The organism is Erwinia endophytica, from assembly GCF_009295515.1.
GTDB lineage: Bacteria > Pseudomonadota > Gammaproteobacteria > Enterobacterales > Enterobacteriaceae > Erwinia > Erwinia endophytica.
In genome coordinates this window covers 1-53,585 of sequence record NZ_RQVV01000050.1, presented here as the reverse complement: position 1 = coordinate 53,585, position 53,585 = coordinate 1, and the positions used below count along the sequence as shown (strand labels likewise).

Annotated in this window: 40 protein-coding genes and 6 pseudogenes; 35 read left to right on the top strand and 11 right to left on the bottom strand. The window is 49.7% G+C overall.

What is annotated here, in order from left to right; all coding sequences use genetic code 11:
• Window positions 1-117 precede the first annotated feature (117 nt).
• Both EH228_RS14130 and EH228_RS14125 read left to right on the top strand, forming a co-directional pair.
• On the top strand, window positions 118-357 hold the full coding sequence (locus tag EH228_RS14130) for a hypothetical protein (RefSeq protein WP_193323350.1): 240 nt from the start codon (window positions 118-120) through the stop codon (window positions 355-357).
• 91 nt (window positions 358-448) lie between these two features.
• A pseudogene (locus tag EH228_RS14125) lies at window positions 449-919 on the top strand (IS3 family transposase); the annotation flags it as partial.
• Between the two features lie 87 nt (window positions 920-1,006).
• On the opposite strand, the gene EH228_RS14120 reads toward EH228_RS14125, so the two are convergent.
• Window positions 1,007-2,077, bottom strand: coding sequence for a zinc-dependent alcohol dehydrogenase family protein (locus tag EH228_RS14120; protein ID WP_152322267.1), 1,071 nt, complete (start codon window positions 2,075-2,077; stop codon window positions 1,007-1,009).
• 643 nt (window positions 2,078-2,720) lie between these two features.
• On the opposite strand from EH228_RS14120, the gene glyA reads away from it, so the two are divergent.
• On the top strand, window positions 2,721-3,974 hold the full coding sequence (gene glyA / locus EH228_RS14110) for a serine hydroxymethyltransferase (protein ID WP_152322265.1): 1,254 nt from the start codon (window positions 2,721-2,723) through the stop codon (window positions 3,972-3,974).
• Window positions 3,975-4,009: 35 nt separating this feature from the next.
• Here the strand turns inward: glyA and csiE are convergent, their stop codons facing one another.
• Window positions 4,010-5,278: a stationary phase inducible protein CsiE gene (csiE, locus tag EH228_RS14105; RefSeq protein WP_152322264.1), complete on the bottom strand. Its 1,269-nt coding sequence runs from the start codon at window positions 5,276-5,278 to the stop codon at window positions 4,010-4,012.
• Window positions 5,279-5,471: 193 nt separating this feature from the next.
• Between csiE and EH228_RS14100 the strand changes: the two are divergent.
• A pseudogene (locus EH228_RS14100) lies at window positions 5,472-5,608 on the top strand (DUF1007 family protein); the annotation flags it as partial.
• A 255-nt stretch (window positions 5,609-5,863) separates the two neighbouring features.
• Here EH228_RS14100 and suhB read toward each other — a convergent pair.
• Window positions 5,864-6,667 (bottom strand): inositol-1-monophosphatase, encoded by an 804-nt coding sequence (gene suhB, locus EH228_RS14095; RefSeq protein ID WP_152322263.1) that lies wholly within the window; start codon window positions 6,665-6,667, stop codon window positions 5,864-5,866.
• Window positions 6,668-6,785: 118 nt separating this feature from the next.
• On the opposite strand from suhB, the gene trmJ reads away from it, so the two are divergent.
• The 5 genes from trmJ (at window position 6,786) to sseB (ending at window position 11,945) form a co-directional block, all read left to right on the top strand.
• Complete coding sequence (gene trmJ / locus EH228_RS14090; protein WP_152322262.1) at window positions 6,786-7,514, top strand: tRNA (cytosine(32)/uridine(32)-2'-O)-methyltransferase TrmJ; 729 nt, start codon at window positions 6,786-6,788, stop codon at window positions 7,512-7,514.
• A 167-nt stretch (window positions 7,515-7,681) separates the two neighbouring features.
• On the top strand, window positions 7,682-8,179 hold the full coding sequence (gene iscR, locus EH228_RS14085) for a Fe-S cluster assembly transcriptional regulator IscR (protein ID WP_152322261.1): 498 nt from the start codon (window positions 7,682-7,684) through the stop codon (window positions 8,177-8,179).
• A 112-nt stretch (window positions 8,180-8,291) separates the two neighbouring features.
• Window positions 8,292-9,506, top strand: a complete 1,215-nt coding sequence (locus tag EH228_RS14080; RefSeq protein WP_152322260.1) for an IscS subfamily cysteine desulfurase — start codon at window positions 8,292-8,294, stop codon at window positions 9,504-9,506.
• A 313-nt stretch (window positions 9,507-9,819) separates the two neighbouring features.
• Complete coding sequence (gene pepB, locus EH228_RS14075) at window positions 9,820-11,103, top strand: aminopeptidase PepB (protein ID WP_152322259.1); 1,284 nt, start codon at window positions 9,820-9,822, stop codon at window positions 11,101-11,103.
• Window positions 11,104-11,174: 71 nt separating this feature from the next.
• On the top strand, window positions 11,175-11,945 hold the full coding sequence (gene sseB, locus EH228_RS14070; RefSeq protein ID WP_152322270.1) for an enhanced serine sensitivity protein SseB: 771 nt from the start codon (window positions 11,175-11,177) through the stop codon (window positions 11,943-11,945).
• Between the two features lie 144 nt (window positions 11,946-12,089).
• On the opposite strand, the gene sseA is transcribed toward sseB, so the two are convergent.
• Window positions 12,090-12,941 (bottom strand): 3-mercaptopyruvate sulfurtransferase, encoded by an 852-nt coding sequence (sseA, locus tag EH228_RS14065; protein ID WP_152322258.1) that lies wholly within the window; start codon window positions 12,939-12,941, stop codon window positions 12,090-12,092.
• Window positions 12,942-13,173: 232 nt separating this feature from the next.
• On the opposite strand from sseA, the gene ndk reads away from it, so the two are divergent.
• The 11 genes from ndk (at window position 13,174) to EH228_RS14010 (ending at window position 26,190) form a co-directional block, all read left to right on the top strand.
• Window positions 13,174-13,605 (top strand): nucleoside-diphosphate kinase, encoded by a 432-nt coding sequence (ndk, locus tag EH228_RS14060; RefSeq protein WP_152322257.1) that lies wholly within the window; start codon window positions 13,174-13,176, stop codon window positions 13,603-13,605.
• Between the two features lie 186 nt (window positions 13,606-13,791).
• Window positions 13,792-14,961, top strand: coding sequence for a dual-specificity RNA methyltransferase RlmN (gene rlmN / locus EH228_RS14055; RefSeq protein WP_152322256.1), 1,170 nt, complete (start codon window positions 13,792-13,794; stop codon window positions 14,959-14,961).
• Between the two features lie 80 nt (window positions 14,962-15,041).
• Complete coding sequence (gene pilW, locus EH228_RS14050; protein WP_152322255.1) at window positions 15,042-15,770, top strand: type IV pilus biogenesis/stability protein PilW; 729 nt, start codon at window positions 15,042-15,044, stop codon at window positions 15,768-15,770.
• Window positions 15,760-16,779, top strand: a complete 1,020-nt coding sequence (rodZ, locus tag EH228_RS14045; RefSeq protein WP_152322254.1) for a cytoskeleton protein RodZ — start codon at window positions 15,760-15,762, stop codon at window positions 16,777-16,779. Before pilW ends, rodZ begins: the two co-directional genes overlap by 11 nt.
• A gap of 38 nt (window positions 16,780-16,817) precedes the next feature.
• On the top strand, window positions 16,818-17,939 hold the full coding sequence (gene ispG, locus EH228_RS14040) for a flavodoxin-dependent (E)-4-hydroxy-3-methylbut-2-enyl-diphosphate synthase (protein WP_152322253.1): 1,122 nt from the start codon (window positions 16,818-16,820) through the stop codon (window positions 17,937-17,939).
• Window positions 17,940-18,001: 62 nt separating this feature from the next.
• Window positions 18,002-19,291 carry a histidine--tRNA ligase gene (hisS, locus tag EH228_RS14035; protein ID WP_152322252.1) on the top strand — a complete coding sequence of 430 codons (1,290 nt, stop codon included), beginning with the start codon at window positions 18,002-18,004 and terminating at the stop codon, window positions 19,289-19,291.
• Between the two features lie 13 nt (window positions 19,292-19,304).
• Window positions 19,305-19,925 carry a YfgM family protein gene (locus EH228_RS14030; protein ID WP_152322251.1) on the top strand — a complete coding sequence of 207 codons (621 nt, stop codon included), beginning with the start codon at window positions 19,305-19,307 and terminating at the stop codon, window positions 19,923-19,925.
• Window positions 19,926-19,972: 47 nt separating this feature from the next.
• On the top strand, window positions 19,973-21,154 hold the full coding sequence (gene bamB, locus EH228_RS14025; protein WP_152322250.1) for an outer membrane protein assembly factor BamB: 1,182 nt from the start codon (window positions 19,973-19,975) through the stop codon (window positions 21,152-21,154).
• A 174-nt stretch (window positions 21,155-21,328) separates the two neighbouring features.
• Window positions 21,329-22,819 carry a ribosome biogenesis GTPase Der gene (der, locus tag EH228_RS14020; RefSeq protein ID WP_152322249.1) on the top strand — a complete coding sequence of 497 codons (1,491 nt, stop codon included), beginning with the start codon at window positions 21,329-21,331 and terminating at the stop codon, window positions 22,817-22,819.
• 229 nt (window positions 22,820-23,048) lie between these two features.
• On the top strand, window positions 23,049-23,276 hold the full coding sequence (locus tag EH228_RS14015) for a zinc ribbon domain-containing protein (RefSeq protein ID WP_152322248.1): 228 nt from the start codon (window positions 23,049-23,051) through the stop codon (window positions 23,274-23,276).
• A 481-nt stretch (window positions 23,277-23,757) separates the two neighbouring features.
• Window positions 23,758-26,190 carry a glucose/quinate/shikimate family membrane-bound PQQ-dependent dehydrogenase gene (locus EH228_RS14010; RefSeq protein WP_152322247.1) on the top strand — a complete coding sequence of 811 codons (2,433 nt, stop codon included), beginning with the start codon at window positions 23,758-23,760 and terminating at the stop codon, window positions 26,188-26,190.
• Between the two features lie 94 nt (window positions 26,191-26,284).
• On the opposite strand, the gene xseA is transcribed toward EH228_RS14010, so the two are convergent.
• Window positions 26,285-27,661, bottom strand: coding sequence for an exodeoxyribonuclease VII large subunit (gene xseA, locus EH228_RS14005; RefSeq protein WP_152322246.1), 1,377 nt, complete (start codon window positions 27,659-27,661; stop codon window positions 26,285-26,287).
• A gap of 169 nt (window positions 27,662-27,830) precedes the next feature.
• On the opposite strand from xseA, the gene guaB reads away from it, so the two are divergent.
• The 3 genes from guaB (at window position 27,831) to EH228_RS13990 (ending at window position 32,458) form a co-directional block, all read left to right on the top strand.
• On the top strand, window positions 27,831-29,297 hold the full coding sequence (guaB, locus tag EH228_RS14000; protein WP_152322245.1) for an IMP dehydrogenase: 1,467 nt from the start codon (window positions 27,831-27,833) through the stop codon (window positions 29,295-29,297).
• An 82-nt stretch (window positions 29,298-29,379) separates the two neighbouring features.
• Entirely contained in the window at window positions 29,380-30,960 is a 1,581-nt protein-coding gene (gene guaA / locus EH228_RS13995) for a glutamine-hydrolyzing GMP synthase (RefSeq protein WP_152322244.1), read from the top strand.
• Window positions 30,961-31,267: 307 nt separating this feature from the next.
• On the top strand, window positions 31,268-32,458 hold the full coding sequence (locus EH228_RS13990) for a tyrosine-type recombinase/integrase (protein ID WP_049590375.1): 1,191 nt from the start codon (window positions 31,268-31,270) through the stop codon (window positions 32,456-32,458).
• A 493-nt stretch (window positions 32,459-32,951) separates the two neighbouring features.
• On the opposite strand, the gene EH228_RS13985 is transcribed toward EH228_RS13990, so the two are convergent.
• Window positions 32,952-33,986 carry a transcriptional regulator gene (locus tag EH228_RS13985; protein WP_152322243.1) on the bottom strand — a complete coding sequence of 345 codons (1,035 nt, stop codon included), beginning with the start codon at window positions 33,984-33,986 and terminating at the stop codon, window positions 32,952-32,954.
• 87 nt (window positions 33,987-34,073) lie between these two features.
• On the opposite strand from EH228_RS13985, the gene EH228_RS13980 reads away from it, so the two are divergent.
• The 8 genes from EH228_RS13980 (at window position 34,074) to EH228_RS13945 (ending at window position 43,563) form a co-directional block, all read left to right on the top strand.
• Complete coding sequence (locus tag EH228_RS13980) at window positions 34,074-34,301, top strand: helix-turn-helix transcriptional regulator (protein WP_034497625.1); 228 nt, start codon at window positions 34,074-34,076, stop codon at window positions 34,299-34,301.
• Window positions 34,302-34,313: 12 nt separating this feature from the next.
• Window positions 34,314-35,303: a replication protein RepA gene (locus tag EH228_RS13975; RefSeq protein WP_152322242.1), complete on the top strand. Its 990-nt coding sequence runs from the start codon at window positions 34,314-34,316 to the stop codon at window positions 35,301-35,303.
• A gap of 790 nt (window positions 35,304-36,093) precedes the next feature.
• Window positions 36,094-36,447 carry a conjugal transfer transcriptional regulator TraJ gene (gene traJ, locus EH228_RS13970; RefSeq protein WP_048229217.1) on the top strand — a complete coding sequence of 118 codons (354 nt, stop codon included), beginning with the start codon at window positions 36,094-36,096 and terminating at the stop codon, window positions 36,445-36,447.
• A gap of 81 nt (window positions 36,448-36,528) precedes the next feature.
• Window positions 36,529-37,323 (top strand): P-type conjugative transfer protein TrbJ, encoded by a 795-nt coding sequence (trbJ, locus tag EH228_RS13965; RefSeq protein WP_152322241.1) that lies wholly within the window; start codon window positions 36,529-36,531, stop codon window positions 37,321-37,323.
• 187 nt (window positions 37,324-37,510) lie between these two features.
• Complete coding sequence (gene trbL / locus EH228_RS13960; protein WP_152322240.1) at window positions 37,511-38,902, top strand: P-type conjugative transfer protein TrbL; 1,392 nt, start codon at window positions 37,511-37,513, stop codon at window positions 38,900-38,902.
• Window positions 38,856-39,419: a HigA family addiction module antitoxin gene (locus EH228_RS13955; RefSeq protein ID WP_240116300.1), complete on the top strand. Its 564-nt coding sequence runs from the start codon at window positions 38,856-38,858 to the stop codon at window positions 39,417-39,419. Before trbL ends, EH228_RS13955 begins: the two co-directional genes overlap by 47 nt.
• A gap of 198 nt (window positions 39,420-39,617) precedes the next feature.
• The gene (locus EH228_RS13950; RefSeq protein WP_152322239.1) at window positions 39,618-41,723 is read left to right on the top strand and encodes an ATP-dependent nuclease; all 2,106 of its coding nucleotides are present in this window, start codon (window positions 39,618-39,620) and stop codon (window positions 41,721-41,723) included.
• A gap of 1 nt (window position 41,724) precedes the next feature.
• Window positions 41,725-43,563, top strand: coding sequence for a UvrD-helicase domain-containing protein (locus EH228_RS13945; RefSeq protein WP_071033596.1), 1,839 nt, complete (start codon window positions 41,725-41,727; stop codon window positions 43,561-43,563).
• Window positions 43,564-43,849: 286 nt separating this feature from the next.
• Here EH228_RS13945 and EH228_RS13940 read toward each other — a convergent pair.
• The 4 genes and pseudogenes from EH228_RS13940 to EH228_RS13925 all read right to left on the bottom strand — a co-directional run.
• Window positions 43,850-44,148 (bottom strand): annotated as a pseudogene (locus tag EH228_RS13940) (IS3 family transposase); the annotation flags it as partial.
• A gap of 136 nt (window positions 44,149-44,284) precedes the next feature.
• Window positions 44,285-44,941 (bottom strand): hypothetical protein, encoded by a 657-nt coding sequence (locus EH228_RS13935; RefSeq protein ID WP_152322238.1) that lies wholly within the window; start codon window positions 44,939-44,941, stop codon window positions 44,285-44,287.
• Window positions 44,941-47,199: a M23 family metallopeptidase gene (locus EH228_RS13930; RefSeq protein ID WP_193323349.1), complete on the bottom strand. Its 2,259-nt coding sequence runs from the start codon at window positions 47,197-47,199 to the stop codon at window positions 44,941-44,943. Before EH228_RS13930 ends, EH228_RS13935 begins: the two co-directional genes overlap by 1 nt.
• 98 nt (window positions 47,200-47,297) lie before the next feature.
• Window positions 47,298-47,846, bottom strand: a complete 549-nt coding sequence (locus EH228_RS13925) for a recombinase family protein (protein ID WP_152322237.1) — start codon at window positions 47,844-47,846, stop codon at window positions 47,298-47,300.
• Between the two features lie 163 nt (window positions 47,847-48,009).
• Here EH228_RS13925 and EH228_RS13920 point away from each other — a divergent pair.
• A pseudogene (locus tag EH228_RS13920) lies at window positions 48,010-51,014 on the top strand (Tn3 family transposase).
• Between the two features lie 41 nt (window positions 51,015-51,055).
• Here the strand turns inward: EH228_RS13920 and EH228_RS13915 are convergent.
• Window positions 51,056-51,897: pseudogene (locus EH228_RS13915) on the bottom strand (IS3 family transposase); the annotation flags it as partial.
• A 429-nt stretch (window positions 51,898-52,326) separates the two neighbouring features.
• On the opposite strand from EH228_RS13915, the gene EH228_RS13910 reads away from it, so the two are divergent.
• The 3 genes and pseudogenes from EH228_RS13910 to EH228_RS13900 all read left to right on the top strand — a co-directional run.
• Window positions 52,327-52,626, top strand: coding sequence for a type II toxin-antitoxin system RelB/DinJ family antitoxin (locus EH228_RS13910; RefSeq protein WP_152322236.1), 300 nt, complete (start codon window positions 52,327-52,329; stop codon window positions 52,624-52,626).
• On the top strand, window positions 52,613-52,897 hold the full coding sequence (locus EH228_RS13905; RefSeq protein WP_152322235.1) for a type II toxin-antitoxin system RelE/ParE family toxin: 285 nt from the start codon (window positions 52,613-52,615) through the stop codon (window positions 52,895-52,897). The genes EH228_RS13910 and EH228_RS13905 overlap by 14 nt, the downstream gene beginning before the upstream one ends.
• A gap of 472 nt (window positions 52,898-53,369) precedes the next feature.
• Window positions 53,370-53,531: pseudogene (locus EH228_RS13900) on the top strand (IS1 family transposase); the annotation flags it as partial.
• Between the last annotated feature and the right edge of the window lie 54 nt (window positions 53,532-53,585).

Sequence of the window (53,585 nt, the reverse complement as noted above, 5' to 3'; positions counted from 1 at the left end):
CCTGGCAACAAACACGGGCTAACGAAAGTGAAGCGGTATTAAGCGCAGTTATTTAGTTATGCAGAGAGAAATGGATATAGTAGGGAGGATGATTCTTATGGTGGTAAGTTTACGATAATGATCAACCCGGATTATGCGGTCGTGATTTATGATGGGCTTAACGGCGGCGGCATGGTCTACAAAGCGTTGTCATCCAATGTAGTTCTGGGTTTAACTACAGAACCAGGTAAACACGCTATGGAAACTTGGGTGATACAGGATGATGGAACGGTGTTGATGACCAAAACAACTTCTGGCTTTGGTGGCTTCGATTCAGCTAAGGCTCTGGTAGGTAAGGTGACAGGGCGCTGTAACTAGGCACAAAAAACCCGGCGCGGTGGCCGGGTTAGTTATCTAATCTTCGAAAAGATGATTGTACTCCCCTAAAGCCATGAGCTCAGGATCATAAACCTACATCAGGACTCACGAAGGCTGGCTGTATCTTGCCGTGGTTGTTGATCTGTTCTCACGTAAAATTATCGGCTGGTCAATGCAATCCCGGATGACAAAGGACATTGTCCTGAACGCACTGCTGATGGCTGTATGGCGGCGTAACCCCCAAAAACAGGTGCTGGTTCACTCGGATCAGGGCAGTCAGTACACAAGCCATGAGTGGCAGTCGTTCCTGAAATCACACGGACTGGAGGGCAGCATGAGCCGTCGCGGTAACTGCCACGACAACGCGGTTGCGGAAAGCTTTCTCCAGCGACTGAAACGCGAACGGATAAAGAAAAAGATCTACGGAACGCGGGAAGAAGCCCGCCGCGATGTTTTTGATTACATCGAACTGTTTTATAACTGTAGGCGTCGGCATGGTTCGAGCAATCAGATGCCACCGGCAGAATACGAAAACCAATATTATCAACGGCTCGGAAGTGTCTGGATTATCCGTAGCGATTCAAAACCTCCGGCTTTGCCGGAGGAGACTGACTGTTGTTGCATCGGTACTGATGTGATTGGCGATTCTTTAGAAATCAATAATGACCTTCATGGCGTTTTCATCAGCCGCATGTTTGAAAACATCGTAGGCTTTTTCAATTTCGTTAAAATTGAAATGGTGAGTGGCCAATTTTTCTGTCGGCAGTTTTCCTGAGCAGCATGTTTTCAGGAGCATGCCCGTCGTGTTTCCGTTAACGAGGCCGGTTGTTATGGTGAGGTTTTTTATCCATAGTTTTTCAATCGAGAAGCTGACTGATTTACCATGAACGCCTACGTTGGCTAAGTGGCCACCTTCTTTTACGATGTTTTGACAGATGTTCCATGTGGGTTCTATTCCAACGGCTTCTATGGCACAGTCCACGCCGCGCTGACCCGTTAGTTCCATGACTCTGCGGGTGGCATCTTCTTTCGCTGAGTTAACGGTGTGCGTTGCCCCCATTTCTCTGGCCATAGCCAGGCGATTTTCATCCATGTCGATCATTATTATCTGAGAGGGAGAATAAAGTACTCCGGTAAGTAAACAGCTCATACCTACCGGGCCTGCGCCAACAATGGCGACAGTGTCCCCTGGTTTTATTGCGCCGTTCTGAACGCCAATTTCATGGGCTGTCGGTAATGCATCAGAAAGAAAAACGCCAGCATCTTCTTTAAGTTCATCAGGGAGCAGGTAAAGGGAGTTATCGGCATAAGGGGTGCGTACGAATTCTGCCTGAGTGCCATCTATCATATATCCCATAATCCAGCCACCGTCATTCAGGCAGTGGGCGTAAAGCTGTTTTTGGCAGTTCTCACAAGTCCCGCAGCGGCTTATACAAGAAATGATAACTTTATCACCTTTTTTGAAATTACTTACTGCAGAACCCACTTCTTCTACAATGCCAATTCCCTCATGGCCAAGAATACGTCCATTAAACTCACCGGTTTTACGGCGTGCGGTTTCTTCTATCTCAGGGTTTTTCCCTTTCAGTATCCCTAAATCGGTTCCACAAATAGTGGTTTTTGTCATGCGAATAATGGCATCACTGGGGTGGATTATTTGCGGTTTGGGACGTTCCTCGATACGAACATCATTTTCTCCATAATAAACGACTGCTTTCATTGTATTTTATCCTTCAAGGTTGTTGTATAGCGTTCAGTAACTTCGCACCATGATGCTGTATTTTGCAAGACCAGCGCTGGCGGGATGTCATCCCACGTAAGTGTAGTGCCATTATGCGATGCGATTAAAATTATTGTAACAGGTCAGAGTGTCATCGCTTGTATTTGGAAAGTTACCGTCTTGTATTTCTCCCTTTTTCCGCTTCAGGTTAAATGCCAATGAAGAAAAGGTTTCATTGAGCTCTGGAGGTTGAATGTGGGGTATTTGTCAGCCGGGCTTAATCCTTTTATGAGGCGGTGTCAGTATGTCATTGGGGGGATGTCTGGGAGGATAGGCCCTGGACGTTCAATGGCAGCCCTGTATCAAAACATGAAATATCCAAACCCGCATTTTGTAACAGGGTAATTTTTGCCCCCGAATCTCTGGTATTGTGAAGGATTCGCATTTGGATGATGACGAAATATCGTGAAGCCGGTGCTGGCAAAAAAAGGGAAACAAACCTTGCCAGCACTGAAGCCAATCGTTTGCGTAAAAAGCGCGCTTTCCGGCTACCCCTCGGTAGGCAAAACGGTTTACACTGTTGGCCTTTACCCTCACGGGTTGTTCAATGCCGTATATTAGTTAGCTGAGTCAGGAGAAACGGATGTTAAAGCGTGATATGAATATTGCCGATTATGATGCCGAATTATGGCAGGCAATGGAGCAAGAGAAAGTGCGTCAGGAAGAGCATATTGAACTGATTGCTTCTGAAAATTACACCAGTCCGCGTGTCATGCAGGCACAAGGGTCTCAGCTGACTAACAAATATGCCGAAGGCTATCCAGGCAAGCGCTATTATGGCGGTTGTGAGTATGTGGATATCGTTGAGCAACTGGCCATTGACCGTGCTAAAGCGTTGTTCGGCGCTGATTATGCTAATGTGCAGCCACACTCTGGTTCTCAGGCGAACTTCGCGGTATACACAGCTCTGTTACAACCGGGCGACACTATTTTGGGGATGAACCTGGCACATGGCGGGCACCTGACGCATGGTTCTCCGGTCAATCTGTCCGGTAAGCTGTACAACGTGGTGCCTTACGGCATCGACGAAAGCGGAAAAATCGATTATGACCACCTGGCTGCGCAGGCGCAGAAGCACCAGCCGAAAATGATTATCGGCGGTTTTTCTGCTTACTCCGGTATTTGTGACTGGGCAAAAATGCGTGAAATCGCTGACAGTGTTGGTGCCTATCTGTTTGTCGATATGGCACATGTGGCTGGCCTGGTCGCGGCTGATGTTTACCCAAATCCAGTTCCTCACGCACACATCGTGACCACCACCACCCATAAAACCCTCGCAGGACCGCGTGGTGGTTTGATCCTTGCGAAAGGTGGGGATGAGGAACTGTATAAGAAGTTGAATTCTGCCGTGTTCCCAGGTGGTCAGGGTGGGCCGCTGATGCATGTGATCGCGGGTAAAGCGGTAGCATTAAAAGAAGCAATGGAGCCAGAGTTTAAAGTTTACCAACAGCAGGTGGCTAAAAACGCTAAAGCGATGGTGGACGTGTTCCTTGCGCGTGGCTACAAAGTCGTTTCCGGTGGAACCCATAACCACCTGTTCCTGCTGGACCTGGTTGACAAAAATCTAACCGGTAAAGAAGCCGATGCCGCGCTGGGGCGCGCTAACATCACCGTGAACAAAAATAGCGTGCCGAACGATCCAAAGAGCCCGTTTGTGACTTCTGGTATCCGTATTGGGTCGCCGGCGGTGACGCGTCGTGGCTTTAAGGAAGCAGAAGTACGTGAGCTGGCTGGCTGGATTAGCGATATTCTCGACAATATCAATGATCAAAGCGTCCAGGAACGTGTGAAGGCGCAGGTGTTGAATATTTGTGCCCGCTTCCCGGTCTACGCGTAACCGGCCGACATCGTTCCCCTTTTCTCCGGGGCGGTTCAGGACTCCAACAGCAGGCGGATGCAATGCTGTTGGTGGTCTTGCAGGGGCAATTCGGCGTGGATGAGCGGTGGCGAGTAGAGTGGCAGAGGGGCTGCGTAAGGGGTAATAACCAGCGTAATCCCTTTTGGTGCGCCGTGGCGCTGGTACGCTTCCACATCGAGATATTTGATATTGAGCGGCAGTAATGTCAGTTCTCTCAACTGTTGTTCCACTTTCTGTTCCAGTTGGCTGTCTTTACCCGTCAGCAGTAGTACCTGTTTTTCCTGTAGCGCATTTTCCTGCATCAGCCACGCGCCAAAAATAATTGCTATCAACCCCAGTTCCTCTGGCGAAAACGTCAGGCCATAAAGCTGCTCAACGTTTGTCACGGCGACTTGGGTCGTGCGCAGTAGTCGGGGATAGAGTCGCACAACATCTCCCGTCAGGCAGCTATCAGTGCCAATGCCAAACTGGATACGTTCTAATGCCTGCGCAAGGTGGGTGTAAAGCTGTGAACACAGTCCTTGTTGATCACTGAAGCGCACCGCCGAAAGCTTCTGGAAGTGTTCAATCATCTGTCGGACCGCCTCCAGCAACTGGCGTTCATAGTCGTGGCGGATATGGCTTACGACAGGGAGATGTATTTGACTGAACAGCAGGGAAAATAACCAGATTACACTGGCATCAGGCGCGGACTGGCTGCGTTTTTGCCAGTGATGCACAATTTCTTCTGCCACCTGATACTCAATATGCGCTTTCAACCAGGTCTGCTGGGTTTCACTGAACTCAATATGCTGACGACGGCAAAGCGTATGCTGCATAAAGAGCAGTAAAAATTGTCTGTCGCGGTTGTTGAACTCACGTGAGAGCCTTTGTGCGCAATACTGCACCAGGGCCTGAAGATTGCGTTCATCGTACAGTACCTTTTCTGTCCGCTGCGCTTTCAACTGCTGTTTTACCGCTGTGGCAAAGTGATGATGGATAAAGTCCGGAGTTAGGCGCAGCCCACGACGTAACCAGTGTAGCAGGCACAGTCGCAGATCCAGTTCCGGACCATCGATCCAGTAGTTGCCGTTTGCTTCCTGATGCAGATTAATTCGATGATAGTGTTGGATTTTCTCTGCTACTGCCGCGATATCCTGGCGGGTAATGGATCGATCCACCCCGTTGAGTTGACACAGCGAATCAAGGGTTACACTTGCTCCAGGGAGATACAGTAGCAAAAGCAGGTGACAGTGACGCTGCGAACTGGAGAAGGCGGAGTGGGGAGGTGAGGGTAAACTCATCGTCTGCAATCCCAGTTAAAAGTTATCTCGCTAAGAATAGCGTGGTTACTGTTTACTGCGTTTATGGTGAGCAGATTTATTCACGACTTTTAAGGCAGATCACAGAATATTTGCCCAATAAGCAAAGAGAGAATAAATAATTGTTATGTTATAACAAATTAATCAGGCTGATGGTGGGTATTAGCATGCTGGTATTGGCACCACAAGCCTGGAGCCACCCCACAGCTTTATCGATATGCAGGTGACACCGGTTCATAAAGATAACCAACTGACCGGGTTAAAGATGCATTGGGTGTGATGGATGAAATCACATCAGCTGATTTGCTTTATGTGTGGTTCATAGACATCGGGCATCTGCATGGCGATGGCGCGCATTGTGGCTGTGGTTATCTGCATGTGCCAAACAGTGAAATGCTGGATAATGTGGTTAACAGCAGAACCAAAGCGATGGTGGTGGTGCGTCCCTGTTCCGGCGCCATTATTAGTGCGGGGATTGCATGATTTGCTGTGAAGCATCGATGGGGGAAGTTATTTCGTGCAGACTCTGTTTTATGTTGCGTCTGCACTTTTACAGGAGATGGCGACTTAACGTTTCAGCGCTTCACTCAGCTCGTCACGCATGGTAGCCAGCATGGCTTTCACCACGCGTGGATTACCGGCCACAATGTTACCGGAAGTCATATAGCCGTGTGCGCCGACAAAGTCGGTTACCAGACCGCCAGCTTCACGAACCAGCAGCTCGCCAGCAGCAAAATCCCATGGCTTCAAGCCGATTTCAAAATAACCGTCCACTCTGCCTGCGGCTACGTAGGCCAGATCCAGCGCGGCTGAACCGGTGCGGCGGAAATCGGCGCAATGGGTAAACAGTTTGCCAACAATGTTGATATAAGGGGCTGCATGCTGTTTCAGTTTGAAAGGAAATCCAGTTGCCAGAATGGTGCCGTTCAGATCGCGAGCGGTGCTGCCGCGCAGACGGTAACCGTTCAGTTGAGTACCCTGACCGCGCACGGCGCTGAAGAGCTCATTACGCATGGGATCATAAACCACGGCGACTTCAGTACGGCCTTTAATGCGCACCGCAATAGAAACAGAGAAATGAGGAAAACGTTTGATGAAGTTGGTGGTGCCATCCAGTGGATCGATAACCCATTGCACATCCTGGTCTTCGCCCGCTAATTCACCACTCTCTTCAGTAATAATGGTGTGTTGCGGATAAGATTTGCGGATAACCTCAATAATTTGACGTTCGGCGTCGCGGTCAACATTGGTCACGAAGTCGTTGCTGCCTTTCTGGCTGGCTTCGACAGCGTCCGGGGTTTCGTAGTTTTTGGCAATTAAATTTCCGGCCTTGCGCGCAGCGCGCACGGCGATGTTGAGCATCGGATGCATCGGTTTCTCTCACTGGATGTTAAAGAACGGGAAAGCGGCGCGGATTATAACAGGGCAAACAGAAAATGTCCTGAAAATATGTTAGCATTCGCAGATTATCTCACAGACCTGAATTCCTATGCTGCAAAATATCCGCATCGTGCTGGTGGAAACCTCGCACACCGGCAATATGGGTTCCGTCGCTCGCGCGATGAAAACCATGGGCTTAACTAACCTTTATCTGATTAACCCACTCGTTAAACCTGATTCTCAGGCTATTGCTTTAGCCGCCGGGGCCAGCGATGTGATTGGCAATGCTCACATCGTTGATACCCTGGACGAAGCGTTGGCTGGCTGTAGCCTGGTCGTCGGTACCAGTGCCCGTTCCCGTTCACTGCCGTGGCCGATGTTGGACCCACGTGAATGCGGAATTAAAAGCGTGCAGGAAGGGCGTCAGGCGCCAGTCGCGCTGGTTTTTGGCCGTGAACGCGTTGGCCTGACCAATGAAGAGTTGCAGAAATGTCACTATCATGTCGCTATTGCGGCTAACCCGGAGTACAGCTCGTTAAACCTGGCGATGGCCGTGCAGATCATCACCTATGAAGTGCGCATGGCATTCCTGTATTCACAGGAAGCCACTACGCAGGAGTATGAAGAATCACCTTACCCGCTGGTCGATGATCTTGAACGTTTCTATCAGCACATGGAGCACATGATGATCAAGAGTGGTTTTATCCGCGAAGGTAGCCCGGGTCAGGTGATGAGCAAAATGCGTCGCCTGTATACCCGCGCGCGTCCGGAGCGTGATGAGCTGAATATACTGCGTGGTATGCTCTCTTCGCTGGAAAAACCAAAGGGTGAAAAGTAAGCCATGCGGCTTGCCGTGATCGGGTTATGGTTAGCATCGCGGCCAGGTTAAATAATAGTTGAGTATTTTACCTGGTTAAATAGTTGACCAAATCACTCGGGAATGTCAGACTTGCGACCATCTTTTTGTTAAACCCCAACTATGGGACAATCGAGGTCGTTTACGCTATGAGACTGACATCCAAAGGCCGTTATGCCGTTACCGCTATGCTTGACGTTGCTCTTCACTCTCACGAAGGGCCAGTACCATTAGCTGATATTTCCGAGCGTCAGGGGATCTCCCTGTCTTATCTGGAACAGCTGTTCTCTCGTTTACGCAAAAATGGCCTGGTGGCCAGCGTGCGGGGACCGGGTGGAGGTTACCTGTTGGGGAAAGTGTCGAATGCTATTTCAGTGGGCGCGGTTATCACGGCAGTGGATGAATCGGTTGATGCCACTAAGTGTCTGGGGAAAGAAGGGTGTCAGGGAGGAGAACGCTGCCTGACTCACGTGTTGTGGCGCGACCTGAGCGAGCGCATCAGTGATTTCCTGAATAACATTACGCTGGCTGAGCTGGTCAACAACCAGGAGATCCTGGATGTGGCTGACCGCCAGAATTATACCGAAAAAGTTCGCGTGCCAACTGGCCGTATGCACGAAACCATTAACGTCAATCTGCGTGCCTGATAAAGCACCGGCGAAGCCTGTCGTCCACCACCAGTCACCCTCCGTGGACGGCGGGAACTGACGCCCCAGCCAGAACGCATTGAATGACGTGATGTAACGGAGTTCAATAGCAATGAAATTACCGATTTACTTCGATTATGCCGCAACCACCCCGGTTGATCCCCGCGTAGCTAAAAAAATGATGCAGTTCCTGACCATGGACGGCACGTTTGGCAATCCTGCTTCACGCTCACACCGTTTTGGCTGGCAGGCTGAAGAAGCTGTCGATGTGGCTCGCAATCAGGTGGCAGAGTTGATCGGGGCTGATCCGCGTGAAATTGTTTTTACTTCCGGGGCGACGGAATCCGATAATTTGGCAATCAAAGGCACGGCACATCTCCATCAAGAGAAAGGCCGCCATGTCATTACCAGCCAGACCGAGCATAAAGCGGTGTTGGATAGCTGCGCCCAGTTAGAACGCGAAGGGTTTACGGTGACTTATCTCGCGCCACAAGCTAACGGTTTGCTCGATTTGCAGGAACTGGAATCTGCGATACGTGATGACACCATTATTGTCTCTATCATGCATGTTAATAACGAGACGGGCATTGTGCAGGACATCGCCGCAATCGGTGAATTATGCCGTGCGCGTGAGATTCTTTTTCATGTCGATGCCACGCAAAGCGTTGGGAAACTGCCGCTGGACGTCAGCCAAATCAATGTTGATCTGGTCTCTTTCTCCGCCCATAAAATCTATGGTCCAAAAGGTATCGGCGGTTTGTATGTTCGTCGCAAGCCCCGAACCCGTATTATTGAGGCGCAAATCCACGGTGGCGGTCATGAACGGGGGATGCGTTCTGGCACGCTCCCGGTGCATCAGATTGTTGGTATGGGAGAAGCGTACCGAATTGCGAAAGATGAAATGAGCGCGGAGATGGCTCGTCTGGCAGTGCTGCGTAGTAAACTGTGGCATGGCATCAGTGAACTTGAAGAAGTGATGCTTAATGGCGATTTTGATAACGGTGCGCCCAATATTCTCAACATCAGTTTCGGTTATGTCGATGGCGAAACGCTGATTATGGCGCTGAAAGATTTGGCCCTCTCATCCGGTTCTGCCTGTACCTCTGCCAGTCTTGAACCTTCCTATGTGCTCAGGGCGTTGGGGCTGGCGGACGAACTGGCCCACAGTTCACTGCGTTTTTCTCTTGGCCGTTTTACCACGGAAGACGAAATTGATTATGCTATCTCTCTGGTGAAAAACACCATTGGCCGCCTGCGTGAGCATTCTTCTCAGTGGGCTGATTTTAAAGCCCAAAAAAGCAATCGCGACGTCAGTACGCAATCTTGAATCGCTGAAGCCAAACTCACTGCGCGGTTGTGGCCTTGTGCCATGGATGGTGGTCGGCGCGAGGCCATTCCCCAGCGTTAGCACGATGGCAATAATTCTGTTTTATGATTTCTGTTAGCCTGCATAAGACGATAACGAAGAAAGGCTTAAGGTATATACCCGTCACGTTAAGTTGTAGAGACGTTGCCTGCTTGAGTGCGCCAGAGTAATGCTCGCTGACCGCTTTCCTGCAACTTGAATGATTTAGGGTATAGTGTCCGCGCGTTTTTTTAACGACGGACCATTTGCAAGATCAATTAAGGAGTCATGCGCGATGACCACAACACCAATGAAAATAGCACTGTCAGCAGCAGCAGCGGATCCGCGCTGGGGCGAAAAAGCGATCCTGACCAGTAACGACAATGGCATGACCATTCATTTAACGGGTGGTGATGTGTTGGCCACTATTCAGCGTGCGGCACGTAAAATTGATAGTCAGGGGATCCGCCACGTTAGTCTGAGCGGCGACTGGGATTTGGAGCAGTGCTGGGCGTTCTGGCAAGGTTATCGTGCCCCGAAAGGCGCACGTCAAGTTGACTGGCCAGTACTGAATGACGCTGACCGTGCGGAGTTTGCCCGTCGCCAGAAAATTATTGATTGGGTGCGCGATACTATAAATCTGCCCGCTGAAGATCTCAGCCCCGAGCAATTGACGCAGCGAGCGGTGGATCTGCTAAGTGATGTTGCTGGTGATAAGGTCAGCTACCGTATCACCAAGGGTGAGGATTTGCGGATGCAGGGCTATATGGGCCTGTACACTGTTGGCCGTGGTTCAACGCGTAACCCGGCGCTGTTGGCTCTGGATTACAATCCAACCGGCGATGAAAATGCCGCGGTGTTTGCCTGTCTGGTGGGGAAAGGTATCACCTTTGACACCGGTGGCTACAGTCTGAAACCGAGTGGCTCGATGGATTCGATGAAGTCGGATATGGGCGGGGCAGCGACGTTGACTGGCGCACTGGCGCTGGCTGTCAGCCGTGGATTGCAAAAGCGCGTGAAGCTGTATCTGTGTTGTGCCGACAACATGGTTAGCGGTAATGCATTCCGTTTGGGGGATATCATTCACTACCGTAACGGCAAAAGCGTGGAAGTCATGAACACCGATGCGGAAGGACGATTAGTGCTGGCCGATGGGCTGATTGACGCCAGCGAACAGCATCCGCAGTTGTTGATCGACGCCGCCACGTTGACGGGGGCCGCCAAGATGGCGCTGGGCAATGATTACCACGCCTTGTTCACTTTTGATGACGAGGTAGCGCAGTCGCTGCTCAGCAGTGCTGCGGGCGAAAACGAGCCTTTCTGGCGTTTGCCACTGGCTGAGTTTCATCGTGGTCATCTGCCGTCTAACTTTGCCGATTTGAACAATATCGCCGCGCCTTCACACACCGCGGGGGCCAGTTCCGCCGCTGCATTTTTATCGCATTTTGTGAAAAGTTATCAGCAAGGCTGGTTACATATTGACTGCTCCGCAACGTATCGTAAGGGCGCTGTCGAACAGTGGTCTGCCGGAGCTACCGGGCTTGGCGTACGTACCGTTGCCAATATGTTGTTAAAATAATCTGTGGTTATTTTTTTCCGGCCGTATGCTTTCCCGGCCGGAAGCCAATATTGTCTGACTGGACCCAACCGATGAATGAAAACAACCCGCGTCTTGAAGAAGTGTTAACGCTGGCGGCAACTGAACCGGCGCATTGTCCTGAATTCTTTGCATTGTTGATGGAAGCCAGTGTCCTGGTATTGGGGGAACGTTCAGACGACGGGGATATTACCGCCACGGCCCAGTTGGATTTAAAGCACTGGAAGAAAGAGGATGGTACCTCGGTTATCCCTTTTTTCACTTCGATAAGTGCAATGCAACAGGCGGTAAGAGAGGAACAGGCGTTTTTGGTGATCCCCGTGCGTACGCTGTTTGAAATGACGTTGGGCGAAACACTGTTTCTTAACCCTACATTGCCTGTTGGGAAAGCGTTTTCTCCGCATGAAATTAGCAATCTACTGAGAGAAGGGGGGCTGGCACTTAGTCAGCAGAGCGTACTGGAAGGGGGGACGTCGTTACTGCTTTCTGAAATGGCCGATCCGCCCGTGCAGATGATTGATTCACTGACGCAACTGTTTGCCAAACATAAGCAGGTGCGTCGGGCTTATGTGGCGCAGATTAAAGAATCGGTCGATGAACAACCTAACCTGCTGATTGGTATTGAGGCGGACAGTGACGTTGAGTCCATTATTCATGCCGCAGGTCATGTGGCCACGGATACATTACTGCATGATCAGCCGGTTGATATCTGTCAGGTAGTGGAAAATGAAAACGGTATCAGCCACTTTTTCACCGCGCATATCACCCCATTTTACGAACGTAAATGGGGCAGTTTCCTGCGGGAATTTAAGCAGACTAAATGATGAATGATGCTTTATTGCGCTTATCACGTGGCGGTACTGGTTGCTGTTAACTGTTCTTGAAGCGAATACTTTTTTTGCGACGAACAGTTTGTGAAAGAACCGTCTCACCAGACGTGAAGACGGCTCTTTCCGGTCAGTGTTCGATTACGTCAATTGTGTGGCAATTGGCAGATCATCACGGCTGCCCCATTCGCTCCAGGAACCGTCATACAGTGTGACGTTTTTGGCCCCCAGCGTTGTCAGCGCCAGGACAACCACCGCCGCAGTCACGCCGGATCCACAGCTCGCCACTATCGGTTCAGCTAACTCAACGTCATGATGTTGAAAAATCGCCCGCAGTTCATCAGTCGGTTTTAACTGGCCGTTTTCTACCAGTTCATTCCATGGCACATTCTTGCTGCCAGGAATATGTCCGCGATGCAGACCAGGCCGGGGTTCATCGACTTCGCCCTTAAAACGGTTAGCCGCCCTGGCATCAACGATCTGCGCACCGCCTTCATGACTGATGAGCATGACATCTGTCAGTCGCTTAACAGCTTGTGGGTCAAAACGGGCTTCAAACTCGCTTTCCGGTAACGTGACGGCGCCGTTTTCCAGTGGCTGGCGGGCATCTTCCCATCCCTTCAGACCACCGGCGAGGATTGAAACCTTCGCCACGCCGAACTGGCGCAGCATCCACCAGGCGCGCGGGGCGGAGAACAGATTGCCTTCATCATACACCACCAGGTGCTTATCACCGCAGATCCCCAGCTCGCGCATGGCGACGGCAAAGGACTCAGCGCGGGGCATCATATGAGGATAAGGGCTGCCAGGGTCGGAGAGCGCTTCGATATCAAAGAAAGGCGCGGCAGGTAAGTGTTTTGCCTGATATTCCACCGTAATATTGCGCAATTTTTCCTGACCTGGAGGCAGCATGCGTGCATCAATAACCTGAAGATTCTCATCACGATAATGTTCCGCCAGCCAGTCGACGGTCACGAAGAAAGAGGATGTCATAGTGGCCTCGTTGTGAATGTCATGTTCTGAGTGTCAACTATCCCGGCAGTCATCACAAGATTTTCTGTAAAATAGCGATAAACCGTTATAAATATGTGGAATTACAGCGTGTTTTTTTAATAAATTGTTGAATCTCCGATAGGCAAGTCAGATGATGACCTCTATAATCTGCGCCTTTCCCGGGCCGGGGAGTCATTCGCTGGCTACTTTCGCTATTAAACAGAGGGTCCCTATGACTATTGAACGTACTTTTTCTATCATCAAACCGAATGCGGTGGCGAAGAACGTTATTGGTGCTATTTTTAACCGTTTTGAAAGCGCTGGCTTCAAAATTGTTGGTTGCAAAATGCTACACCTGACCAAAGCGCAGGCCGAAGGTTTCTACGCAGAGCATCAGGGCAAACCGTTCTTCGATGGTCTGGTGGAATTCATGACATCCGGCCCGGTGGTCGTTTCTGTACTGGAAGGTGAAAACGCTGTTCAGCGTCACCGTGACTTGATGGGGGCGACTAACCCGGCAAACGCACTGGCGGGGACGTTGCGCGCTGATTATGCTGATAGCTTCACTGAGAACGCGACTCATGGCTCTGATTCTGCAGAATCAGCAGCGCGTGAAATCGCTTACTTCTTCGGCGAAGGCGAAATTTGTCCGCGTACTCGCTGAGAGCTGAGATTAGTGTTGTACAGTGCGGGGTGAATGTTTACAAATTATTTTGCTGACGAGCTTTAACCTGCCATCCTGTACTTGTACAATAATGCGCCCCTGCTGAGCTTGTTCTCATCAGGGGCGTTTCATTTATATTATTCACCCCCAGTGCCATAACGTGTAATAACGAGGCCAGAGAAAATTATGTCTGAACACATTGTGACCCCGTCGTCCGCATCCCTGGCTATCACCGCGCCAAAAAAAGAAAAAATTAACCTGCTTGATCTGAATCGGCAGCAAATGCGCGAATTTTTCGTCAGTTTGGGTGAAAAACCGTTTCGTGCCGATCAGGTGATGAAGTGGATTTATCACTATTGTTGTGATGATTTCGAGCAGATGACCGATATCAATAAAGCCTTCCGCAGCAAGTTGGCAGCGCTGGCTGAGATCCGGGCGCCAGAAGTGGCGGAAGAACAACGCTCTGCGGATGGCACTATCAAATGGGCTATCACCGTTGGTGACCAGCAGGTCGAGACGGTTTATATCCCAGAAAAAGATCGCGCCACCTTGTGTGTTTCTTCCCAGGTGGGGTGTGCGCTGGAGTGCAAGTTTTGTTCCACCGCCCAGCAGGGATTTAATCGCAATCTGCGCGTTTCGGAAATTATTGGTCAGGTTTGGCGCGCTGCTAAAATTATTGGCGCGTCGAAAGTTACCGGACAGCGCCCAATCACCAATGTGGTGATGATGGGGATGGGGGAGCCGTTGCTCAACCTGAACAATGTGGTACCGGCGATGGAAATCATGCTGGACGACTTCGGTTTTGGCTTGTCAAAACGCCGCGTAACGCTATCTACCTCAGGTGTGGTTCCCGCGCTGGACAAACTGGGCGATATGATTGATGTGGCTCTGGCTATCTCTCTCCATGCCCCGAATGACACAATTCGTGACGAAATTGTTCCTATCAATAAAAAATACAATATCGAGACCTTTTTACAGGCCGTCAGTCGCTACATTACCAAGTCCAATGCCAATCAGGGGCGTGTAACCATTGAATATGTGATGCTGGACCATGTCAATGACAGTACCGATAATGCCCATGAGCTGGCGGCCTTGTTGAAAAATACGCCGTGTAAAATCAATCTTATCCCATGGAACCCCTTCCCGGGGGCGCCGTATGGTCGTAGTTCGAACAGTCGCATCGATCGCTTCTCTAAAGTATTGATGGATTATGGTTTTACTACTATTGTGCGTAAGACCCGGGGAGATGATATTGATGCGGCCTGTGGTCAGCTGGCTGGTGAGGTCATTGACCGCACCAGACGCACGTTGCGTAAAAAGATGGCCGGTGAGCCGATTTCTGTGAAAGCGCTCTGAAACCTGAGTGTTCTGGCCCGTCGCGGCTGTCAGCCCTGATGTGATTGGCGTAGTATGCTGAAATCACGCCAGGGGGCAATATGGGTAAAGGATTACTGATCTGGCTGGTTGTGCTGCTGAGTGCCTGCAGCCAGTCGCCAGAGTACAGCGAACGGGTGCAGACGAGGCTACAGTTAGGACTGGAATATCTCTCCCGCAATGAACTGGCTGCTGCACAGCGCAATCTGATTCAGGCGTTACAACTGGCACCTAAAGATTATCGCTGCCAGTTGGCAATGGCCCGTTACCAGCAGCACGTCGGGGATCGGGATGCGGCACGGCGTTACTACCAGAATGCTCTGCTACTGGCAGGACAAAACCGTGATGTAATCAATAATTACGGTGCGTTTCTCTGTCGTTTAGGGCAGTATAATGCGGCCCAGCAGCAGTTCAGCAAAGCCGCGGAATTATCTGGAAATGATGGCCGGGCGGATGCGTTTGAAAATGCCGGATATTGTTATCTCCTTGCCGGAGAAAAATATAAGGCTGAAGTGGCGCTGATGGTAGCGACGCAGGATTATCCGCAAAAAAGTCTGGCTCTGCTGGCGGAAGCCGAAAGGCGATTTGGAAAGGATGATCGCGATACTTCGCGGTTTTTATTAGATGTTTATCAACGCAACTTTGCTGTCTCGGCAGAAAGTTTGTGGTTAGAGATTCGCTTCGCCGCGCAGGCAAAGCACCCTGAAGGCGTAAAGCAGGCAGGGGAACAGCTGGCGCGAAATTTTCCACAATCGATACAGTACCTGCATTTTTTAGCTAATGAATACTGAAGCCACTCAAGATAACTCAGCAGTAAACTCAACAGGCCAGCGCCTGCGTGGAGCCCGTGAGCAAATGGGCCTGACTCAGCAAAATGTTGCTGAGCGCTTATGCCTGAAACTTTCCACCATTCGTGACATTGAAGAGGACAAGTCGCCGACCGATCTGGCGTCGACCTTTTTACGTGGCTATATCCGCTCTTATGCGCGCCTGGTCCATGTACCGGAAGAAGAACTGCTGCCGATGATGGCGAAACAGGCGCCTGTACGTGCGGCAAAAGTCGAACCGATGCAGAGCTTTTCATTGGGTAAACGCCGTAAAAAGCGCGACGGCTGGTTGATGATTTTTACCTGGCTGGTGCTGTTTGTGGTCGTCGGTCTGACTGGCGCATGGTGGTGGCAGAATCATAAAGCGGCGCAGGACGAGCTGGTGTCGATGGCGGATCAGAACTCGGGAACCAGTGGGGATAACAGTCAATCTATCCCGCTGAATAATAACAGTTCAGATAGCAGTACCACCGACAATACTGCGGCGCAAAACACCCCAGTGCAAACACCACCAGCGCAAAGTGCCCCGTCGGAGTCTGTTCCCCCGTCGGCGGTGGCCCCGACCGCCAGTGCTTCGACCGCGTCACCGGCCTCTGCGGCTCCTTCTGCTTCTGCGGGCGACGCGAACCAACCTGTTGTTGTATCGCCAAGTCAGGCACCGGTTGACAGTATCGCCAACAGACAGATGCCGACCAGTGCAGCTGGTGTTAGTTCTGCGGCTACTGACGCTAACGCGCTGTTGATGAATTTTAGTAACGACTGCTGGCTGGAGGTGACCGATGCCAATGGCAAAAAACTGTTCAGCGGAATGCAGCGTGGTGGTGGTAAACTCAGTCTGGCCGGTACGGCGCCGTATCGCCTGAAAATTGGTGCGCCGGGTGCGGTGCAGATCCAGTATCAGGGTCAGCCAGTCGATCTGAGTCGTTTTATCCGTACCAACCAGGTTGCCCGCCTGACAGTCGGCGCGCAATAACGCATCGTTCTGGTCGCGAGTAATTTCGGAGAAAGAATATGCATAACGAAGCACCCATTATCCGCCGAAAATCGAAGCGCATTTACGTCGGCAAGGTGCCCGTAGGTGACGGTGCGCCGATAGCCGTTCAGTCCATGACTAATACGCGGACTACTGATGTGGCCGCGACAGTTAATCAAATTAAGTCGCTTGAGCGTGTCGGTGTGGACATCGTTCGCGTCTCTGTTCCCACCATGGATGCAGCTGAAGCTTTCCGCCTGATCAAGCAACAGGTGAATGTGCCGCTGGTCGCTGATATTCATTTCGACTACCGTATTGCGCTGAAAGTTGCCGAGTATGGTGTGGATTGCTTGCGCATAAACCCTGGCAATATTGGCAACGAAGAACGTATCCGCCAGGTGGTTGATTGTGCGCGTTACAACAACATTCCTATCCGCATCGGTGTTAACGCTGGCTCTCTGGAAAAAGATCTCCAGGAAAAATACGGTGAACCCACCCCGCAAGCCCTGCTGGAATCCGCCATGCGTCACGTTGATCATCTCGATCGACTTAACTTCGATCAGTTCAAAGTCAGTGTGAAAGCATCCGACGTGTTTCTCGCCGTAGAATCGTACCGTTTGTTAGCCGGGCAGATTGAGCAACCGCTGCATCTGGGGATTACCGAAGCAGGCGGCGCGCGTGCTGGTGCGGTTAAATCCGCTATTGGGTTAGGATTGCTGCTTGCGGAAGGTATTGGCGACACGCTGCGTATTTCGTTGGCGGCAGATCCGGTGGAAGAAGTGAAAGTGGGATTTGATATCCTTAAATCCCTGCGAATTCGCTCACGCGGCATCAATTTTATTGCCTGCCCAACCTGTTCGCGTCAGGAGTTTGATGTGATAGGTACAGTCAACGCGCTGGAGCAGCGTCTGGAGGATATCATCACGCCAATGGATGTTTCCATTATCGGTTGTGTGGTGAATGGACCAGGCGAAGCCCTGGTTTCCACGTTGGGTGTGACGGGCAGCAACAAGAAAAGCGGTTTCTATGAGGACGGCGTGCGTCTGCGCGAGCGTCTGGATAACCATGATATGATTGACCAATTAGAGGCGCGTATTCGGGCCAAAGCGTCGATGATGGATGAATCCCGCCGTATTGATGTTCAGCAAGTTGAAAAATAATTTGCAGCGTGGTGCTGGTTAGATCCGGTCACCAGGCGCAATCGAAATTGTGAGAAAAAGTAGTGGCGAAGAATATCCAGGCTATTCGTGGCATGAACGATTACCTGCCCGAGGAAACCGTAGTATGGCAACGTATTGAACAGATCCTCAAGCAGGTGCTGGCCAGCTATGGCTATAGTGAAATCCGCCTGCCGATTGTAGAGCAGACCCCGTTATTCAAGCGCGCCATTGGTGAAGTGACTGACGTGGTTGAAAAAGAGATGTACACCTTCGACGATCGTAATGGTGAAAGCCTGACGTTGCGCCCGGAAGGAACGGCCGGCTGTGTGCGGGCTGGTATCGAACACGGTCTGCTGTACAATCAGGAACAGCGTCTGTGGTACTCCGGCCCGATGTTCCGTTATGAACGTCCGCAGAAGGGCCGTTACCGACAGTTCCATCAGATAGGAGCAGAAGTGTTTGGTCTGCAAGGGCCGGATATTGATGCGGAACTGATCATGTTGACTGCCCGCTGGTGGAAAGCGCTGGGCATCGCTGAGCATGTCAGCCTGGAGCTTAATTCAATCGGATCACTGGACGCGCGCGCTCACTACCGTGATGCGTTGGTCGCGTTCCTGGAACAGCATCAGGACGTGTTGGATGAAGACTGCAAACGTCGCATGTATACCAATCCTTTGCGTGTGCTGGACAGCAAAAATCCGGACGTACAAAATCTGTTGAATGATGCGCCTCAACTGGCTGATCACCTGGATGAAGAGTCCCGCGAGCATTTTGCGGGTTTGTGTCAACTGCTGGATGAGGCCGGTATTGCTTATACCGTCAACCAGCGTCTGGTACGTGGACTGGATTATTATAACCGCACCGTCTTTGAATGGGTGACCAGCAGTCTCGGTTCTCAGGGGACGGTTTGTGGCGGCGGACGTTATGATGGTCTGGTAGAGCAACTGGGCGGGCGTGCCACGCCAGCGGTTGGTTTCGCCATGGGCATGGAACGTCTGGTTCTGTTGGTACAGGCAGTGAATCCAGAATTTGAACCGACGCGCATTGTCGATGTCTATGTTATCGCTTCCGGACAGGGCGCACAGTCAGCCGCGATACGACTGGCCGAGCAGCTCCGTGATGCAGACCCGTCACTGAAGCTGATGACCAATTTCGGCGGGGGTAATTTTAAGAAGCAATTTGCCCGAGCGGATAAATGGGGCGCTCGCGTCGCGCTGGTATTGGGCGAGACAGAAGTCGCCAACGCCGAAGTGGTCATTAAAGATTTGCGTAACGGCGAACAACAAACGCTGGCACAGCGTGATGCAGCGAGTACGCTGACAGCGTTGTTGAATCAGACCGCCGCTATTTAAGGAGAAAGTTTGCGTGGAAGTTTATAGCAACGAAAACGAACAGGTTGACGCGCTCAAACGTTTCTTTACCCAGAACGGTAAAGCTTTGGTTGTCGGCGTGATTATTGGCGTGGGCGCCTTGGCGGGCTGGCGTTACTGGAGTTCTCATCAGGAAGGCAGCAATCAGCAAGCCTCAAATGCCTATCAGCAGGTTGTCACTGAGTTAGATTCCAGCAAGCCTGAAACGCTGGATACTGCGGCGAAGTTTGCCAGTGACAATCACAATACTTATGGCGCGTTGATTTCTTTGGAACTGGCAAAACGCTATGTGGACGGCAACCAGCTTGATAAAGCAGCGGCTCAATTGCAGAGTGGCTTGAAGGATACCAAAGACGCCAACCTGCAAGCTGTGCTGAATCTGCGTCTGGCGCGTATTCAGTTGCAGCAGAAACAGCCGGACGATGTACTGAAAACCCTCGATGCGATAAAAGGTGACAGTTGGACGGCGATCGTGGCTGATGTGCGTGGTGAAGCGCTGCTCAGCAAAGGCGATACGAAAGGCGCTCGCGATGCCTGGAGTAAAGGCATTAACTCTGACGCATCTCCGGCGTTGAGAGAGATGCTGCAGATGAAAATGAATAATCTCCCGGGTTAAGTCCGCTACGGGTAAAAAATGGCCTCAACAGGCACAAGAGGGATTTCATGGAATTGCGTAAGATACTTCTGCCAGGACTGATTTCAGTCACTTTACTCAGCGGATGTTCATGGTTCAGTGGTGAAGAAGATGTGGTCAAAATGTCGCCGCTGCCAAAAGTTGAAAATCAGTTCACCCCAGAAAAAGTCTGGAGTACCTCGGTAGGCGATGGTGTTGGTGATTACTATTCCAACCTGCATCCGGGCTGGTCAGACAGTACTGTTTATGCGGCCGAACGCTTCGGTGTCGTGAAAGCGCTGAATGCCAGTGATGGCAAGGAGCTGTGGAAAGTCGATCTGTCGGAGAAGACGGGGTTCTTCTCTAAAAATTTGTCGGCATTGCTTTCTGGCGGGGTGACGGTTGATGGCGGCCATGTTTATATCGGCAGCGAACGTGCTCAGGTTTATGCCCTGAACGCCAACAATGGTTCTATTGCCTGGCAGACCCAGGCTGCGGGTGAAGTACTTTCCCGGCCGGTTGTCAGTGACGGTCTGGTGCTGATCCATACCAGCAACGGTATTCTGCAAGGCCTGGATCAAAGCAGTGGTGTCGTGAAGTGGACTGTTAACCTCGACGTGCCTTCGTTGTCTCTGCGTGGCGAATCGGCACCTGCGGTCGCCTACGGTGCGGCAATCGTCGGAGGAGATAGCGGTCGCGTCAGTGCGGTAATGTTAAATCAGGGCCAGATTATCTGGCAGCAGCGCATTTCCCAGCCGACAGGCGCGACGGAGATCGATCGTCTGGCGGATGTCGATACCACGCCAATTGTGTTGAATAACGTGGTCTATGCCCTGGCTTATAACGGAAACCTGGCTGCGATGGATCTGCGTTCTGGCCAGATTATCTGGAAACGTGAAATTGGCTCCGTGCACGATATGGTTATTGACGCCGGGCACATTTACCTGGTCGATCAGGATGACCGCGTAGTGGCGCTCAGCACCGAGGGTGGTGTAACGGTGTGGCGCCAAAGCGAACTGTTGCACCGTAACCTGACTTCACCGGTACTGTATGATGGTTATCTGGTGGTGGGAGATAGCGAAGGGTACTTGCACTGGATCAATACTACCGATGGGCGCTTTGTTGCTCAGCAGAAAGTGGACAGCTCTGGCTTCCAAACTGAACCGAGTGTTGTCGGAGACAAGCTGTTAATCCAGGCGAAGGGGGGTAAAGTCTACGCCTTTACCCGCTAACAGCGATAAATTGGCTATCGTCTGCAACGGCTCCTGATTCGTCAGGGGCCGTTTCGTTTTTCTCGAGGCGTGGTATTCTTTACGCCGTCAGCCTGCCTGGTCGTCAGTTGTTTTTGTCTGTTGCACTGACCAGGATGTATGTCAGGCGCTTAATTTTTGTAATGAGGCTTCAATATGGTACCTGTGGTCGCGCTGGTCGGGCGTCCCAATGTGGGAAAATCCACCCTGTTTAACCGTTTAACGCGCACACGAGATGCGTTGGTGGCGGATTTTCCTGGGCTCACCCGAGATCGTAAATATGGTCGCGCCGAGGTCGAAGGGCGGGAGTTTATCTGTATCGATACCGGGGGTATCGACGGTAATGAAGAGGGCGTGGAGACACGCATGGCTGAGCAGTCGCTGTTAGCTATTGAAGAAGCTGACGTAGTGCTGTTTATGGTTGATGCGCGTGCGGGACTGATGGCGGCCGATCAGGCGATTGCCAAACATTTACGTACCCGTCAGAAACCCACCTTTCTGGTAGCCAACAAAACTGATGGTTTGGATCCAGATTCCGCCATGGCAGACTTTTGGTCGCTGGGACTGGGGGATATCCACCCGATTGCCGCTTCTCACGGACGTGGCGTCACCAGCCTTTTGGAGATGGTGTTGCTGCCGTGGATGGATGAAATCGACCCGCAGCAGGCAGTGAGCGAAGAAGATGAAAACGACGCTTACTGGGCGGCTCTGGCGGCGCAAGAGAGTGGGGCGGAACCGGAAGAAGAAATTGATGATTTTAACCCGCAAGATCTGCCGATCAAGCTGGCTATTGTTGGTCGTCCTAACGTTGGTAAATCTACCCTGACCAACCGTATCCTGGGTGAAGAGCGGGTGGTGGTTTACGATATGCCGGGCACCACGCGCGACAGTATCTACATTCCGATGGAACGTGATGGTCGTGAGTACATCCTTATCGATACTGCCGGGGTACGTAAACGTGGAAAAATCACCGATACCGTTGAAAAGTTTTCGGTTATCAAAACCCTGCAGGCGATTGAAGACGCCAATGTGGTGATGCTGGTTATCGATGCCCGTGAAGGTATCTCTGATCAGGATCTCTCGTTGTTGGGTTTTATCCTCAACAGTGGGCGTTCGCTGGTGATCGTAGTCAACAAGTGGGATGGTCTGTCGCAGGAAGTACGTGATGAGGTGAAAGAAACTCTGGACTTCCGTTTGGGCTTTATTGATTTCGCCCGCGTGCATTTTATCTCCGCTTTGCATGGCAGTGGCGTGGGTAATTTGTTCGAATCCGTGACGGAAGCATATGATTGCTCAACCCGGCGGGTGAACACTTCAATGCTGACGCGCATCATGAATATGGCGGTTGACGATCACCAGCCACCACTGGTGCGCGGACGCCGTGTGAAGTTGAAATATGCGCACGCTGGCGGCTATAACCCTCCGATTGTGGTTATCCATGGCACCCAGGTGAAAGACCTGCCGGATTCCTACAAGCGCTATCTGATGAACTATTTCCGCCGTTCGCTGGATGTGATGGGGACGCCGATCCGGATCCAGTTCAAAGAGGGAGAGAACCCGTTTGCTGGCAAGCGTAATCTGCTGACGCCAAATCAGCAACGTAAGCGTAAACGTTTGATGAGTCATCTGAAGAAAAATAAACGGTGATTCCGCCGGGGGCTCTGGGCCCCTGGTTTTATATGACATTCAGTGGTATTGCCCATATGGCACGTTGCTGGAGTGTTAGTTGCATGAATGTCCCTGGTTCCCTGCTGGAGTAAACGCCAGAAGATTTACTCGCTGTTTGCCGGGACGCATGGGTTAGCGTCCAGTCAGTGCAAACAGCGTTCAAAAGCGTTTTTATCCTGGTGTTTGGGCGATAAAACAGGAGAGTGCCATGAATTTGTCATGCCCGGTTTGTCAACATTCTCTGGATGTGGAAGAAGATCGCTATCGCTGTGCCATTTGCGATCGCTTCTTTGCTATGCAGGCTATTTGTCCTGATTGCCATCAGCCTTTGCAGGTGTTAAAAGCCTGTGGTGCGGTGGATTATTTTTGCGTGAATGGCCATGGACTGATCTCAAAAAAACGTGTGGAATTCTCTCCATTGCTGGAGTCGCTCTGATTGAGATGTTCTGAATGTCTGGTCGCGTTTTTTACTCCCATTATTTACCCGGTAAACGCATGGGATTATAAGTAATAAATCACATTTTAAATCTCCCTTTCTCTCCGTATGGCATTATGTCGCCATCCGCCAGATTCATTGGTGTTTTTTGTCATCCAGTCCGTGGATTCTCTCTCGCCGTAGCGACCAGTAGCTCTCCCTCGCGCTGTTTAAAGCGCTTTTAACAATGTTGTCTGCGATTTGAAATGATTTCAGACGGGTGAAAAATACCCATGAAATAATTACCTTTGAAATTAAGTGGTTTTTAATTATTGAGGAAAGTTTTTTATCGAAGTACAAGAGTTGCGCAAGTATTGCTAAATATGGCAAGAAAAGTAAATTTTGTTGGCTTTATGTTTATTAAGTTATGAACCACATGGTACAATTATGACGTGATTTGAACAATGTCCTAAGTCTCACCTTCTTCAGGAGTATTTTTGCCATGTCTCAAACTAATGCCCGGTCGTCTAAATGGCTGGGCTTGTGGTGTTTTGTGCTGGGCCTGATATTACTGGCAACCGGCCTGTTCTTTGTGATTGGTGGTGGAAAACTGGTTTCACTGGGCGGTAGCCGGTATTTCGTTATTGCCGGTATTTTTACGGTCCTTTCCGCTATTCAATTCTTCCGCCGTAAATCTTCCGCAGTGCTGATTTTTGCTCTGGTGTTTATTGGTTCCGCTATCTGGGCGGTACTGGATGCCGGCATTGATTTTTGGCCGCTGGTTTCTCGCCTGATGACGTTAGCCGGTTTCCTGTTGTTGGCGATGATCACCCTGCCAGCACTGCGTAAGCACGAAGGTAAAACCTCCGCAGCTAAACCGGCTTATGCGATTTCTGCGGTGCTGGTCATTGGTCTGGTGGCGACCTTTATACAGATGTTCCTGCCACATCCGACGGTGGTCAATGGTCAGGAATTGCCTCTGATGCCAGTGGCTAAAGACCAGCAGCAGAAAAACTGGGATAACTACGGCAATACGCCGGAAGGTAGCCGCTTTGTGGCACTGGATCAGATTACCCGTGATAACGTGAAAGATCTGAAAGTGGCCTGGACCTTCCATACTGGCGATACCCCGCTCAGTCCGGATGGTAACGGTGCGGAAGATCAACAAACTCCGTTGCAGGTGGGCAACACAGTGTTTCTGTGTACGCCGCACAACAACGTGATTGCCGTTGCCGCAGACACGGGCAAGCAGATCTGGAGAGCGGATATCAATGCTAAATCCTCGGTCTGGATGCGCTGCCGTGGTCTGGTTTACTTTGATGCGACTAAACCGTTGACTCACCCCGCCGCACCGGATTCAATCCCGCCGGCCCCGGTTAATCTGCCAGAGGGCGCGACCTGTCAGCGCCGTATTCTGATGAATACCATTGATGCGCGTCTGATTGCACTTGATGCGGATAACGGCCATTTCTGTGCTGATTTTGGCGACAACGGTACTGTTAATCTACGGGAAGGAATGGGGGATGCCAAAGACCCAAGCTATGTCCTGACTTCAGCACCTACGCTGGCGGGGACCACTGTTGTGGTGGGAGGACGCGTAGCTGATAACGTCAGCACCGATATGCCTGGTGGTGTCATCCGTGGTTTTGACGTGATTACCGGTAAAATGCGCTGGGCGTTCGATCCGGGCAAAGATGATCCTAATGTGATCCTCGCGCCAGGTGAACACTACACGCGTAGTACGCCTAACTCCTGGGCGCCGATGTCCTATGATCCGAACATGAATGCGGTCTTTATCCCAATGGGGAGCTCGTCTGTTGACCTGTGGGGGGTTAACCGTACTAAGCTGGATCACAAATACGGTGCATCCGTGTTGGCCGTTGATGCCACCACCGGTAAAGAGAAGTGGGTTTTCCAGACCGTACATAACGACCTTTGGGACTTCGACCTGCCGATGCAGCCAAGTTTGATTAACTTCCCGATGAAGGATGGCAGCAGTAAACCGGCGGTAGCGATTGGCACCAAGTCAGGTCAGATCTATGTGTTGGATCGCCTGACTGGCAAGCCGTTGACTAAAGTCATCGAACAACCGGTTCCGCCGGCGAATATCCCGAACGAGCAGTATTCTAACACTCAGCCTCGTTCCGTGGGTATGCCACAGATCGGCAACGAAACGCTGAAAGAATCAGATATGTGGGGGGTTACGCCGTTCGATCAGTTGGTGTGTCGTATCAGCTTTAAGTCGATGCGTTATACCGGTCTGTATACTGCGCCGGGTACTGACAAGTCACTCAGTTACCCTGGCTCTCTGGGCGGGATGAACTGGGGTAGCATGTCTATCGATCCAAACCACAATTATCTTTTCGTCAACGATATGCGTCTGGGCCTGTGGCAGCAGATGGTGCCTGCGGCACCGGCGAAGGATGGTGCGGTTAACAACGGCGGTGAAGCGGTTAACGCCGGTATGGGTGTGGTACCGATGAAAGGTACGCCATATGCAGTGAACAAAAACCGCTTTATGTCGCCACTGGGCATCCCTTGTCAGAAACCGCCGTTCGGTACGTTGTCGGCTATTGACCTGAAGACGCAGAAAATCGTCTGGCAGGTACCTTTGGGCACTGTGCAGGATACCGGGCCGTTTGGTATCAAGATGCATATGCAGATGCCAATTGGCATGCCATCGCTTGGCGGTTCGCTGGCGACTCAGGGAGGACTGGTATTTATCGCGGGAACCCAGGACTATTACCTGCGTGCCTTCGATGCCTCTACCGGTAAAGAAGTGTGGAAAGCCCGTCTGCCAGTCGGTAGTCAGGGGGGACCAATGAGTTATGTTTCACCAAAAAATGGTAAGCAGTACATTCTGATTTCCGCTGGTGGCGCACGTCAGTCTCCGGATCGTGGCGACTACGTTATTGCTTTCTCGCTGGATAAATAAGTCATCAGGAAAAAACGCAGCCCCTTCAGTGATGAAGGGGCTTTTTTTCGTGTCCGTTTTGCCCGCGTTGTCTCGTTCTGGCGGCGCCTGATCCTCAGGCGTCTGATTTCGGTTTGCGTGTTTTTTTGACTGGGGTGATGGTGGTGACTTCACTTTCCACCCAGCCATCATCCAGCCGCGTTTTCAAGGTATCACCAGTATGGAGCTGTCGGGTCTTTTTGATCACCTGACCGTCCGCGGCGGTAGTAACGCTGAAGCCTCGAGCCAGTGTCGCCAGCGGGCTGACGCCTTCAAGCTGAGCCGTCAGGGTGGAAAAACGCTGCTTGTTGCCATTGAGCTGCACCTGTATCGCCTGTCGCAGACGATATTGCCACTGTTGTATTTGCTGCTGGGCGCGATGGATTTTATTTTGCGGTTGAAACGCGTGAAGCCGTTGTCCGGTTCGTTCATATCGTTGGGCCGCCTGATGCAGACGAAACCGTATTGCATCGTCCATACGGCGTTGTAGCTTCATCATCGCGGTCTGCTGACGAGCCAGACGCAGTTGCGGATGCTGTTGCTGCAAACGGTGCTGTAAGAGAGTAAAGGCGCGATTCTTTTGCGCGAGGTAATAATCCATCGCCATTTCCAGCCGGGTCAGCTGGGACTGCCACTGACGCAGCCGTTCAATCTGATTGCGGCTGACCAGCTCTGCCGCCGCGGAAGGTGTAGGCGCGCGCAGGTCGGCGACAAAATCAGCGATAGTGATATCCGTTTCATGGCCAACGGCGCTGACGATGGGAATGCGGCTGGCAAAAATAGCCCGCGCGACCCGGACATCATTAAAGCTCCACAGATCTTCCAGTGAACCCCCTCCACGCCCGACAATCAGCACATCGCATTCGCCACGTAAGTTAGCCAGCTCGATAGCCCGCACGATACTCTCTGGTGCATCAACGCCCTGGACCGGAGTCGGGTAGATAACCACGGGCAGCGAGGGATCACGGCGTTGCAATACCCGCAAGACATCATGCAAAGCGGCACCGGTAGACGAAGTGATCACCCCGACCTGGCGGGCAGGATCGGGCAATACCTGTTTATGCGCTGGTGCGAATAATCCTTCAGCCGCCAGTTGCTGCTTTAACTGTTCAAACTGCTGCTGCAACAGACCTTCGCCCGCTGGCAGCATACTTTCAGCGATCAACTGGTAATCGCCGCGTGGTTCATACAGAGTAATGGTCGCCTTGACTAAAATCTGCTGACCATTTTGTGGCCGGAAGGTGACCTTGCGATTGCTGTTGCGGAACATCGCACAGCGTACCTGTGCGCCATCGTCCTTCAGCGTGAAGTACCAGTGGCCGGAAGAGGGCTGGGAGAAGTTGGACATTTCCGCACTCAGCCAAATTTGTCCCATCTCCATCTCCAGCAGCTTGCGTACTGTAGTATTGAGACGACTGACGGTAAAAATCGTGGCTGATGGTGGTAGCGACATGTGATGAAGATCAAATTCTAAATCAGAGGGTTAATCAATCGATACTACATGGCTTATCACAGGGATCAAGCATTTTTAGAAATAAAGCTGGAGGCAATCAGTTACAGCCTGTATAATGCCGCGGCAATATTTTATACATTCTCATTCACCCTGAGGTTGAGATATTGCCATGCTAAGAATCATTAAAGAAGCCCTGACATTTGACGATGTTCTGCTCGTCCCAGCTCATTCGACTGTTCTCCCCAATACGGCCGACCTCAGTACCCAGCTTACTAAATCTATCCGCCTGAATATTCCTATGCTGTCTGCTGCGATGGATACCGTTACCGAATCAGGCCTCGCTATTGCGTTGGCTCAGGAAGGCGGCCTGGGTTTTATCCACAAAAACATGTCTATCGAACGCCAGGCGGAAGAAGTCCGCAGGGTGAAGAAACACGAAAGTGGCGTGGTGACCGATCCGCAAACCGTACTGCCAACCACGGCGCTAAGCGAAGTGAAAGCGTTGACTGAACGTAACGGTTTTGCCGGTTACCCAGTGGTGAATGGCGACAACGAACTGGTTGGCATCATTACCGGTCGTGACGTGCGTTTTGTGACTGACATGAGTCTGCCGGTTTCTGCGGTGATGACCCCTAAAGAACGTCTGGTTACCGTGCGTGAAGGTGAAGCGCGTGACGTTGTGTTGCAGAAGATGCACGAAAAACGCGTTGAAAAAGCGCTGGTCGTTGATGACAGCTTCCATTTGCTGGGCATGATCACCGTTAAAGATTTCCAAAAAGCCGAACGTAAACCTAACGCCTGTAAAGATGAGCATGGTCGTTTGCGAGTGGGGGCGGCAGTGGGCGCGGGTGCGGGTAATGAAGAACGAGTTGATGCGCTGGTAGCGGCAGGGGTCGACGTATTGCTGATCGACTCATCGCATGGTCATTCTGAAGGCGTGTTGCAACGTATTCGTGAAACCCGCGCAAAATATCCGGACCTGGAGATAGTTGGCGGCAACGTAGCGACTGGCGCAGGGGCGTTGGCTTTAGTGGACGCTGGCGTGAGTGCGGTGAAAGTCGGGATTGGTCCGGGGTCAATCTGTACGACCCGTATCGTGACGGGGGTCGGCGTGCCACAGATAACTGCGGTATCTGACGCGGTGACCGCGCTGGAAGGCACGGGTATTCCGGTTATCGCCGATGGTGGTATTCGTTTCTCTGGCGACATAGCTAAAGCGATTGCCGCCGGGGCTTCTGCGGTGATGGTTGGCTCAATGCTGGCAGGGACGGAAGAATCGCCAGGTGAAATTGAACTGTACCAGGGGCGCTCCTTTAAATCATATCGCGGTATGGGGTCTTTAGGGGCGATGTCCAAAGGATCTTCTGACCGTTACTTCCAAACCGATAACGCGGCGGACAAATTGGTACCGGAAGGGATTGAAGGCCGTGTGGCTTATAAAGGCCGCCTGAAAGAGATAGTTCATCAGCAAATGGGTGGATTACGCTCCTGTATGGGGCTGACCGGCTGTGCTACTATCGACGAGTTGCGCACCAAAGCGGAATTTGTCCGCATCAGCGGCGCCGGTATTTCGGAAAGCCACGTCCACGATGTGACCATTACTAAAGAGTCCCCGAACTACCGCATGGGTTCCTGATAACCCCTGAATCATCCGCCCGGCACTGCCGGGCGTTTTAATCCTAATCCCTGAATTTGTTATATCGCCCTGGAATAGCCCAATGACGACGGAAAATATTCATAAACACCGCATACTGATCCTTGATTTCGGTTCGCAGTATACGCAACTGGTGGCTCGCCGTGTGCGTGAACTCGGCGTTTACTGTGAACTGTGGGCGTGGGATGTCACCGAGGCGCAGATCCGCCAGTTCAACCCGAATGGCATCATCCTTTCCGGTAGCCCGGAAAGTACCACTGAACACAACAGCCCACGTGCGCCAGAGTACGTTTTCACTGCCGGTGTCCCGGTACTGGGTGTGTGCTACGGCATGCAAACTATGGCGTTGCAATTGGGTGGCAAAGTGGAAGGCTCAAGCGAGCGGGAATTTGGTTATGCCCAGGTTGAAGTGGCAGTGGAAAGTGCACTGACCCGCGGCATTGAAGACTCCCTGAACGCTGCCGGAAAACCGCTGCTGGATGTGTGGATGAGCCATGGTGACAAAGTGACGGCTATCCCGGCGGACTTCGTGACCGTGGCCAGCACCGAGACCTGTCCATTCGCCATTATAGCGAACGAAGAGAAACGGCAGTATGGCGTACAGTTCCACCCGGAAGTGACGCATACCCATCAGGGGCAGCGTCTGCTGGAGCGCTTTGTGCTCGATATCTGCCAGTGTGAAGCCCGCTGGACGCCAGCCAAAATTATTGAAGACGCGGTTGAGCGCCTGCGTGAGCAGGTGGGGAACGACAAAGTGATCCTGGGTCTGTCTGGCGGCGTGGACTCTTCTGTGACCGCGATGCTGCTGCACCGCGCTATCGGTGACCGTCTGACCTGTGTCTTTGTTGATAACGGCTTGCTGCGTTTGAATGAAGCGCAACAGGTAATGGACATGTTCGGCGACCACTTTGGCCTGAACATTATCCATGTACCAGCGGAAGCCCGCTTCCTGGCCGCGCTGGCCGGTGTTGATGAACCGGAAGCCAAACGTAAAATCATTGGCCGCGTATTTGTCGAGGTGTTCGATGAAGAAGCGACCCGGCTGACGGATGTCAAGTGGCTGGCGCAGGGCACCATCTATCCTGATGTGATTGAATCAGCGGCATCGGCAACGGGTAAAGCGCATGTGATCAAATCACACCACAACGTGGGTGGCCTGCCGAAAGAGATGAAGCTGGGGCTGGTTGAGCCGCTGAAAGAACTGTTCAAAGACGAAGTGCGTAAAATCGGTTTGGAACTGGGCCTGCCGCACGACATGTTATTCCGTCACCCGTTCCCGGGGCCAGGCCTGGGCGTGCGTGTACTGGGCGAAGTGAAAAAAGAATATTGCGACCTGTTGCGTCGTGCCGATGCGATCTTTATCGAAGAGTTGCATAAAGCGGATCTTTATAACAAGGTCAGCCAGGCGTTCACCGTGTTCCTGCCGGTACGCTCGGTTGGTGTGATGGGCGATGGCCGTAAATACGACTGGGTGGTTTCACTGCGTGCTGTAGAAACCATCGACTTTATGACCGCGCACTGGGCACATCTGCCTTATGACTTCCTTGGCCGTGTTTCTAACCGCATTATCAACGAAATCGACGGTATCTCCCGCGTGGTTTACGATATCTCGGGTAAACCGCCAGCAACGATAGAGTGGGAATGATTTCGCGTCTGGTAACAGCCTGCACGTAAAAGCAGTAAAGTACCTCTAAGCCCGCGTAACTGCGGGCTTTTTTGTTTTTGTGTCTGGCACTTTCTGGCAGCTTTTAGCAACGGGAAGCACGGTTTTTTCAATGGAATTTTTGATGGTACTCTCTAGTTTTGAATTCAGGTTTGAAAAAGTACCATGTGATAAATTTCGGTTGAGTTATGGTATTTGTTTTTTATAACTCAATTAAAAACAGAGAGTTAAATGACTTTTCTGAATTTTAGACAACATGGTATTTTTTGATAAAGGAAAACAATAAACCATGTTGACTGACACCAGGCTGCGTCACCTTAAGCCGAAGGAGAAACTCTATAAAGTTAATGACCGTGATGGTCTGTATGTTGCGGTCACTCCGGCTGGAACTATTTCATTTCGTTATAACTATTCAATAAACGGAAGACAGGAGACCGTTACTTTTGGCCGCTATGGTGTTGGAGGGATCACGCTTGCAGAAGCGCGTGAACGGCTCAATGAAGCCAAAAAAATGGTTGCCAGTGGAAGATCGCCTGCTAGGGAAAAAGCCAGAGATAAAGCGCGTATCAAAGATGCGGAGACTTTTGGTGCGTGGGCTGAGAAATGGTTACGCGGTTATCAAATGGCTGAATCGACACGTGATATGCGGCGTTCGGTATATCAAAGGGAGTTGAAGTCAAAATTTGCCCAGCAGAAACTTAGTGAGATTACACATGAAGACTTACGTGCATTAACCGATAACATTGTCGAGAGAGGGGCACCGGCGACAGCTGTACACGCCAGAGAGATTGTATTGCAAGTCTATCGCTGGGCTATTGAGCGCGGTCAGAAGGTGGAGAATCCAGCTGATCTGGTACGGCCTGCAAGCATAGCGAAATTTGAGCCTCGTGACAGGGCATTGACGCCAGTTGAAATCGGTCTGATGTATCGGTATATGGAACGGGTAGGAACGACGCCATCAATCAGAGCAGCGGTTAAACTTTTGCTGTTAACGATGGTACGTAAAAGCGAGCTTACTAACGCGACCTGGAGCGAGATCAATTTTAGTGAAGCATTATGGACGATACCAAAGGAGAGGATGAAACGACGTAATCCACATTTGGTTTTTCTTCCCCAACAGGCAATGGATATTTTGATTGCTCTTAAAACCTTTGCCGGTAGCTCTGATTTTATCCTTCCTTCGCGCTACGATTCCGATGCACCTATGAGTAGCGCTACTTTAAACCGGGTTTTGACACTGACGTATCGTCAGGCACAGAAAGAAGGGGAGTTGTTGCCTAAGTTTGGCCCCCATGACTTACGGCGTACTGCCAGCACCTTGCTACATGAGGCCGGGTATAATACTGACTGGATTGAGAAGTGCCTTGCCCATGAACAAAAGGGGGTACGAGCTGTTTATAACAAGGCTGAATATCGTGAGCAGAGGGCTGAGATGCTACAAGATTGGGCGAATATGATTGATGAATGGGTAAGTAATTGATAATAAATTAAATTGTAATCAATCTTTTTCTGGCGACAGAAGGAAAGTTTTAGCCGCTAAAATATGAAGGCATCTATGTCTCTAAATGCCACCTCTATGATTCAGCAAGTAAGATAGCACCTATTGAGCAAAGGGAAGGGCAACTGTAAACGACCCTTTGGCTTAGACTTACTCGCAGGAAAACTAATGCCTTTCATGATCAGAGGCAAGTAAGGTGATGAGCCATTGCATAACCATAGAATTGATCAGCCCTATGTCATTACAGATCAGCTTCTGTGGTTTACTGGTAAGGTAATATCACAGAGATCCATTTTGCATAATCGCTTACAGCTGCACTATAAATGATAAATCATAACACCATGAGCCATCATCTTAATACCGTTTAATCGCGGAAGATTTTACATAACTGGTTGATGATAATATTAAAATGTATTATGTATTTAATTTTTCTGCGAGAGATTTTAGCCGCTAAAATTTTGCCAGAAATGGAATTTTATAAGATGAACTCATCACGAATCGTTCCTAAGGCTTTAGAAATAGCTTGATTTGTTAGTACACTACCTGTTAAGCCCCCTAATTTTATACCAATTTCGCGATTGGAAAGCCCTTGCTTATGAAGAACCAGTATTCGCTTTTTGTTGTCAGTCAGTCGCGAATCTACCATTCTGCGTGCTAAGTTGCGCAGTTCAGCGACATTAGTTGGATCCAGTGAAGAATCAAAGAGGTAATGATAAAAGTACTCATCAACTAAATTATCTCCAGATTTTGCATTGTAGCGATCTGGATGGGCAATTTGTCTCCGTAGCCTCAAGACTTCTTGCTCAAATTGCTTTGTAGAACGTTTTGCCTGTTTGTAGGTCGCGTTCCAAGAACCATCGTGCAGTTTCGGTCGGTGATTTAGACAGTATGTTTGACTGAAGTCTGGTCTCTTTTTTTTTCCAAATTTCTCATTATCTTCGTTTTCTTCACCTTCAATAATTCCATTCTCTTTCCATGATCTAATAAATGATGAAAATTCAGTCGGGTTTCCACATAAGGCACAAATTCGCGTTTTTCTTTCCATATTTACATAGAGATCGGGGGCTAGTTTTGAATTTTTTGGGCTGTTTCCTTCACAATACATAAAAAATGATTTGAGCATGTCCTGAGTGGATATGAAAAACATGTCTTGCTCTGTATGAGAACTATGGTTAACAAAATTTCTCAGATGAAAGTGAATTTGAACGGCCGTATAAGAAAAGCCTCTGAGTTTAACAAGATCGCTATAGTTACAATTTTTTATTGAGGCAGGGCAAAAAGATAAATAATGATTTGGAAGTCGACTTAAATATTCCGATACAGATGGATCAATCAACTCTTTGATCAATTTTATGATGTTGTACCGTTTAGATTTATCAGAATATGAATGCCATTTTTCCCTAAAAATGCGGATGGCATGCACTACCGTTTCATCAGTATGTTCCCAAACAGGGATGTAATACAGCCCTAGTCTTTTTTGCGCATTTTCTTCCGTTTCAAATATTTTCATGTCCAACCTATTTGTCCAATTGATACCTCTAAGATACAAGAAACTTCAGGCAATATCTACTAAACAGTGTTGATAAGGAGGTATGGTATGAATTCGTCAATGACTAATAAAATGCTGATTAATCGCAGAACATTACTCAAGATGATTCCTTTGTCTGATCGAACAATCTATAACTTGGAGCAGCGTGGTGAGTTTCCTAAGCGTATTGTTTTGACTAGCCGAAGTGTTGCTTGGGATTTAGCTGAGGTTGAAAACTGGATTGAAGAAAAGCGCAGATCGGCTTTAAAGGCAGCAAGACCCGGTTTTTTTTGGTAAGTGCGAGTCATCATGATGATTAAATATGTAATGGATGCTCCATCTAGGGAACCGACTCAAAACAAAAAAGGGTCAGTGAAAGTTAAGAGAAATACGAGATATATAGATAAACTTTTGGCAATCCAGGAGTGTAGTGCTCTGGAAGCCAATGAAATTGGTTTTATTGCTCGGTTCTTAATTCAAGCAACCCTACCACACAGCAATCCAGGATTGAATGAGTGGTGCCGTAAAAATGGTAATTTAACCATGCATATGATGGCACCATCAGCAGTAGGTTTGCCTTTCGGTTGCTATGCTCGATTGCTATTAGTTTGGGTTAGTTCTCAAGCAGTTAGAAATAAGTCAAAACTGGATAAAGGATTTATTACAGAACAGGAAGCACGTAAGCTTGAATTGGGTCGCTCCCAACGGCGTTTCATGGAAGACTTAGGTCTTCGCTCAACCGGTGGAAAAAATGGTTCTATAAATCCATTTCGAGAACAGATGCGGCGATTATTTAAAACTACGGTCAGTGTTACGTTTGCAGAGTTAAATGAGGAAAGTGGATATGTTTGTGAGGATGAAGTGGGAGCTAGAGTAGCGGATGTATCCCATATTTTGTGGAGTGCAAAACAACCAGAGAAAGATTTTCTATGGGAGTCTTGGGTTGAGTTGTCACCTAAATTTTTTCAACTGATAACAGATAAACCTGTCCCATTGGATATGAGAGTATTGCGTTTGATTAAGCGCTCTCCGATGGCCTTGGATATATATTGCTGGGCGACGTATCGTGTGAGTTATTTAAAGCGAGGCACAATTATCCCTTGGCTAGGTTTGATGGAGCAAATGGGTTCAAATTATTCCGATGTCAGAGACTTTAGGCGACGGTTTAACGATGGGCTTGAAAAGGTACAGCGGGCATGGCCAGGGCTAGATGCTACACCGACCGACAAAGGACTTCTTATAAAACCAGGTGCTCCTCAAGTACCTCGAAGGAAAAAATACAGAACTGAGGGATATTGAAGCGTGATGAACGTCTATCAACTTAAACTTTACCAGTGTGTATAAGCTTGGGGATGAAGAAAGTTATCCACGCATATTCTGTCACGCTTTAAAGAAAGTATTCTGCGCATGTTCTGTCGAAGTTTACGCATGTTTTGACTCGGTATACGCATGTTCTGTCACTTGGATGGTTGTAAAATTAATTTATAACAAAGGGTTATAGAACACCCTGTAGTGTTTTCCTGTAGGTTTAACCTATATAAAAATTAACCTGTAGTTAAAGGAAAGATACTGTGGATAAGCTCGATGGGGTCAAATTCATTCCTGATTATCACTATTAGATTTTTTAGTGTAAATTTTATTGGGGTTTGTTTAGCTAAACATTAATTGCTTATGTTTGTATTGTTGACACATGAGGTAGAGGTTTTTAAGCATATAAAATAATTGGTTAGCTGTGATTAGGAGGCTTTAGAAATTTTAGCCGCTAAAATCCGATAAATTTCCCTATGAGTTAGGTGCGATGAAATCAGTTATGGCTGAGTTTATAACCAGTGAGACGGGGGCGAGAGTCACGATATACCGAAGGATTTTACCCGAGTAATCCTATATTAATACGCTAAGAAAACACATCCTGTACACTGAAATACACATTGATGTGCATAGATATACTACGGCAACAGGAGGGCAGGACATGTAAAGTAGGCCCACCTTGAACGGTGGCCCAACTTTACCACTCCCTATTCGCCGCATCGCGGCTCAAGAGCGTCCTGCTCTGCGAGGCTGCCAGGCTACCGCCTGTATGGAGAGCTATATGAAAATTGCTCAGACTAGAAAAAATAGTACGCCAATAAAAGTTTATTGCTTACCCGAAGAAAAAGTTCTCATCCAAGAAAATGCAGAAGCATCTGGATTAAGTGTTGCCGGTTTTGTTCGTAGAGTTGCAATGGGTTATCAGGTTGATTCTATCGTAGATATAAAACAGGTTCATGAACTTAGCCGAGTAAACGCTGACCTTGGAAGACTTGGCGGATTACTTAAATTATGGCTCGCAAATGATCCTCGAACAGTTGATTTTTCACCCACACTGATAAGAACCTTGCTTGCGAAAATAGAATCAACTCGGCAAGAACTAAGGAACATTATGGATAAAATCTTGGATAAATAAATGTGTGGTTTCCTGTATACCTGTATTTTTTAACAGGCTGAGTGTTAAATATTACAGATCTGATGAAAAAGAGGTAAGTAAATGAATTTAATGTTCCGAATGGTTTCATCACAAAGAAGAACTTTAGCCGCTAAAAAATCTTTAATAGTTGCTTTCGTGGCGTCCGTTATGGCATTACCGGTGAATGCCGGAATTCCCGTTATTGATGGTACTAATGTGGTTCAGACCACAATCAGCGCAGTCAATAACGTTCAGGCTGTTGCTAAACAAATCCAGCAGTACCAGACGCAGCTGCAGCAGTATGAAAACATGCTGCAGAACACCGTAGCACCTGCGGCCTATATCTGGGACCAGGCAAATTCAACAATTAATAAATTGTTGCAGGTGCAGGATACCCTTAATTACTACAAGAATCAGGCCGGGAGTCTCGATGCGTACCTGAAACGATATCAGGATGTTAACTACTACAGGTCATCACCTTGCTTTAACAGCAATGTTGAATGTACCTCGTCTGAAATTAGCGCATTGCGTGAAGCTGAACAGAACAGTTCAGGGGCACGTAAAAAGGCCAATGACGCGCTATTTAAGGTAATTGACGAACAGCAGAACACCCTGCAGAGCGATGCTGATAACCTTGCAGATTTGCAAACTCAGGCAACCGGCTCACAAGGGCAAATGGAAGCAATTCAGGCCGCTACCCAGCTTGCCAGCGCGCAGACAAACCAGTTACTGCAAATCCGCTCGCTTCTGGTAGCTCAACAAAACGCTGCGGCAACACTGGCACAGGCTCAGGCCGATAAAGAAGCCCAACAAATAGCTGCTGATGAGAAAGTATTAGCTGGACAGAACACACCAAGCCCGAAGCGAATTTGGTGAGGAACAACTGAATGAAAAATAAAATTATGATGGTTTTTATGCTAATCATTTCAATGATTATATGTTCTTGCGAAAAAAACGATAACGATTGCTCATCGACGCCAGACAATAAATTTGATGCACATAGATCCGATAATTGTGCATTGCGTAGTAATAACAATCCAAGCCCTAAACGAGAATGGTAATCATGAAAATAGTAAGTAAGCTCACCTTTTTAGGTATCATCCTTTTCTTTTCTATAAATGCCTATGCTGGTCAATTAGATAGTAGCGGGCTACTTGATACTTTATTAGATAAGTTTCAACAAGTAGCCAGTACATGGACAACAGTAATTGCTGACTATGCAAATTGGCTCTTCTGGGGGCTGGTATTAATAAGTATGGTTTGGACATTTGGTATGATGGCGATGCAAGGGGAAGGGTTGACAGGCGTACTTGCTGAAATAGTTCGCTTTTTTGCCGTCATTGGTTTTTTTTATTATTTTTTAATCAACGGCCCATCCATATCGCAATCCATAATTAATTCAATGAGACAACTTGCAGCAAACGCGTTAGGAATAAGTACTGGTATTTCTCCATCAAGCATAGTTGATATGGCGTTTGCGATATTAACAAAGGTCAGTTCAGCCGCATCAATTTGGTCGCCAATGATATCCACCATTATGATAACAGTCGCGATAATCGTTTTGGTAGTGATGTCCCTTATAGCGATAAATATGCTAATCATATTGGTTTCTGCATGGGTGTTATGTTATGCCGGAGTTATATTACTTGGGTTTGGTGGTTCGAAATGGACCTCTGATATAGCAATTAATTACTTACGAACTGTTTTATCGATTGGCATTCAATTATTCACGATGACATTAATTATTGGGATTGGACAATCATTTATAGATCAATATTTTTCTCTTATTAAAGATGATGTTCCTGATCTTAATAGTCTTATCATTTTGCTTCTGGCGTCAATTATCCTGTTAGTATTAACGAATAAGCTACCACTGTTGTTATCAGGTGTTGTAGGAGGGGCTTCTTTACAAGGGATTGGTGGATTTGGGGCGGGTATGATTACCGGCGCAGCCGCTACTGCCATCAGCGGTGCTGGAGCAATGGCAATGGGGGCATCAGATCAAGTCAGCGGCGGAGCCTCTGCATTAAAGGCAGCGTTCGAGTCTGCGCAAGCTGCCATGGCCGAAGAATCTGGTTCAGGAGGTGGAGGCGGTTCCGGTGGCGGATTTGGCGGCGGGGAAGATACCGGTTCCGTAGATACTTCTGGCGGCCAACCCTCAGGCGGTTCCGGGGGTTCGTCTGCTGGGAGCAGTTCAGGTAGCGCCAGAGGAGGAAGTCAGGGGTTTGCTTCATTCTCACGAGCTGGCCGCATGGCAAGCCATATGGGAAGCAGTATGGCTAACGGAGCTGCTGAATACCAGACAATGAAGCGAAGTAGCGATTCTTCTCGTGTCCAACGGACAATTGGAGGGGAGTTGGCGACTCAGATACGTAAACAAACAGCTACTCGTCGGGATAACCTCGACCATGATGATTTTGCCGGAGATAGCTTATCCGGCAATAATAATTCTTGAATCAAGCGCATCAGTTTACGGGGGAGCGCGAGCTGACGCTTCCACTGAGCGAACTTTACTTCTGCAACTCAAAGGAAAAACTATGTCCAGGACTTCCGATTCACGGTTACGCAATGAGGGCTTTCGTAAAGCAGAGGCTTCCCTGAGACTTGAAGGAATGGACTCCAGTGGTACGCCACTGTACGAGTCCATTAAGGCACGTATTATTTCAGGTGAACTGACGTATGAGCAGGGGCGTTCAGAGATTCTTGCATACTACACAAAAGCAGATACTGACGGGCCTGTGACAGTGGGAGAGATGCTGGTAGAGGAATTTTTAAAACCGCTGAACATGTCTCATGATGAACTGGCGGAAGCTATGGGTATCTGCAAGCAGTATATTGACGATATTATCTGCGGTTTGCGTCGTCTTACGGATGATGAGGCTCGCGTTCTTGCTGTCATATTTGGTACTGATGAGGATTTTTGGAGCAATCTGCAGATGTTGCAAGATCATAGGGAACAACGACGTAAGTAATTAATCTGCGTTCACCTCATGTTGCATTATGCATACCGCTCCTCAAGGGGCATAAAAGTAAGAATATTTGTTCAAAGTCATTTCTGGAACAAACTTCTCAGCAAGGGCTGGAAAAAATGTAAAAAATGTCCTCAAAATAAACGAAGCGAGTAGCATCAGTTTTCGGATTGCTATCTTGAAGTGTCAAGGAGGGATTAAATGAAAGTAAGTCATGTAGCGATTCGGAACTTCCGTCGATTGGAAAATGTGCAGATTGACATTGAAGAGAAGGAGTCCATTTTTGTTGGTCCCAACAACAGTGGCAAAACTTCTGCCACTGCGGTTTTTCGTTGCTTTCTGGGGGGACGAGATTTCAAGATCTACGACTTTTCTGTCGCCCGGATAGCAGATTTCGACACATTTGGATTGACCGGAGATGAGACGCTCCTCCCCAAAATTAGTCTTGACCTTTGGTTCACTATCGATCCCGAAAGCATCGGTTTTGGTAGAGTTTTCACATTATTGCCAAATCTTTCGGATTTCACGAGTGTAGGGATTAGGCTGTCGTATGAGGTCTCTGAAGTAAGGAAGTTATACGAGAATTACAACGCTGCCTATCCTCCCAAGGAAGATGGAACGCGCTCTAAGTCGCTTTCGCAATATCTATCTATCGACGGAAATCTTGGCCGACATTTTACGGTTTGTTACTACTCACTAGACGAGAAGATTCAGGAGGGAGCACCGTCTGAGATCTTGTCGAGTTATCTTGATCCTGACGAAGGCAAACGTCTTCTTAAGCAGCTCATACGTGTTGAGTTCGTGGACGCGCAGCGCAACATTAACGATGACAACAGCAGTCGCAGTAATAGGCTCTCTTCGGCATTTGCCACCTTCTACCAAAAGAACCTTGAGCAGGTTGACCATGCCGCTGATGCTCATAGCGTAATCGATGCGAATAACAAACAGCTGACTGATCACTATGCAAAGCAATTTGCCCCACTGATCAATCTCATCAAGCGCCTTGGTGTGCCGTCAATTAATGATCGCGAATTGCAGATTATATCATCGCTTAGCCCCGAGACTGCTCTTCGGGGGAATACCGAATTGCTTTATATTGACCCTAGCCGGAAGCATGAACTACCTGAGCTCTATAACGGGCTTGGATTCAAAAATCTAATTTATATGGCCATTCAGGCGCGTCACTTCCATTCTCAATGGGTAATGACCACCGAGAACAGACCTCTGTGCCTGATGATTTTCATTGAAGAACCTGAAGTTCATCTCCATGCTCAGGTACAACAAACTTTTATATCCAACATTTGGCAGGTAATTAATCAGTCCGCTGAGGTGGCTGGAGAACCGAATCTCGTACCGCAACTTGTCATAACCACGCATTCCTCGCATATCATGGAGGCTGTGGATTTTGAGAAAGTTCGCTATTTCCAGCGCTGCCATTGTGAGGGTGAAACAGAAGCTGCTGGCATTCGCAATGCGTCAATGGTTCGAAGCCTCCGCGCTTTCCAGCCGAATGTGGAGACAATTGATGGTAAGGTTATCCCACCATCAGAATCGCTAGCCTTCCTTAAACGCTATTTACGTCTAACACACTGTGACCTATTTTTCGCCGATGCTGGCATCCTTGTTGAAGGTGCTGTTGAGAAGTTGTTAATGCCGACCATGATTGAGCGTGCTGCAGAGCGATTACGGACTGTGTATCTCACAGTTTTGGAGGTAGGGGGAGCGTATGCTCACCGTTTCGAGGGTTTGCTTAGCTTCCTTCATATTCCCTATCTTGTTATCACTGACATTGATTCAGTTTCACCTACCGGTAATCCCAAAGCCTGTCGAGCGGATGTTGCTGGAGCAAAAACGTCCAACGCGTCCCTAAAGAAACTTTGTGGGCTGACAACAATTGACCAACTGATCGCATTGACTTGCGCGCAGAAGCAACACAACGATAAGGATCGTTGCATCGCTTTTCAGACAGATGTTTTGGTCGAGGAAAATGATGCCAGCGAGATGTTACGTCCGCGCACGTTGGAAGAAGCAATTGTATATGAGAATTTTGGGCTACTTCGATCTGGTGCTTTATCTATTGGCATTACTGTCCGAGCGTCTCTCAGCGACGCTTACCAGGATGTTTACGATAGGGTTCGGTCGGATAATTTCAAAAAAACTGATTTTGCTATGGACATCTTGGCTTGCGCTGAGCAATGGATTGTCCCTGGATATATTGCCGAAGGGTTGAAATGGCTTGAGTCGCGCCTATTACCCCCGCTACCAGTTGTGGTGGATACAGAAGCCTCTGTCGCGGCGGGAGAATAGCATGAGGACATGGATAGAAAGCGAAGCGGATATTCAAGTCCGTGCATGCATCGATGGCCATCGTAGTTTTGCGATGATAGCCGGCGCAGGCGCGGGCAAGACTAGTTCACTGGTAGATGCTCTTGGCCGGGTCCGGGATAATGAAGGGAATATCCTTAGAAAGCATGGTCAACGCATTGCTTGTATTACCTTTACCAAGCGTGCGGTTGAGGTCATCAAGAAAAGATTGGGGTTTGATGAGTTGTACCTAGTTTCGACTCTTCATGGATTTCTGTGGGGCTTGATTAGCCATTTCCACGAAAATATTCGTCAAGCGTTATATGAAAGCCGTATTCCAAATCTTATAGACAAGGCTAGGGAAGATGATAACGGCGGTAACAGCAAAAAGGCACTTAAAGCTCGCGCAAAAATAGAACGACTGACAGAACAGCTTGCCCTTCTCGAAGCAGTCAATCATTTTGACTATTCTGACACTAGCTTCAGTGATTACGAAAAAGGACAGATTGGGCATGATGATGTCATAGAAATTGCAACCTACTTGCTTGAAAATAATCAAACACTTAGACGGATCATTGGCCTACGTTTCCCTTACATCTTCGTCGACGAAGCACAGGACACATTTGAGGGAATCGTCTCAGGACTCAATCTCGTCTGTGCGGGTGATGAACTTCCTATGATTGGCTATTTTGGTGACCCCTGGCAGCAGATTTATGACCGAAGTGCCGGTGATTTTGCGCCACCAGACAAAGGTAAAGTCATCAAGAAAGCTGAAAACTTTCGCTGTTCTAAAAGCGTTATCCGACTTCTCAATGCTTATCGTGGGGATGTTGAGCAGTATGCTGCTGGCGAAAATGCTGAATGTGAAGGTAGTGTTGAATTTTTGCTAATTAAAGCAGAAGAGCCAACAGAACCACGCAGGCGCTATTCAGAAGAACAGATTGAGCGGGCGCTAGCTCGTATGGATGCTGCAGTCGAAAACTGGGGTTGGGCAGGTCGCGACGATGTCATGAAGCTCTTCCTGGCACGTCAAATGATCGCGCGACGGCTTGGCTTCGCTGATCTCAATCGCCTCTTCACTGGAGACTATGCCTCATCACGGGCTCAAGATGCTTTTGAGGAAGGGACCCATTTCCTTCTTAAACCATTTCTTTCGACGATTTGCCCTCTCATAACAGCTCAAAGCCAAGGTGACGATCGAAAAATTATTAATCTACTTCGTAGAGATAGTCCTGCTTTCGCGAGCGATGGATTAAATGCGGAAAAGTCACTGAAAGTGATGATTGAGACTTCGAGGTCTTTGGTTGAGCAGTTGCATGCTTTGTGGGATACCGAGACGATTGGAACGATCCTTCACTTTTGCGTCGAGATGCAGATAATCCAGCCCTCAGAAAGGTTGAGTGAGCATCTTGATCGTCCTCCACGTACTGAGCCTTTCAATGAGGAGCTTCACAGTTTCGACAAAGGAGATTGGCTCGCAGACTCATTTTTTAAAATGGCTACAGGGGGAGTCTCCCGCTATTTCGAATATCTTAACAACAATACCGCCTATAGCACTCAACATGGAGTGAAGGGCGAGGAATATCCAAAGGTATTGGTCGTTTATGATGATGTCGAAGCAGCATGGAACCAATACAGCTTTAGTAAAACCCTAACTCCTCTCACCGCTGGGGAGCCCTCTGATCGGCAACGCTCTGTAACTCAGAAGCTCGTGTATGTCTCGTTTTCCCGTGCTGAGGAGGATCTACGTATAGTACTTTTCACAGCTAATCCAGAGGGAGCTCAAGCTGAACTAATTGAAAGTAAACTATTGTCGCCTGATCAAATACGAATTATGGCCTGAGGATTGTTATTGCCTTTTGAATGGCTTATGCAGACTTCTACCGGGGTGGGGGCAGTCCAAAGCGTAAAATTGATACAAGCGGCTTATTTTTTAATTGCGTTGTCAACCGATAATTGAGGGGATTCTTCTAATCAGCGGAACTGCTTGCTGAAGCCCGCCTCGATTGCACCCCGACCGAGCTGGCCATTTTGTTGCGGTAGATGGCCACGGCCTCGGTAGATGCTGTGAGGTCGGAGGACGCCGATATAGGGCGTATTGATCCTACCCACGTAATGTGGACACCGCCCTAAGCGAGGTTTTGGTTTTCAAATTGTTCCGGGCTGAGTCCGCCACAGGCGCTGTGACGTCGCCAGCGATTGTAATCACACTCAATATAATTAAACACCGTCGCTCGCATGATTTCCCGGCTGCTAAAATGTTCACCGTGGATGCATTCTACTTTCAGTGAGTGAAAGAAGCTTTCCACACAGGCATTGTCGTAGCAGCAGCCTTTTGCGCTCATGCTCCCGCGCAGTTCAGCAACACCTGATATTCCGCTGAGCAGTACTGACCACCACGGTCGCTATGGACAATAACATTTTCGGGGTCTGACGCTCAGTGGAACGAAAACTCACGCTAAGAGATTACGGTAAACCAATATAAGCAAAAAGATCATTATTAGATCCTTTTGCTTGTGAGAACCTTAGCTGTTTCTAGGGCTTATGACGAATTTCAATCACCGTCAATTATATGATTTTTCCGGCAGCCCCATTTCGACCGTTTCAAGGGATTTGAGCATATAGGGGGTGAAATCGATGTCTTTTCCGTCGACGAGCATTGATCTTGAACCGCAGAAAGCAGAATAGCTCTGGTTTTGTATCAGGCAGAATGACAGTTTTTTCTTCACCCCTTTCTTTTTTTCCTCTAGGGAAATATTACTGTCGATAACCGCATAGCCACGGGCATTGACGGACCGGATATTATACAGCTCCAGAGGCTGCAGCTCGCTCAGGCTTTTGATACCATAAACGTTCAGAGAACGCAGGGTTTCTTCTCTGTTCCGGTTATATTTTTTCTTTTTCCACAGTTCCGTTTTTTCATCAAAATAGACCTTTTCAGCAAGCGATCTGTTTGGTCCGTATCCGTCATGGATGACATCAACAGGAAACAGGCAAATCCAAGGGCTGTGACCTGATGGTGGATATTTATTATGCTCAGTTGGGTGGAATAATTTTAATGAAACAATTCCGCAGTCTGCTGTATTCGCCAGGTAGTCATATCGATGTAATGTTTTTTGGTAAAAAGGCAGAGCACTGAATTTTTCTGGAGTAGTAATCTCGGGGGTTATTTCTCCTGAGGAAAAAAACGGGATTGCCATCAGCAGTAATAATTTTTTCATCAGCCTCTCCTTAGCTGGTCTGATTCGGGTTTTTCGTTGACCGGGTTGTTATGGCTGTCCGGGAATTTCTGCTCGGTGAGGACGGCTATCGCGCTGCCGTAGACGCAGCAGCGGGTATCAAAACCATTCAGCCCCTGATAGTTTTCGTTGTTGACCTGGCCCGGCAGGTTAACAGCGGCGCTGGCACGCCAGAAGGCCGGGCTGCGGTAGTAAATTTTTATCCCACTCCGCCGGGGAGTGACGCTGCACCGCTCCAGCACGTGTTCCGCATCGGCGTAGGGAGCCATACCCCTTGCCACCCAGTAAAACCCGGCGCTGCTGGCCGCCTCATGGAGGTCGCTGCTGACGTTATTCCTCCACCGGATAATATTCTCCGGGACGTGGTTTTCGGTATCAGACAGGTGATTGTCGGTGTAGCGAAGGGGCCGTTGTGCATACAGGCGATTATATTCATTTATCAGGGTGTTCCTGATATTTTCCGGGCAGGCTCGTCCCCGGAAGCTGAAGTAATCAAAGTAATTCACCGGGCTGGTAAGCTGTAACAGGCCGCGCCCGTACCACGGGTAATACCAGATGTTGTAGTGCCGGATGACCTGACGCGTGCGCGGGTCTGTTTCCGTATAGCGGTACCCTTCCTCCATCGACCCGAGCCAGCCCGTTTCCTGAATGCCGTTCCCCAGGAAACAGGCGATGCGCAGCGGGGTGGTAATCAGGTATTTCTGCATTGCCCTGTTCATGTGCGTACGGATATTGTCCGGGACGCTGCCAGCACCGTCCCGGTAGTTGTTGATGGCCTCCCAGCGGTAATCATTCCGCCCAGCCGTTCTTAATGCGTTCCGGGGAATGAGCTGCTTCAGTTCTGATTTGCTTAGCCAGCAACACTTGCGGAAATGGGTGATGAAGGTTTGCGGATGGAAATGCCACAGTCTACCGGTACCGTGTTCGCCGGTATCAAAGCACAGCGCTGAGGCATGACTTTTCAGCCGTTCATAGTCTTCTTCAGACATGGCAGGAATATCGTCAGAGCCGGTTCTGAGCCAGGCATAGCGCTGGTCAAAGGTGGTAGCATTCCACTCCAGCGGAAAATGGCAGACCAGACGGCTGCTCAGGTCGCTGAAATGCCCGCTATCCTGTAATCCGGCGATAAGGGGGGAATTACACTGACTGTTGTTGTCCGTGTCATCGTCCACCATCCGCCACCCCGTCCAGTGCGGGAAGTCGGCATCGCTGAATTTTTTGATGTCAGGGGAAGCCAGATTGACCATGCCCGTTCCGCCGGGGAAGCTGATGGTACGCCACAGCGGGGCATCAGCGGGCGTCAGGGTTTCATGTTCAGTACTGATGACCCGCCCGAAACGGAGCAGTTCGAACCCGGCAGACGGATTCTGCGGGTACAGGCGTCTGGATGTCCGGTAAAGGTTGTATTCATACGGAATTTCATCATCATCATCATCATCATCCTGTACGGCATCAGTGTTGACCAATGGCTCCCCCACAGTGTCGAACCATGCCGTTGTGGTGGCGTTCTGCCTGCGGGTGAGCATCGTGCAGTCGCCTTTTCCGAACGTCATGCTGACGAAGAGTGGTTCCATGGTGGTATGAACTGTATTCAGGCGGTCCGTGTCCGGTGAGGCCGCGTCAGACACCGATTCATAAAAGTGTGTACCGGGTGGCAGATAAAAATGGATATCGCCGTATAGGGTATCGGTTCTGCCGTCACGGGTGATATCGAGTTCGGGTGTGGTGCGTCCGGTCAGTTTCAGCATGTTTTCGTTGTCACAGAATACCTCAAAGTGAAAGGCATTCACGTTATCCACCGTACCACTCTGCCCGATGCGGTCCTTACGCCAGACTCTGGCGCCGTCCCTGATGGCGGGGTCCAGCCGCTCCCGGAGATGCATGTACAGGGAGTAGTACACGACGCTGCAGTTTTCCCCTATATCGGTTTCATGTTTTAGCAGGACATAGCCGTCATCAGTTCTACCATTGTAATTCAGCGGGAAGGCATCGCGGCGGTCTGTGGAGGACGGCGCGCGACAGGAGACCACCACTCCGTCCGCGATGGCGCGGACAAACTCAGTGCGGTCGTACCCTTCCTCTGTGCGGTCAGTATGGAGAACGTGCACGCCTCCATGCCACGATGCATGTCTGTTGAGCGGGAAGTCCTTGTTGATATCTACGGGCATCATTCTGCTGACCCATGACGGTTCACTTTCTCCGGCGTTCCGGGGACGGACAAACGGCGGACTGATTATCATGCTGACTCCCTGTCTGATTTGTAGAATCTATAAAAGCGCAGAATAGCGCAATTTTATTTAAATAAGCATTGTCCACTGGCAAAGAAAATACGGAATACTTACGCCTCACCTGATATTTTATAGACTGTGGAGCGGGCAATATTCAGTCGGCGGGCTATTTCTGATGCACCCTGGCCTTCCTGCCGTAGAGCCAGTACCGGTTCCCTGTTGACTGTTCGCTTACGACCAAAGCGGATGCCTTTCAGTTTTGCTTCCTGTCTGCCTTCGTTTGTACGTTCCAGAATTCTCTGCCGTTCGGCCTGGGCTACAGCCGACAGAATTGTGACGACCATTTTCCCCATGTCACCATCAGTACTGATCCCGTCATCGATAAACCGGACAGCCACGCCCTGGGCGTCGAATGCTTTAATCAGCTGGATCATATCGGCGGTGTCACGGCCAAGACGGTCGAGCTTCTTCACAAGGATGACATCCCCTTCCTCCACCTTCATCCGTAACAAATCCAGCCCTTCCCGATCTGTTGAACTGCCGGATGCCTTGTCGGTAAAGATGCGGTTAGCTTTTACCCCTGCATCTTTGAGCGCTCTGATCTGAATATCGAGGGATTGCTGGCTGGTTGATACCCGTGCGTAACCAAAAAGTCGCATAAAAATGTATCCTAAATCACATATCGGACAACTGGTGTCTGTTATAACGAAAAATCGATTTAATAGACACAAAAATGATACTGTTTGCATGTGTCTGATAATTTATAACATTTCGGACGGTTGCGGAATTGTTAATATATAACCGTCAGGCAGGGAGGCCGATATGCCCGTTGACTTTCTGACCACTGAGCAGACTGAAAGCTATGGCCGGTTCACCGGTGAACCGGATGAGCTTCAGCTGGCACGATATTTTCACCTTGATGAAGCAGACAAGGAATTTATCGGAAAAAGCAGAGGTGATCACAACCGTCTGGGCATTGCCCTGCAAATTGGATGCGTCCGTTTTCTGGGCACCTTCCTCACCGATATGAATCATATTCCTTCCGGCGTCCGGCATTTTATCGCCAGACAGCTTGCCATCCATGATATCACTGTGCTGGCAGAATACGGCCAGAGAGAAAATACCCGTCGTGAGCATGCCGCGCTGATACGTCAGCATTATGATTATCGTGAATTAGCCTGGCCTGGACTTTTCGTCTTACTCGTCTTTTATATACCCGGAGCTGGATAAGCAACGAGCGTCCGGCCCTGCTTTTTGATCTGGCGACAGGGTGGCTGATGCAGCACAGGATTATTCTCCCCGGCGCGACCACGCTGACCCAGCTGATTTCAGAGGTAAGGGAAAAGGCAACGCTGCGCCTGTGGAACAGGCTGGCAATGATTCCGTCTGCCGTGCAGCGTTCACAACTGGAGACGCTGCTGGGACCCGCTGATTCCGGCCGCCTGTCTTTGCTGGAATCACTTAAGAAAGGCCCGGTCACCATCAGCGGCCCGGCGTTTAATGAGGCAATAGATCGCTGGAAAACGCTGAGCGATTTTGGCCTTCAAAATGAAAGCCTGAATGCGATCCCGGCTGTACGTCTGAAAAATCTCGCTCGTTATGCGGGAATGACTTCGGTGTTCAATATCGCCAGGATGGCTCCGCAGAAAAGGACAGCGATACTGGTTGCCTTTGTACTTGCATGGGAAACGCTGGCGCTGGATGATGCACTGGACGTTCTGGATGCCATGCTGGCTGTTATCATCCGTGACGCCAGAAAGATTGGGCAGAAAAAACGGCTCCGATCGCTGAAGGATCTGGATAAATCAGCACTGGCGCTCGCCAGCGCTTGTTCGTACCTGCTGAAAGAGGAAACGCCGGATGAATCAATCCGGGCCGAAGTATTCAGCCACATCCCGAGGCAAAAACTGGCCGACATCATCGCACTTGTCCGTGAAATTGCCCGGCCCTCAGACGATAACTTTCATGATGAAATGGTGGAGCAGTACGGGCGGGTTCGTCGTTTCCTGCCCTGTCTGCTGAATACCGTTAAATTTTCAGCAGCTCCCGCCGGGAGCACCACCCTGAATGCCTGCGATTATCTCAGCCGCGAGTTCAGCTCACGGCGGCAGTATTTTGATGATGCACCAACGGAAATCATCAGCCGGCCATGGAAACGACTGGTGGTTAATAAGGAAAAACATATCACCCGAAGGGGATATACGCTGTGCTTTCTCAGTAAACTGCAGGACAGCCTGAGACGGCGGGATGTCTACGTTACCGGCAGTAACCGGTGGGGAGATCCCCGCGAAAAATTACTACAGGGCGCAGACTGGCAGGCAAACCGGATTAAAGTTTATCGTTCTCTGGGGCACCCGACGAATCCACAGGATGCAATAAAATCGCTGGGTCTTCAGCTGGACTCCCGTTACAGGCAGGTTGCCGCACGCCTTGGCGAAAACGAGGCGGTCCAGCTTGATATTACCGGTCCAAAGCCCAGGCTGACAATTTCTCCCCTCGCCAGTCTTGACGAGCCGGACAGTCTGAAACGACTGAGCAAACAGGTCAGTGATTTGCTCCCGACTGTGGATTTGACAGAGCTGTTGCTCGAAATCAATGCCCATACCGGATTTGCTGATGAGTTTTTCCATGCCAGCGAAGCCAGCGCCAGAGTTGACGATCTGCCCGTCAGTATCAGCGCCGTACTGATGGCTGAGGCCTGCAATATCGGCCTGGAACCCCTGATAAGGTCAAATGTTCCTGCCCTGACCCGACACCGGCTGAACTGGACAAAAGCAAACTACCTGCGGGCTGAAACTATCACCAGTGCGAATGCCAGGCTGGTTGATTTCCAGGCAACGCTGCCGCTGGCACAAATGTGGGGTGGAGGGGAAGTAGCCTCTGCGGACGGAATGCGCTTTGTTACGCCAGTCAGAACAATCAGTGCCGGACCGAACCGCAAATACTTTGGTCATAACAGGGGGATCACCTGGTACAACTTTATGTCCGATCAGTATTCTGGCTTTCATGGCATTGTTATTCCGGGGACGCTGAGGGACTCAATTTTTGTGCTTGAAGGTCTTCTGGAACAGGAAACCGGGTTGAACCCCACCGAAATTATGACCGATACCGCAGGGGCCAGCGATCTTGTCTTTGGTCTTTTCTGGCTGTTGGGATACCAGTTTTCCCCGCGCCTGGCTGATGCCGGTGCTTCGGTTTTCTGGCGCATGGACAATGACGCTGATTATGGGGTGCTGAATGATATTGCCAGAGGGCAGTCAGATCCGCAAAAAATAGTCCTTCAGTGGGACGAAATGATCCGAGCTGCAGGCTCCCTGAAGTTGGGCAAGGTGCAGGCTTCGGTGCTGGTTCGCTCGTTACTGAAGAGTGAGCGCCCTTCCGGACTGACTCAGGCAATCATTGAAGTGGGACGTATCAACAAAACGCTGTATCTGCTTAATTATATTGATGATGAAGATTATCGTCGGCGCATTCTGACCCAACTAAACCGGGGAGAAAGCCGCCATGCCGTTGCCAGAGCTATTTGTCACGGTCAGAAAGGTGAGATAAGAAAGCGATATACCGACGGTCAGGAAGATCAACTGGGCGCACTGGGGTTGGTCACTAACGCCGTCGTGCTATGGAATACTATTTATATGCAGGCAGCCCTGGATCATCTCCGGGCACAGGGGGAAACCCTGAATGATGAAGATATTGCACGACTCTCACCGCTTTGCCACGGGCATATCAATATGCTAGGCCATTATTCCTTCACACTGGCAGAACTGGTGACCAAAGGACATTTGCGGCCATTAAAAGAGGCGTCAGAGGAAGAAAAAATTGCTTAACGTGAGTTTTCGTTCCACTGAGCGTCACACCCCTTTTCCAGGCGTTTACGCCGCCAGAGTGCCATTTGCAGCGCATCACTCGCAAGCCGGGCTGTCATTCGCGATGACATTGACCAGCCGATAACGGCACGCGACCACAGGTCGATGACCACCGCCAGATACAACCAGCCCTCATCAGTGCGGAGATACGTGATGTCACCTGCCCACTTCTGGTTTGGGCCGCTGGCGCTGAAGTCCTGCTTCAGCAGATTCTCCGACACTGGCAGACCATGTGCGCGATAGTTGACTGGGCCGTGCTTCCGGGAGGCTTTCGCCCGCAGCCCCTGACGCCGGAGGCTGGCTGCAATCGTTTTCACGTTATATTCCGGCAGCTCTTCAGACAGTCGTGGGGCACCATACCGATGTTTTGACGCAGTGAATGCTTTATGTACGGCCTCATCGCAGGTGAGCCGGAACTGCTGACGCGAACCGGGTTGATTGCGGCGCAGACGCCAGGCATACCAGCCGCTGCGGGCGACCAGCAATACACGACACATGGCCTTGATACTAAATTCAGCCTGATGATTTTCGATGAAGACATACTTCATTTCAGGCGCTTCGCGAAGTATGTCGCGGCCTTTTGGAGAATGGCCAGCTCCTCGTCCCTCTCCGCCAATTGGCGTTTGAGGCGGGCAATCTCTGCTGCTTGTTCACTCTCTCGCTCAGAGGACGTTGCCCGGCTCTGCTGCTTGCTACGCCAGCTATAGAGCTGGGATTCGTACAGACTGAGTTCGCGGGCAGCGGCAGCAACACCGATGCGTTCTGCAAGCTTCAGGGCTTCGTTGCGAAATTCAGGCGTATGTTGCTTACGTGGCTTCTTACTGGTTGATACGGATTTTGTCATGTGAGCTACCTCTGGTTGAGAGTTTACTCACTTAGTCGCGTGTCCACTATTGGCGGGTAAGATCATATATCTCTCTGATTTGAACGTGGTGTTTTTCATGGTTCAGCAAGCAATATGGTTGGTAACCTGCTGTTTTATATGTTTATTTTTATATAATTTATAATAGAGTGGGAATAGCCCCTAACTATTACCGCCTGGAATTTGGTGGTATTTAAGTATGACGAAGCCCGCGTGAATGCGGGTTTTTTTATTCCGAATAAATCTGGTGCTTTCTGATAATTTTTTGTGCTGCCATACATGTGGATTAACTATTCTGTAAGCATCTTGCTAAACCAAAGTATTCAGTGCAGTCGAAGCAGAGTCGATGGTTCTTGATTGTATCTCAAATGAGACGCACAATGAAGCTGGTCTTTTACCAGGAGAAATACGATGGCTGCTCAAACCTCCATGCTGCACATCCGTGTAGACGACAAGCTGAAGGCGGATGCGACCGAAACGCTCGCCAGTGTTGGTCTATCCGTTTCGGATGCCGTGCGTATTTTTCTGACCCGTGTTACCAAAGAAGGTGGGTTGCCTGCGGGTCTGACGACTGACCCGGAAGCGCATGACAAATGGTTCCGCGCGAAGGTACATGAGGCTTTGGCGGACAGCCAGCCGGGCGTGCCACATCAGCAGGTAATGGACGAGGCGCAGGCCCTGATCGACAGGAAGCGCCGTGCCCGAACTTGAATGGTCGCAACTGGCCCGAGCCGACCTATTGGCAATCGTCGATTATATATCAGACGATAATCCTGACGCCGCTCAATGGCTGAAAGATGATATTGAGGCCAGGGCAGGGCAGCTTCCGGAACATCCGAGGCTCTACCGGGCTGGTCGTATAGAGGGCACGCGGGAAATGGTTGTTCGGGCGAATTACATTGTTGTCTATACGGAAGATACTTTGACCGTGCGTATTCTGCGTGTGCTGCATGCAGCGCAGCAATGGCCGCCAGTGCAGTAGTAAGGGTGAGGTCCTTATGTAACGCTGTGAATGATAAATAGGCTGGGGTGTGCGCGTCAATTCCATCGACTTTGAGAATCTTGCAAGATCTTTCGGAATAACGAATCCAAAAGGTAGACCAATGGCAACAAAGGAGACGCCGGTAGATAAGGCGGAATTGGCTGCGCAACTCCGCACTCGCGGCCTGGTTCAGACTGTTGCGGACCGAGGGTATCGGTGATTGGATGATAGCCATTCTGCATTGATCGAGACGCTTGCAACTATATTGAACGCCACTGATGCGTCACCGATTGACCTTCATACCGAAGAAGCGCTGTCGGAGTTGGAGGGACCACGTTTCTTCCTTGTTCAGCATTTTCTATGCGATCTGATCCCCCTTTTTGAACGTAGATCAGGATGCCCTTCTTGCCTGGTCATGTATTCAATCCGTTGAATATAATATAAACTCCCCGTTTTTATCAAAGGGAGTCTGATGGCTAAGGTTGATGTAAAATGTCCGTTTTGTAAGCAAACCGGCCCAGTAAAAAAGCATGGACAGGGAAGTGCCGGACATCAACGTTATCGTTGTCAGGCATACTGCCGAAGCTTTCAACTTGAATATAAATACCGTGCCTGTCAGCAGGGCATGAAGGACGGTAAGTGTCAAGGTAGTTGGCACCCCTGGTTAATTTAAGCGGCCTGTTTTTCC

Excerpts from the sequence above, each read along its gene's own strand:
- EH228_RS14130 (WP_193323350.1), top strand. The coding sequence starts at position 118 with ATGATCAACCCGGATTATGCGGTCGTGATTTATGATGGGCTTAACGGC.
- EH228_RS14120 (WP_152322267.1), bottom strand. The coding sequence starts at position 2,077 with ATGAAAGCAGTCGTTTATTATGGAGAAAATGATGTTCGTATCGAGGAA.
- glyA (WP_152322265.1), top strand. The coding sequence starts at position 2,721 with ATGTTAAAGCGTGATATGAATATTGCCGATTATGATGCCGAATTATGG.
- csiE (WP_152322264.1), bottom strand. The coding sequence starts at position 5,278 with ATGAGTTTACCCTCACCTCCCCACTCCGCCTTCTCCAGTTCGCAGCGT.
- suhB (WP_152322263.1), bottom strand. The coding sequence starts at position 6,667 with ATGCATCCGATGCTCAACATCGCCGTGCGCGCTGCGCGCAAGGCCGGA.
- trmJ (WP_152322262.1), top strand. The coding sequence starts at position 6,786 with ATGCTGCAAAATATCCGCATCGTGCTGGTGGAAACCTCGCACACCGGC.
- iscR (WP_152322261.1), top strand. The coding sequence starts at position 7,682 with ATGAGACTGACATCCAAAGGCCGTTATGCCGTTACCGCTATGCTTGAC.
- EH228_RS14080 (WP_152322260.1), top strand. The coding sequence starts at position 8,292 with ATGAAATTACCGATTTACTTCGATTATGCCGCAACCACCCCGGTTGAT.
- pepB (WP_152322259.1), top strand. The coding sequence starts at position 9,820 with ATGACCACAACACCAATGAAAATAGCACTGTCAGCAGCAGCAGCGGAT.
- sseB (WP_152322270.1), top strand. The coding sequence starts at position 11,175 with ATGAATGAAAACAACCCGCGTCTTGAAGAAGTGTTAACGCTGGCGGCA.
- sseA (WP_152322258.1), bottom strand. The coding sequence starts at position 12,941 with ATGACATCCTCTTTCTTCGTGACCGTCGACTGGCTGGCGGAACATTAT.
- ndk (WP_152322257.1), top strand. The coding sequence starts at position 13,174 with ATGACTATTGAACGTACTTTTTCTATCATCAAACCGAATGCGGTGGCG.
- rlmN (WP_152322256.1), top strand. The coding sequence starts at position 13,792 with ATGTCTGAACACATTGTGACCCCGTCGTCCGCATCCCTGGCTATCACC.
- pilW (WP_152322255.1), top strand. The coding sequence starts at position 15,042 with ATGGGTAAAGGATTACTGATCTGGCTGGTTGTGCTGCTGAGTGCCTGC.
- rodZ (WP_152322254.1), top strand. The coding sequence starts at position 15,760 with ATGAATACTGAAGCCACTCAAGATAACTCAGCAGTAAACTCAACAGGC.
- ispG (WP_152322253.1), top strand. The coding sequence starts at position 16,818 with ATGCATAACGAAGCACCCATTATCCGCCGAAAATCGAAGCGCATTTAC.
- bamB (WP_152322250.1), top strand. The coding sequence starts at position 19,973 with ATGGAATTGCGTAAGATACTTCTGCCAGGACTGATTTCAGTCACTTTA.
- der (WP_152322249.1), top strand. The coding sequence starts at position 21,329 with ATGGTACCTGTGGTCGCGCTGGTCGGGCGTCCCAATGTGGGAAAATCC.
- EH228_RS14015 (WP_152322248.1), top strand. The coding sequence starts at position 23,049 with ATGAATTTGTCATGCCCGGTTTGTCAACATTCTCTGGATGTGGAAGAA.
- EH228_RS14010 (WP_152322247.1), top strand. The coding sequence starts at position 23,758 with ATGTCTCAAACTAATGCCCGGTCGTCTAAATGGCTGGGCTTGTGGTGT.
- xseA (WP_152322246.1), bottom strand. The coding sequence starts at position 27,661 with ATGTCGCTACCACCATCAGCCACGATTTTTACCGTCAGTCGTCTCAAT.
- guaB (WP_152322245.1), top strand. The coding sequence starts at position 27,831 with ATGCTAAGAATCATTAAAGAAGCCCTGACATTTGACGATGTTCTGCTC.
- guaA (WP_152322244.1), top strand. The coding sequence starts at position 29,380 with ATGACGACGGAAAATATTCATAAACACCGCATACTGATCCTTGATTTC.
- EH228_RS13990 (WP_049590375.1), top strand. The coding sequence starts at position 31,268 with ATGTTGACTGACACCAGGCTGCGTCACCTTAAGCCGAAGGAGAAACTC.
- EH228_RS13985 (WP_152322243.1), bottom strand. The coding sequence starts at position 33,986 with ATGAAAATATTTGAAACGGAAGAAAATGCGCAAAAAAGACTAGGGCTG.
- EH228_RS13980 (WP_034497625.1), top strand. The coding sequence starts at position 34,074 with ATGAATTCGTCAATGACTAATAAAATGCTGATTAATCGCAGAACATTA.
- EH228_RS13975 (WP_152322242.1), top strand. The coding sequence starts at position 34,314 with ATGATGATTAAATATGTAATGGATGCTCCATCTAGGGAACCGACTCAA.
- traJ (WP_048229217.1), top strand. The coding sequence starts at position 36,094 with ATGAAAATTGCTCAGACTAGAAAAAATAGTACGCCAATAAAAGTTTAT.
- trbJ (WP_152322241.1), top strand. The coding sequence starts at position 36,529 with ATGAATTTAATGTTCCGAATGGTTTCATCACAAAGAAGAACTTTAGCC.
- trbL (WP_152322240.1), top strand. The coding sequence starts at position 37,511 with ATGAAAATAGTAAGTAAGCTCACCTTTTTAGGTATCATCCTTTTCTTT.
- EH228_RS13955 (WP_240116300.1), top strand. The coding sequence starts at position 38,856 with ATGATGATTTTGCCGGAGATAGCTTATCCGGCAATAATAATTCTTGAA.
- EH228_RS13950 (WP_152322239.1), top strand. The coding sequence starts at position 39,618 with ATGAAAGTAAGTCATGTAGCGATTCGGAACTTCCGTCGATTGGAAAAT.
- EH228_RS13945 (WP_071033596.1), top strand. The coding sequence starts at position 41,725 with ATGAGGACATGGATAGAAAGCGAAGCGGATATTCAAGTCCGTGCATGC.
- EH228_RS13935 (WP_152322238.1), bottom strand. The coding sequence starts at position 44,941 with ATGAAAAAATTATTACTGCTGATGGCAATCCCGTTTTTTTCCTCAGGA.
- EH228_RS13930 (WP_193323349.1), bottom strand. The coding sequence starts at position 47,199 with ATGATAATCAGTCCGCCGTTTGTCCGTCCCCGGAACGCCGGAGAAAGT.
- EH228_RS13925 (WP_152322237.1), bottom strand. The coding sequence starts at position 47,846 with ATGCGACTTTTTGGTTACGCACGGGTATCAACCAGCCAGCAATCCCTC.
- EH228_RS13910 (WP_152322236.1), top strand. The coding sequence starts at position 52,327 with ATGGCTGCTCAAACCTCCATGCTGCACATCCGTGTAGACGACAAGCTG.